We start from the raw sequence: 57,671 nt of genomic DNA, 5'->3' as shown, positions 1-57,671 counted from the left end.
ATTCCTTAATTTGCTCGCTAGTTTCTGCCATACTCTCTTGAATGTCCTGCAATTTTTGTTTTTGATTAGGAAGTTGGCTTTCGACAATCGACTTAGACTTAGCTTCTTTCTCCAATAGCTGAAACATTTCAATTAATCGATCTTCCATTTGTTCTAATGATTCCACAATAGATTTGATCTCACCATTTTCAAGTTCAATAATGGCATCTTTTAAATGACTTTCGTATTGCTTGAGTTCTTTCTCAAAACCAAATTGTTGTACGCGATAACCTTCCTCTTCCATTTCTTCCATTCCCTTTAACAATTCTTTCATTTGATCAGGGATCGTTTGTTTACACTGACGATAAATTTCAGGAAAGGCGCTAACTTTTTCTTCGACAATATCGATTTCTTGAATTAATAATTCAATCAGTTCTTGTGCTTCGATGTAGTTGCCATCTTCTGTTAACTGAGCATATTCTGTCAGTTTTCTTTCTGTTTTAGTCAGTTCCGCTTCAAAAATAATTTCTGCATTTCCAAATTGGGTGCGATTATGTAAAAGGTATTTTTTCAGATCTTTAATTCGTGGATCTAATTCTTCTATCTTTTGACGCGCATATTTTTCAGAATCAAGCAGATGATCGAGTTCTTCATACATATTCTCAATATTTTTTTCAATATTTTTTAATGATTCTTCAACAATACGTAAATTTTTCTTTGATACCTGGATCCGAAATTTATCTGCTGCTTCTTCTGCATCAAGTAAATATTCCTCCATGTCTGGTAGCTCTCTTGTAAGAATCATATCCCAATTTTCTTTCCAGCTCTCAAACTTTTCCTGTGTTTCTCCTGATAGGTTTAATTGTTTTACTTTTGCTAATTCAGAAGTTACATTTCGATTCATAATATCCATCTTCCATGCTTCCAATCGGTCTACATGATCATAAATTTTCTTTCTGAATATGAGTCCCACAATAATTAATGCAATAATAAGAAGAATTCCACCGATCACGAATTCTAACATAAATAATCCTCCTTCAAACCAACCGATAACTGATCTAATATTTTCATTTTTATTTTCATTTATTTTTAACACGATTTTATATTACTTGTAATGATACCATGTTTCTATGGCTTTTTGCTAAAAATATTATTATTTTTTGATTATTTTTATCGAATCTTGTAAACAGAATGAAAAGTTCGTTCAGTTGTCACACACAAAGATGTGTTATATGATAAATAAAATGCTTATATTTAAGGCAAAAAGGAGCGGAGATAAATGTTTGAAACAAAGGATTATAAAGGCACAAAAGAAAAAAATTATCCAATTGTTGTTAAGCAATTAGATGCATTACTTCAAGATGAGCCAGATGCGATTGCAAACCTATCGAATGCCTCTGCATTATTAAATCAATTCTTAGATAATATTAATTGGGTTGGATTTTATCTTTGGAAAGACGATGAATTAGTTTTAGGACCATTCCAGGGCTTACCAGCATGTGTGCGTATCAAAAGTGGCAAGGGTGTATGTGGAACTGCTGTGTCTGAACGTGAAACACAGCGAGTTGGTGATGTTCACCAGTTCACAGGTCATATCGCTTGTGACTCCGCAAGTCAATCTGAAATTGTCGTACCTATTATTAAAGATGGCGAAGTGTATGGTGTGCTGGATATTGATAGTCCAAGCAAAAACCGTTTTGATGAAATTGATCAAAAGTATTTAGAGGAATTTGTAAGAACACTTGAGAAATATATCTAAGAATAAAAGGTTCCTGTTGACTTTTCGTCAATAGCATCATATAATGGAGTTTGTGTAAAAAGGGTAGCCTATGTGAACCGCTTACTGACGATTTTGTTCCTTATAGATTTAAGGTGCATCGTGTAACTCTCTGCTACTAGGGCGAGGATGCATGAAAACAAAATCGCTGTCAAGATAGGAACACACTGTCTTATTTTATGCAAAATTCATATATAAAGGAGAAGATGCACTATGGCTCGCTATACAGGTTCTGTATGGAAAAAGTCTCGTCGTCTTGGTATCTCGTTAACAGGTACTGGTAAGGAGTTAGACAAACGTCCTTACGCACCAGGGAACATGGACCTAATCAACGTCGTAAACTATCTGAATATGGTTTACAATTACAAGAAAAACAAAAACTTCGTTTCATGTACGGAGTAACAGAACGTCAATTCCGCAATCTTTTTGACGCAGCTGGTTCAATGAAAGGGATTCACGGTGAAAACTTCATGATTCTTCTTGAAGCTCGTCTTGATAATCTTGTTTACCGTCTAGGTCTTGCCCGTACTCGTAATCAAGCTCGTCAATTAGTAAACCATGGTCACATTACTGTAGACGGAGGTCGCGTTGACATTCCTTCTTATAAAGTAAAACCTGGTCAAGTAATTGGTGTTCGTGAAAAATCTCAAAAACTAGACATCATTGTCGAAGCTATTGAGGCTAACACTTTCACACCTGAATACGTTACTTTCGACGCTGACAAATTAGAAGGTACTTTCACTCGCTTACCAGAGCGCTCTGAATTACCAGCAGAAATTAACGAATCACTTATTGTTGAGTATTACTCTCGTTAATCGGGATAGACTGAATAAAGAATGCAAAAAAAGCCTTAGAAATGTTGTTGTATCAATGTTTCTAGGCTTTTTCTTATATTTTGATATTTGCAAGATAATGTAGATAAATGTACGTATTTTCGGCCAGTTTTCAGCCAGTTTTTCGGCTAATAATTTATAGCATGGCAGGCTTAGGTAAAGGAATTGTATTCTGCGCTAATCTTTAAATGTTCATTTAAAATTGATTTCATTTAAGTTCTAGGAAAGGACGAACATACCTTGAATTCTGAGAGAATTGAAAGAATTGCAGTAAATAGGATACAGTTTGAGATTTTCAAAAGTGATCTTTTAAAAGATGAAATACCTGTTAATGATAAAACTCCATCATGGGACGGTGAGATTTGGGTATACAGGAATGAACAACTTAAAAAATCTCAACTTGCTGGGAAAGTTCCAGTTCAAATTAAGGGTAAAGAAGTTAAAAATTTTAGTATGGTTGCTAAATACCCTTTAAATAAAGATAATTTAGATAATTATTTTCGTAATGGTGGAATACTTTTCTTTTTAGTCGAAATAGTTTCAGCATCTAAAACTCAAATTTATTATTTAGATTTATTACCAATCGATCTAAAAAAAATAATAAAAGATATGGGTACTAAAAAAACAATTACTCAATCCTTAAAAAGACTAGACATTTCCAGTGACTCACTTGAAATGTTATGTAGGTACTTTATACTCCATAGTGAAAAACAACCCTTATCTCTACTAATTGATAAAGAGTTTGCATTTGATAGCTATAAAATCAAGTTTTTTACCCCTTCACAATATGATGTTCAAGATTTTTTACTGGAACATGGTACTTATGCTTATAGACATATTGATGATCTGGGTATTGACATTCCACTTTATAAAATTAAAATTAAAAACATTGAAGAGGAAACTGATTTATGGATCGGTATTGATAGTGTTAAGTGGTATACAGAAGTTAAACGGGAAATTTCCAAAGAGTATGTAAAGCTTAAATTTGGTAGTTCATTAGAAGTCATCATAAATAAAACAGCAAATGGATCGATGGATCGTCAACAACCTTTAAAAATTAACTTTAATGAAAAAGGCACTATATCCGACCGCATTAAAGATTCTAAGTTTATGTTACAGATGATAAAGGAAAATTCGTTAAATATAAACGGATCGATTATCGAATTAAATAAATTTGAAGACACTTCCAGACTAAAAAACCTTCCAAATTATATTAGTAATCTTGAGGACATTATTGAAACGTTCAGAAAGTTAAACATTCTATTTGATGATGACATTGATGACTTCTCAGGAGAAGAATTAAAAACATTAAATGCACTGGTAAACATTTTTTATAAAGGTAAACAAAGCAATATAGAGACAACCCCCCCTGATAACCCCCCCTTTCTTCAATTTAAATTTGGATCCTATAAACTTGTACTTTTTACAGCAAAAGTACAAGGTAAACAAAAGGTATTTGACCTTTTTAATTTGGCTGATCTTCAAAAACACTTGAAAATAAGAGCAATCTATAACGATCAATCTGACAGTGTAGACCATAGTCCATTTTTAACATTTGATGCTACACTTCTTTTAGAAATTTCAAACTTTGATCCTAAAGTGGTAGAATCTTCATTCAAGTCTTTGATTTGTGAAAATGAATTAAGTTTAACACTTACCAACGACTATTTTCTACAACTGCTACAATATTACGACCAACACGACCATAGAAAAGAAATTTTAGATCTAACTTTAAGTATATTTGATTATTTGATGGCTTTTTCTTCCGGTAATATTAATTATTATCTAAATAGAATGCAGATTATAAAAAGAATGAGGGAGTTCAATAAGCAAGAAAAAGAGAATATTTTAATAATGAAAGAACAACAATCTCATACACCTGATGTATTGTGTGCATTTTATATCCTATTAGAAAGTAAGTTTGAATTTGAAATTACCTTTAGGAAATTATCCAAAGAACAAAGAGAGCATTTTTCTAATTTCCCTTTTTATAATCTTACAAAACAGTGGTAAAAACAAAATGTAGTACTGCAATTTTATTGTAATACTACATAAGTGTGACAATCACTGTGACAAACCTCTAACAGTTGCTATTACTGTATTTGCAGTACTACACAACAAGAAAAGTACTACAATAAAAAAACTTAAAAATTTCATTTGAGGTGCGCGTTTGCATCCCCCCCAAACGGTCTGCAGAATATAGCCATTCATTTAAAAATGATAGGGGGGGCTTCCACTCCCACTCATGTGATGGTATATCACATTCAATTCGTTTTCCAACACATTATGGCATTGATTACAAACCGTTACAACATTATCCTTGTCTAACTTCAAGTTAGGTTGAACAGCTATTGGTATCTTGTGATGATGATGTACTTGTTTACCATAGACTAACTTCCCACATTCCACACAACAACCTTTGTCTCGTTGATAACAGTCAGACTTTAAATCCTTCCATGCTTGTGAGTTATAGAATGATTTATACCTATACCTAGATGGTTTATGGTTGGACCGTCTTCTATGTTCATCACAATACCTACCTGATGCTATTAGTTTTTTACATCCTTGTTCGCCACAGTATTTCATTCTGGATCAGCTGCAGTTAATTCTTCTTGAATATGTTTTCTAATGGTATCTTCCTTAGACATGTTACCTGGTATCTCAATATTGTTTTCTTCAGCAAACGCTAGCAGCTGCTCTTTGTTTAAATGTAAGTCCCCCCATTCAAACAACGCATATAAATGATCGGCACCCCCCCTTGGTACAATAATCGTATCAATTAAGGAGGTGCTTTTTCTATGTCACATCAAAAACTAACAATTGTCCCCCCCGTTTCAATACACCCTGAAGGTAAAAATACGATAACATCCACAACTTCGGAAGATCCTTCAAATAGCATTTGCACAATCAAAATAGCGGCTACTGAAATTTCCTTTTTCAACGGCATAGAGGAGCACATCATCCAATCGGTCATGAGGGAGTTGAAAAATCTATGAAACATGATTATACAAGTGTAAAAAACATATACATTATTTGCGGTAAAACAGATATGAGGAAGGGAATTGATGGATTAGCAACGTTAATTCAAGATTCTTTCGAACTTGATCCATATGGCGATTCTATTTTCCTATTCTCCGCTTGGAGTAAGGATCGTTATTAATGTTTGTATTTTGATGGCAATGGTTTCGCCATGCTTTATAAGCGACTAGATAATGGAAAACTTCAATGGCCAAAAGATGAAAAGGAAGTACGTAAACTTTCGCAACAGGAAGTTCGATGGCTGTTAGAAGGGTTGTCCATTCAGCAACCAAAGGCTATTCAAAAATCACCAAAAGGAGTGTTCTAAATCAATTAAAAAACGTTGATTTAAAGACGTTTCTAGCTTTCCTTAGCTCGTTCAAAATGGTATAATATAACGTAACTAATGTGAACGAAAAGTGGGTGAATGGTGTGGAGAACGCTTCTAAGAATAAAAGTCAAAACGAGAAATTAATTTGTCTACTCGAAGAGCAATTGGCTCATTCGAATCAACAAAACAAAGACTTATCGAAACAGATTGAAGCGTTAACCGATCAAGTGCGCCATTTAACTAAGCTTTTATATGGATCAAAAACCGAAAAATCGAAATATAACGTACCAGACGGGCAAGGTTCATTATTTGATGATGACCCAGCTTTTAGCGAACCAGAGCACACAGAAGAACAAAGCCAACAGACAATTACTTATACTGTTGATCGAAAAGTTAAATCAAAAAAACGAAATGATTCCTTACATGATGGTATTGAAGTAGAAGCTATTCACCATCATCCCGAAAATATAATCTGTGACTGTTGCGAAGGAGAAATGATTGAAATTGGCAGTAAAATTGTACGTGAAGAAGCAAAATTTATTCCTGCCAAAATGATGAAAGTACAACACATTGAACATGCGTATGAATGTAAGGGCTGCAAAGTTGATTCAGCACAGCCGGCACAAATCAAACGCGGGAAAGCACCACAACCAGCCATTCAACGTAGCATCGCAATTCCTAGCGTACTTGCCAAAGTCATCTATGATAAATTTGCACAGTACTTACCTCTTTACCGTCAGGTAAAGGAGTGGGATCGCTATGATTTGAATACCAATGATAAAAACCTTTCGAATTGGGTTATCCGTGCAGCACACGATTGGCTCTTACCTGTTTATGAACGAATGAAAGAGTTGATGATGACTAAATCGGTTTTGCATGTCGATGAAACATATGGACAAATTATCAACCGATCTGATGGAAAATCTGGCCAAGCTAATGCCTATAACTGGGTGTTTCGAAGCGTGCCAAGCCAAGGGCCAACAATGACTCTCTTTCAAAGCGCATTATCACGAGCACGATCTGTGCTTGAAGGTTTTATTGAAGGTTTTTCTGGAACGATTATGTGTGATGGTTATTCTGCATATGATAAGTTGGAAGGTGTTAATTTCGCAAATTGTTGGGCCCATGTTCGTCGATATTGGCTTAAAGCTGATAGCAAAAATGGAAGAATCGGTGTGAAATATTGTGATGATTTATATCGACTAGAAAGGCAATATAAACATTTGTCTCCGAGCAAGCGACGGAAAAAACGCGCTAGCAAAAGCCGCTGAATACACTTTAAACAGGGCAAGTGGACTCAAAGTATTCCTGAACGATGGACGAATTGAAATGGATAATAATCCAGCCGAGAACGCCATTCGTCCCAACGTTATAGGAAGAAAAAATTGGCTTTTCAGTGTAAGTGAAGCTGGTGCAAAAGCAAATGCCATCTGTTTGAGTATCGCTGAAACTACCAAAAGTAATGGGGGGGTTGATTTCTATGAATATATAAAGAAACTTTTTACGGATTTACCAAACCTCGGTATCCTACAAAACCCTGTAATTTTAGATCAATACATGCCCTGGTCGAAAATGATTCAAGCAGAATGTAGCAAAAGTAAATGAAATAGCCGTAATTCGATTAAAAAAATCAGAATTAACGGCTATTAGTGATGCGTACCCTAAAGGTACACTTTTATTTTTTAAATTCGGGCTTACGTTTAAATCATCTAAGTTATTATTTGTTTCATCATCTACTACTTTTCCATTAATAACAGTTTTATCTTTACCAGTCGCCAGATCTACACCACCGATCATGCTCTTAGGATCCTCAGTCACTTCAAAATTAGGTTTCTTACCTGCAGGTACAAAACGTACTCTCTTTTCTTTATTATCCCAATACTCCGTACCTTGTGCAGATATTCTTTTTTTTGATCATGATTATGCATCTCCTTTTTAGATAATAAAAAGATGACAACCATCAGGCATCATCTTCCTTCTTTATATGCTTTTCCATATGTCCAGGTAATTCGTAAACAAATCTTAATAACATTTCAGTAAATTTTAGTAATTCTTCAGCATCATCCTCTTGCATGTCTGGTAATTCATGATTAGCTTCGTTTCCTTTTTTTCTAATATGGTCCACCCATGCTTCACTACCTGGTGGAATATAATTGTTATCTTTTAAAAATTGAACATATGATGCAAAACTTCCCCCCTTCTTTAGAGCCCTTAGATACTGCTATATTCATTAGTAACTTCCTACAACATAATACTGTAGCGGTAAATGCATTAACAGACATGCAATTTCTTGCCTCATCATACAATGCATCGACTTCATCAGGTAAATGTTCAATTCCTAAACCAACTCTTACACCTGGAATTTGTTCATTTATATTTGGATATTTGAAAGTTGGTTTGTTACAAGATGGGCAAATTAAATGTATGCCTTTAATGTTCTCTTTGATGTATTAATTCCTGAATAGCACTTATACCCAATTGATGGTCCTGCATTATTACCACAATGCCCACAAGTATACGAATATCCTTTCATATCGTGTACACTCGATGCCCATTCTCCAAGTAATTGATCCATACAATTACCATCTCCCTTCTGTCTACACTAATTCGACAAAAAGTAAGAAATTCCTGCAAATTCAAGTAATCCATTTGATTAGTTTATTACTTCGTCATAAACATTTTATAAACACCAAAAAATGAACGCAATAATATTAATAAGTTGTTAGCATTAACTGATTAAAAAAATACAAGGAAAATTAAAGATATTGAAAATTGATATTTTTAAGAGAATTACGGAATATACGTATTATGCTAAAGCGTAAGAAGGTGCTGGTGATCCTGAAGAGTTATTTGAGAGTCGATAAAGAGAGAAAGTTGAATATAGTAATTAATTAGCCGATAATGTAAATAATTCAAAAGGATTTTGTAATGTAATATTAATTTTCCAACATTAATATTTGATAGGGCCATATAACGCTCACTTGTTTAAATATGAAATACTATACTAGCAGGATTTTTAAATCTGGATAAAAGTTTTTAATAGCCAGCTACACCATTATGAAAGGATAATTTAAAATGTTTAAATCTTACCCGCCTATGATAGATCCAGAAATATTTGAAGGATTAATGAAAAAACAGCAACTAGCAGTTAACTTTGGTGATTTGCTAAATGATGATATTTTTCACAATACCGAATTTCTAAAAAAGGCAACTAATATCTCTGATTTCATGGAAGGTTTTCAAAACAGTATAAACATACTTCCTTCAATTAAATATTTACAGAATACGAATTTGTTAAGTGACGCTTTCCGACAGTCTACTATTAATGCTATGAATATTGGTACTAATTTCAAAAAAGATTTTTTTCAAAATAATCAATTCAAAAATTTCAGTTATTAACAGAAGTATAGGAAATTTTGATTCCGTAGCATTAAACATTGCAGAATCAATAAGATCTTTCAATGATATGTTTGATATCAATGGCATACCTATCAATGAACTAAATAATGATGAAATCCAAGAAATATTGCGGGAAAAAGCTACAGATATACACGAAGAAACTGGGAAAGCTACTCCTTACAACGTGTTTAGTAATAATTTTATTTGGCAACTTTATCTTCCGGCTTTAGGAGCAATCGATACTTTTGAAGTGTTTGATTCTACTCCGCTCACCCCCCCTGAGTTGATTATTAAGTATTTTTTATTTACCGTAATTCCATTAATATATGCTTTTGCTACAATAAATAAAGAGGGTGAAAGTTAAGTTAATACCATAAAATAAGCCCAGGTCTTAGTTAATGTCTGGACTTATATGTTTAACAATGAAATACTCTTACTTAAACAATTCAGTAAATGTAAATGGTCCAGGTACTCCATCAACCGTAATGTCAACAGATCGTTGGAAAGTTTTCACTGCTTTTTCAGTCTCTGGACCGAACAACTCCATCCACTGCAATCTTATAACCCTTACAATACAAAATAGCATGTAGGATGCGTGTTAAATTACCTTTATCACCTTTTCTAATTGTGACAGAAGCACCTTATTATTTTATACCCATCTACTTTTAACCTTTAATCAAATTGCATATTTAGTTCAATTTTATAAGCCAACAATAAGTATTTTTTTTTTTCAAAATTCCTCATTCTATTTAATAGTCAAAAAAGCGAGGAACCGATATGGCTCTCCACTTTTATACTTATACATTTCTTATATGGTCTGAGAGTTTCTTATTAATATCATTTGCTACTGCGGTATAATGTTTAAGATCACGAGTATTAATCTCGTTACCGACTTAACTTAAAGCGTGCATTAGGATATCCGCGCTTTTGATTCGTTTTATCAATGCTTCTTGTAGCAAGTATCGAAACTCCTTTGCTCTGCCTTTCCTCTTCAGTAATGGATCCTTAATCATCACCTTGTTATATATGCTTTCATAGCATGACTTTATCTTCTTAACTTTTCTCAAGTTATTTTTTCTGCGTTTGAACATATCTTAAACAATATCTAGCATTGATAAAGTTCACTATTAGATCCGTATTTATTGAGTAAATCATGCTTGCGCTTTTCTATGAGTCTAATGACTACACTTCCAAACGATAGACAGTCGGTTCTACAGGTGAATAGATCAACTTGCCATCAATCAGATTGTATAATTTAAAAGCAAACTCATTTAGATGAGCATACATTCCGGTAATTGTTTCAATCTCTAACCCTGCTGAGTTTTCATGTATTTTGAAAGAAGAGAAGTCTCCAAAATAGAAAACTGCTGCCGAATCATTCGAGCCTTTCACCGCATCAGTGAAATCAAGTGGAAATCCTAATAGCATATAACTCACACCACCATCTTCACGGTCTATTGTTTTAAGTGCTGGCTCTCCATTTGGAAGAGTTAGATCTTCTGCATATTGAATAGCTGCTTTATTTACGATCCATCTAGCTTTGTTAATCACATTGGTAGATGGGGTGTTTTTTAATTCCTTAATAATCTTTACTGGTTCTGTTTGAGTAGGAGTAAACACTTTTGCTTTGTTTAAAAGTGATCCAGTATTAATTGCTTTATCGTTAGTACCATTAAACATGTAGTCAATTTCTTTTTTTAGGTACTCTTTTTTCATTAAATCAATAATTAAATCTGTTAAACTTACTTTTCCTAATTTCAAGAGTTTTCGTTTTACCCTGGCCCTCTATGTTAGGATGGTTGTCATATGATACTTTAATGTTATAGTTTAAGTAAATATCATGGAGGTAGATTCTATGACAAAAGATAATTTAAAAGGTTTGATTGTTTTATCTTCTTTAATGACTGTAATAGGTTTAGTATTACTATTTGTCAGTGTTAACTTTGGAATATTTCTTGCTGATAATTGGCTAGCAAATGAAGATTGGGTAGACACTTCAAAATATTTAATGGTAGTGGAAGGTTCTATAAATATTTTGTTAACTGTTGGAGGTATACTTTTTGGAGTTGGTCTTGCTGCCATTATTTTTACTTATTACAAGATACTAAATAACAAATAAACGTAAAAATGAAAACAGGTTAGGCATACTTGTTCGACCTGATTCTTTTATTGGGATAATTGTTAACATTTTTGGTAATACATTAAAAAGAGTGAAGCAGAATATTTTACGTGCTTAAAAAGCTCTAAACTTTTGATATCAAGGTTTAGAGCTTTTTTAATTATAGAAACTATTTTACGCTTACTCCACAACATTCCCTCTTTTTCCCTTGAAAGCTATATATGGTGATGATACATTTATTTTATCAAATAAAGCTAGTAAGTTGAGATAGGAGGAGGGAGAATATGAACGCTAAAAAGTTTGCTGGTGAAAAAGCGGTTGAATATGTGAAAGATGGTATGACTGTAGGTCTTGGAACTGGATCAACAGTTTATTGGTCGATTACTAAGTTAGGAAATCTCGTTAAAGAAGGATTAAATATCAAAGGAGTCCCGACTTCTAAAGAAACGGAAAAATTAGCAAAAGAGCTAGGCATTCCACTAGTATCTATGTCCTCAGTTGATCATTTAGATGTCACAATAGACGGTGCAGATGAAGCGAATCCGAATTTTGAACTTATAAAAGGTGGTGGTGGCGCTTTATTACGTGAGAAAATGGTAGCTTCTATTTCTAAACAATTTATTGTTGTAATAGATGAATCAAAATTTGTTAACCAATTAGGAGCGTTTCCATTACCTGTTGAGATAGTGCCATTCAGTTGGGAAACGACTCTTAAAACGATAAATAAACTAGGCTGCACTCCAAAACTAAGAATAAAAACTGATTCTTCCCCCCCTTTTGTATCTGATAATGAAAATTATATTGCCGACTGTTATTTTGAGAACATTGAAAATCCTGCTGAATTAAATCTTCAACTTAACATGATTCCCGGGGTAGTCGAGAATGGACTCTTTATCAATATGGCGGATACTATTGTTTTAGGTAAAACAAATGGCGATGTAACTGTTATGAGCTAACTTGCTTATAACAAACGAACGAATATGCAATGAAATCATTTAGTTTAAAAAAGCTAGTACAAAACAATTATCGTTTTGTACTAGCTTTTGACTTAATAGGTTATTTCTTATCATCCTGTGCGCCCCCCCACCAGGAGACGCCTTTTATTCCTTTTATATTTTTATAGTGAAATTCCGGATCAACACCTTGTTTCTTTTGCATCGTATAATCCTGTAATACTTGGATCGCAATTTTACTTAATAAGAGAATTGCGATTAAGTTGACGACAGCCATTAATGCCATAAACATATCAGCCATGTTCCATACTAACTGAATGGATGCAAGAGAACCAAACATTACCATTCCTAATACTAGAACACGATAAATCAATAACCATATACCGTTATGATTTAAAAAGCTTACATTTGTTTCACCGTAATAATAATTCCCCCACTACCGAACTAAAAGCAAAGAAGAAAATCGTGATTGCTAGGAAAATCGATGCCCATTCTCCAACATGAGAGCTTAATGCCACTTGTGTTAATTGAATGCCATCTTCAGAAGCCTGATAAAAATTATCATATAATATAATGATGAACGCAGTTAAACTACAAATCACAATCGTATCAAAGAATACGGCCAAAGATTGGACTAACCCTTGTTTAACAGGGTGATTGACACCTGCTGTTGCCGCAGCATTTGGGGGGGCACTCCCCCATACCTGCCTCATTGGAGAATAATCCACGTCGAATCCCGTACATCATCGCTGCACCAATTCCACCACCAAATGCTTCTTCCAGACCCAATGCATTGCGAATGATAAGCATAAATACATTAGGAACAGCTGTTATATTAGTAAACACAACATAAAATCCTACCGCCATATAAATAATGGCCATCACAGGGACAATGATTCCTGCAACAGTTGCTATCCGCTTAATGCCACCAAAAATGATAACTCCAGCTAATACCACTAATACTATACCAGTCCAGATCGGATCAATATTAAACGCTTGATCCACTGCTTGAGATATCGTATTTGCTTGTACTGCATTAAATATGAAACCGAATGTAATCGTTATTAAAATAGAGAATAAAATTCCCATCCACTTTTGACCTAAAGCCTTTTCCATATAATAGGCAGGTCCACCTCTAAACCCTTCCTTAGCAGGTACTTTATATACTTGTGCTAAAGTGCTTTCAATAAATGCAGTGGACATACCAATTAACGCTATTACCCACATCCAGAAAACTGCCCCAGGTCCTCCGATAGCGACAGCCAGAGCGACTCCAGCTAAGTTTCCTGTTCCTACACGCGATGCTATCGAAATACTAAATGCTTGAAATGCATTTGTTCCACGTTTACCACTTTGCTCGACAGCTTCCTCCGATATTACTTTAAACATTTCTCCGAATAAACGAAATTGTACAAATCTAGATCGAATAGTGAAAAATAACCCTGTAAAGATTAGTAAATAGATAAGTACATAATCCCATAGTACAAGATTCCCCCCAATCGACAATTTTTGTTACAATATTTTCTAGTGCTTCCAAGTTGTTCACTCCTTCCCGTATGCAAAACATATACCCGAAAATTCAATAATATATACATATTATAATAAAAACAAACAAAATCCCTTATCCAATTTTTGGATAAGGGTATGTAGACTAACTCTATTTGCTTTTAATAGTCTTTCATAGAAAAACTATTTTTATTCTCATATTTATTTTTTTATTCTTATATTTATTTTACTATTGCTTCTACCTTCACAATCCTATTCGCCACAGCTTCTGTTAAATTCTCTATGGTTTTAGGGACAATTGATTTTAAAACACTATTTACCATCGGACCCTTAATACCGCCAGCAGAAATATTTAAATCACCCCCCCTTATTTGTGTTTGATTTCTGGTGATTTCTTCTGCAATAAAAGAGCCATTTCCTTCAATCATATCGTTCATTCCAGTAAGATCAAAGATAACGGTATTTGGCTCTATCCATTTCTTAATATTTATTCTCAATGCCACCTTTTTTTGTAAAATTCCAATATCTCCTTTAAATTTCCAAGTTGATTGTCGCTGGTTAATCATTTGATGATCAATATAGCCGGGTACCAATGGGGCCCAATTATTCATATCACTAACAAATCCCCCCCATACTTTATCAATCGGTATCTCTAACATCATAATGTGTGTTCCACTCGGCATATGCATTCCTCCTTCCTTACTACCTATGTCATTTTTTATGGAAATATTCCGGTAACTTTTTTCTTTATCAAAGATTACATTTAAGATTTCATTCAACTAGAAAATTATGGATAATAAAACGATGTTTAACATAAACTATCATAGTGAATAATTAATAGGAAGAAGGTAAACAAGAATACGTTTGGAGGTGTTGATTATATATAAAAAACAGGAGAAATGGTTAATGGGATTGGCTTTTCTTGTTGCATTGATTATTGGTTTATCACTTATTGGCAGAATTTTTTCAGGTTAAGGAGAGTATATCATGGACAATGGACAAGCAGTATTTTTTAGTCGATTATTAACCGAACTTACACTATCTTTTCATATCATATATGCCACAATCGGGGTTGGCATCCCTTTATTAATCTTTATCGCCCAGTGGATGGGCATTAAGAAACAGGATGAACATTACATTCTGCTTGCCAGAAGATGGACAAGAGGTTTTGTCATCACCGTCGCAGTAGGTGTTGTAACCGGAACTGCAATTGGTTTGCAATTAAACTTATTATGGCCAACTTTTATGCAACTTGCCGGCAATGTAATCGCCTTACCTCTATTTATGGAGACGTTTGCTTTTTTCTTTGAAGCAATATTTTTAGGGATTTACTTATACACATGGGATCGCTTTGAAGACCAGCGCAAACATATGCTATTACTTATTCCAGTTGCCATCGGTGCTTCTTTTTCTGCTGTTTTTATCACCATGGTAAATGCCTTTATGAATGCCCCCCCACAAGGTTTTGAATTTGCTAATGGTGAATTAATTAATGTGCAGCCGATCATTGCCATGTTTAATCCCGCTATGCCAACCAAAGTGGCTCACGTGTTAGCAACTGCCTATATGACCTCTGCTTTTATATTAGCTGCAATAGGTGCATACCGCTTACTAAAAGGTTCCAATCATGAATATCATAAAAAGGCATTATTATTAACAATGAAAGTGGGATTAATATTTTCAGTTGCTGCTGCTATTATTGGTGACTTTTCCGGAAATATTTAGCAGAATATCAACCAGAGAAATTAGCTGCATTGGAATGGCACTTTGAAACAGAAGAATCAGCTTCTCTCACACTCTTTGGAATTCTTGAGAATGGAGAAGAAGTAAAATATGCCTTAAAAATACCATATGCCTTAAGCATTTTAGCACACGGCGATCCAAACGCTGAAGTGATTGGCTTAGATCAATTTCCTGAAGACGAGACTCCACCATTATATATTCATTATTTATTTATGACAATGGTATTGATAGGAATGTTTGCCACGTTACTCTCCGTCTTTTATGTTATGGGTAGTCGGCTGAGAAGTCGATTTATTTTCCGAAGGTTTTTCTTATGGCTGATTGTTGCTTTAGGTCCTCTCAGTATGATTGCAATTGAAGCTGGTTGGTGGCTTGCAGAAGTGGGACGACAACCTTGGGTATTAAGAGGACTATTAAAAACAAAAGAAGCTGCCACTACAAGTGGACAAGTAGATCTGATGCTTTATCTGTTTATATTGTTATATCTGGTTCTCGGTTTTGCAAGTGCCTTTGTGCTGATCAGAATGGTTAAACACAATCCTGTGGAACAAGAACTACTCGATCGTCAAAAGGAAAGAAGGTGATGTCGCCATGGCTTATCAATTAATTGGGATTTCTGTACTATGGATCTTTCTTTTTGGATATATCATTGTTGCATCGATTGATTTTGGTGCAGGCTTCTTTAATGCATACAGTGTTTTTCGAAATAAGCATCATATCATAAGTAATATTATTCAACGATACCTCTCCCTGTTTGGGAAGTAACGAATGTCTTTCTCGTTTTCTTTTTTGTTGGAATGGTTGGTTTTTTCCCTAGTACAGCTTTTTATTACGGCACTGTGCTGTTAGTACCAGCAAGTCTCTCACTCGTGCTATTAGCTATTCGCGGTTCTTATTATGCTTTTAGTACCTATGGTCAATTAAAAAGTAAGATGTGGATCTACTTGTATGGCTTTTCCGGATTATTAATTCCCGCTTCTCTTTCCATTGTATTAACCATTTCTGAAGGCGGCTTTATTAATGAAACAGCTAACAGCTTAGAGCTTGATTATCAAGCGTTATTTACCAGTCCTTTAACCTGGAGCATCGTTGTACTTAGTCTTACATCTGTATTATATATATCTGCTGTATTTCTAACATGGTATGCCGATAAAGCAAAAGATATGGAAGCGACAGCATTGCTGAGAAAATATGCCTTAATCTGGTCCATTCCGACGATGATAACTGCTTCTGGTATTATTGTTGAATTACGATCCCACAACTATGAACATTATCAAAACATGCTTGAACTGTGGTGGTTATTCTTAATCTCTGGCTTGTTATTTCTGGCAACTCTTCTATTGCTATGGCAAAAACGAAAGTATGGTTTAGCGTTTATTCTTTTAATTGGTCAATTTCTAGTTGCCTTTTTTGGCTATGGTATATCCCATTATCCCTATCTTCTTTATCCCTTCTTAACAATAGAAGAAGGCTTTACAAATGAAGGGATGGCTGTTGCTTTAATGGTAGCGTTTATTGCTGGTTTATGTTTATTAATTCCTTCTCTTCTATTATTGTTAAGGTTGTTTCTATTTAATAAAAGTTATGTGGAAGGAAAATTCAAGGGGGGGTGATAAAAGAATGAATGAATTTATTTATTTTTACGCACCATTTTTGGTTCTTATCATGGCCTTTATTGTTACCTTTTGGCTCGTTTCAAAAGAATAGACGCAAAAAGACACCCTCGATTTAATAAGCGAGGGTGTCTTTTAATCAAGATATTACTTCTATCTAAAAACGAATCAGGAAATGTTTTTTCTTGCCGTGGCGAATGATGGTGAACTTATCTTCTATGCGATCTGTTTCTGTTAATTGGTGGGTCACCTCTTGATTTCTCACCCCGTTGATATAAATCGCGCCATTTGTAATATCTTCACGCGCCTGTCGTTTCGATGAAGAAATCCCTGCTTCCACTAATAAATCAACCAATCCAATTTCTTTATTATCGATGGCAACAGATGGGACATCTTTAAAGCCCTGTTCGATTTCTGCCGCATTCAGAGAGGCTAGATCACCACTGAATAAAGCTTCCGTAATTTTTTTTGCTTGCTGTAGTGCCTCTTCCCCATGCACAAGTTTAGTCATTTCCTCTGCTAGCCGTTTGTGTGGAATACGCTTCTCAGGTGCTTCTTTCAACTCTGATTCCAATGCCTCAATCTCTTCAAAGCTGATAAAAGTAAAATATTTTATAAATTTAAGTACATCTCTATCATCGGTATTAATCCAAAATTGGTAAAATTCATATGGTGTGGTTTTCTCTGGATCCAACCATATTGCTCCGCCAGCCGTTTTACCAAATTTTGTTCCATCACTCTTTGTAATAAGGGGAACAGTTAAACCGAAGACTTCTGCTTCGTCTTCTTCCTTCTCAAATTGTTTACGACGAATAAGCTCCATCCCTGCTGTAATATTGCCCCCCCATTGATCACTACCACCTATTTGCAATGTGCAGTTTTCCTTTTCATAAAGATTGAGGAAATCAATTGATTGTAGCATCATGTAGCTAAATTCAGTGAAAGAAATACCATTTTCCAGGCGAGATTCCACTGAATCCTTAGCTAGCATATAATTTATACTGAAATGCTTTCCGATATCTCTTAAAAAATCAATAATAGTCATCGTCGATAACCATTCATGATTATTACGCGCAACTGCACTGTTTTCACCCTGATCAAAATTTAAGAGCCCTGCTAATTGTTCTTTAATACTCTCACTAAATCCTTTAACAATTTCAGCACTATTCAGTACTCTTTCGGTAGAACGACCACTTGGATCCCCGATCATTCCTGTTCCACCACCAATTAATGCGATTGGACGATGTCCAGCTTGTTGAAATCTTTTTAACATTAGAACGGGTAATAAGTGGCCAATATGCAAACTATCTGCTGTCGGATCGAATCCGCAGTATAGGGTTACCACGTTTTTATCTAAGTGTTTTCGTAATCCTTCATCATCTGTTGTCTGCTGAATTAAATCTCTTTTTGCTAGTTCATCTAAAATATGCATGACTACTTCACTCCTTTTTTATTTATATTTAGCTTACAAATATCTAAGTAAACAAAAAAACTCCTCCCATATAAAAAAGGGACGAGATAATCGCGGTACCACCCTTGTTGCAATAAGAAAAATTGCCACTTAAGGAAATAACGATGTAACCACACCGTCTTCATTATTCATGAAGAAGCTCCTGACCGTAATTCGTCATAAGACTTTTTGCCAGCTTACACCAACCGCTAGCTCTCTTTAAAAAGGGAATCTTATCACTACTCCAATCAATCATAGCTATATAAATGTTTAATTGTTATATCATTATTAGCATATTCGTAATGAAAATGCAATATTTTTTAAAAAATTTAACACAATTTCATTTAACGATTATGCTATAATATATATTGGAATAATGGGAGGTAGGAAAATGAATTTTAAAGATTTTTTTCATAAAACATGGCAATCTATGAAAGAAATTTGGCATAAGAAAATAATTCAACGCTCCACCAGAATAAGCTATCATATATTATGGAACATTATTTTGTTTTTCCTTACTGTTGGTATTGTTGGAGGATTTTTCGTTGCTGGACTTGGTGCCGGGTATTTCGCATCGCTGGTGAACGATGAAGAAATTCAAACAGAAGAGCAAATGGCAAGTGCTATCTACAATTACGAAGAAACGTCAGAACTGTATTTTGCCGATAATGTTTTTTTATCAGAAGTAAGCACAGATTTATTAAGAGAAGAAGTTTCGTTAGACAAAGTAAGCGAACATGTTCGAAATGCTGTAATTGCAACAGAAGATCAATACTTTAATACACACAAGGGTATTGTTCCTAAAGCGATTATGCGTGCTATTTTTCAAGAGGTAACTAACTCGGCAACGCAATCAGGTGGTAGTACCCTAACCCAGCAAGTTATCAAAAATCAAATATTAACAAACGAAGTATCATTTGAACGTAAAGCAAAAGAAATGCTGTTAGCAATGCGATTAGAACAATTTTTTAAAAAGGATGAAATTCTAGAAGTCTATCTAAATATTGTATCATTTGGAAGAAATTCATCTGGGCAAAACATTGCAGGTGTAGAGACGGCTGCAGAAGGTATATTTGGTGTAAGTGCGGAAGAATTAAATTTAGCTCAATCTGCATTTATTGCAGGATTACCACAAAGTCCCTCCTATTACACACCTTTTGTTAATGGCGGTGGTGTGAAGGATCAAGCAGGACTTGAACCAGGCTTAAACCGAATGAAAACCGTACTGAGCAGAATGTTAGAAGCTCAATATATAACGGAAGCTCAATATCAGGAAGCACTCAATTATGATATTGTCGCTGATTTTAAACCTGCAGAGGAATCTATTTTGGAACAATACCCTTACTTAATGGAAGAATTAAAGGACAGATCCATTGATATTTTAGTGGAAGTTTTGGCAGAACAAGATGGATATACGGCAGAAGATCTTGCATCAAGTGATATTTTAAAAGAAGAATACAGAATTCGCGCAAATCGCGAAATCGGAAGCAATGGGTATAAAATTCATTCTACAATAGATAAAGAAATCTATGACGTCTTTCAAAAAATCGCTAAAGAATATAATAACTATGGTCGTGATAAATTAGCTCGGAATGAAAATGATAAAAATAAAAAACCAATCATGATTGAAGATCCCGAAACGGGTGAAATGGTTCAATTAGGAGATCAGCCAGTTCAAGTGGGATCAGTATTAGTTGAAAATAAAACTGGTAAAATTTTGAGTTTTGTAGGTGGACGGGACTTTGAAATATCTCAAAAGAATCACGCAACAGAAGTAAGACGTCAAAATGGTAGTACAATGAAGCCACTTGCAGGATATGGACCAGCAATGGAAATGGGTGAAGTTCAGCCGGGCAGTGTTATTGCAGATGTGGAAAAAACATATGCTGAAGGGTATTCTCCTGGAAATTTCTCATTGAGATTTTATGGTTTGACACCCGTTCGAGAAGCACTATATAGATCGCACAATGCAACAGCTGTTTCTGTATTTACTAAAATAAATGGGCCACATATTGTAACAGATTATTTATCGAAAATGGGATTTAGTGCTATTACAGAACAAGAAGGCGCTTATGATTCTCTAGTATTAGGAAGTCCAACAAATGGTATAACAATAGAAGAAAATACAAATGCATATGTTACTTTCGGTAATATGGGTAATTTTGTAGACGGATATATGATTGAAAAAATCGAAACAAAAGATGGCGAAGTTATCTATCAGCATGAAAGTAAAGAAGTTGAGGTATTCAGTCCACAAACAAGTTATTTAATGATCGATATGTTACGTGATGTATTATCACGAGGTACTGGTACAGCAGCTAAATCTAACCTTTCAAATCAAAGTGTGGATTGGGCTGGCAAAACAGGTACAACCAACGATTTCCGCGACACGTGGTTTGTAGCAACGAATCCGAATGTCACGTTAGGCAGTTGGATGGGATATGATTACAATCAACAATTAGATAAAGGCTACAACAATCGTAATAATATATTTTGGGCAAAGTTAGTTAATGCAGCTACAGAGATACGTCCAGAATTAATGGCACCTACAAAACGATTTGAAAGCCCAGGTGGAATTGTTTCAAGATCTTTTTGCGCTACGTCTGGTCTATTACCATCAGATTTATGTAGTGAAGTTGGTTTAGTTCAATCCGATATCTACAATGCCAACTTTGTACCGACTAAGCAAGACTATAGTTTAATTAAAGAATCCTATGCAACTATAAGAGGTGAAGTAGTCTTAGCAGGAGAAAACACTCCAGAAGAATTCACTGACGGAAACGGTGTTAGTTTTAACCCAGAATGGTTAAGAGATATGGGATATACCAAGTTAGCTAATATAAAACAGCTAACAGCAGGTAAATCAGGCACATGGCAAAACATCAAATATCCTAGTGAAGAAGAAGTAAGCGATGATGGTAAAGCGCCAAGTGCTCCTACGTCATTACAAATTAATAACCAACGATTAAATTGGAATCATTCCAGCAGTAATGATGTTGTTGGCTATCGAATTTATCGTGCAAGTAATCCAGACGATAAAAATTTCCAACGAATCGGCTCAACATCAGATACCTCCTTTACAGTTCCAAGTAGTAAAGCAGTGTATCTAGTTAGAGCAGTTGATTATTTTGGACAAGAATCAGCCGAATCGAAATCAGTGATTAAAGGAGACTTCTCTGAACCAGTGCCTAAACCAGAACCTAAGCCAGAAAAACAAGAACAAAAAAAAGACAAACAAAAAACAGAAAAAGAGCAAAAACCAAAACCTAAACCAGAAGAAAGTGATAGTGATGAAAATACAGATAGTGAAGACGAAGAAAATGACAACACTACAAGTAATGAAGACAATGAATCCAGCACAAACAATAAAGAAAAAAATAAAAAAACAGAATGAAAGATTAATATGGTAAATGAAAACACTTTAATCTTTAAAGATTAGAGTGTTTATTTTTTTCTGTTGACTCCTCTACTTATAAGTTATACTGTAAGTATAACTAGGTTACAGGTGGTGATAGAACTTTTGAAACACATAAAGATTTATCAGTCCGAAACTATTAACACAGAGAATGTAAAAATAATCACAGAAGGACCTGTTTTTGCTAAGAAGCTCACATTTCTAACTATGAATAATCAACTTACTGCATTTCGCCCACCTGAAGAACAGTTGAACGCTTTAGTAGAGATCTCAGAATTGCCTGAAGGTAGAATTTATATTGCAACTGTAGATCAGGAAATTATCGGATATGTGACCTATCTTCGTCCTGATCCAATTGAACGCTGGTCACAGTATCCTGATGATAATATATTAGAATTAGGTGCGATTGAGATTGCTCCAGCTTATCGTGGAAATAAGTTAGCATCACTATTAATTGGGCTTTCCATGAGAGATGTAAATATGGAAGATTATATCATTATTTCAACGGAATATTATTGGCACTGGGACTTAAATTATACTAAACTAAGCGTCTGGGATTATCGCAAAATTATGGAAAAAATGATGAAAGCCGGAAACCTATATCCTGCCCCCCACCAACGAACCTGAAATAATAGCACACCCTGCCAATTGCTTAATGGTTCGTATCGGGAAAAATGTTGATCAAAAGCAACAAGAAATTTTTGATAAACTCCGCTTTTCATCTTAAAAGGAGGGCAAACTATGCTGGTAAAAGATATTATGAAAACTGATGTCATCACATTGACCGCTAATGCAACCGTAGAAGAGGCTCTACATTTATTACAAAAAAATCATATTCGTCATATCCCTATTATTAACGAGAGTAATCACGTCATTGGTATTATCTCAGATCGAGATGTACGAGATGCCAGTCCTTCTTTTTTAGAAGAGCACAACAACAGGGGGGGAATTTTAACAAGAACTATTAAAGAAATAATGTCAACTCCTGTAGTAACTACACATCCTTATGAGTTTTTTGAAGAAGTAGCATCTATCTTTTACCAAAAGGAATTTGCTTGTTTACCAGTTGTTAGAGATAAACAACTAGTCGGAATAGTGACAGAAAAAGATATGTTATATGCGTTTATTCAATTAACCGGTACGCATTCACCTAGTACACAGTTAGAGATTAAAGTACCAGATCAAATAGGGGGGGTCTTATCCGATGTATGTCAATATTTCACAAAGCGAAATATTAAAATTGTATCCGTTTACAGTTATCCTGACCCCCCCAAAGATGTAGTATATAAAATACTAGTCTTTCGTATTCAAACAATGAATCCTATGCCAGTCGTAAAGGATTTTCAGAACACTGACTATCAAATTCTTTATCCGTATTGGGAGGATAACCATGAATTCTAAGCAAACAGCTTTTATTTACACCGAAGAATTTTTGCACTATTCCTTTCATGAAGAGCATCCATTTAACCAAAATCGATTACTGCTAACAAAGGACTTGTTAGAAATGAGTGGTGCACTTTGTCAAGACCAGATAATAGAACCGCAATTAATTGATGAAAAGTGGCTTTATGCAGTTCATTCCAATGATTATGTGGAAGCAGTCAAGCAAGCTAGTAATGGTCAGGAAATTGATCAACACAAATATGGAATTGGCACCCATGATACCCCTGGCTTCAAGCATATGTATGAAGCATCTCTCATAACAGCTAGTGGCTCTTTGGAGGCCTGTTATCAAGTATTGTCGGGTAAAGTAAAGCATGCACTAAATATAGCTGGTGGTTTACATCATGGCTTTCCTACACGTGCGTCAGGATTCTGTATCTTCAATGATATTGCCATTGCCATTCAATATATTAGAAAAAACTATAATTTAAAAGTATTATATATTGACACAGATGCTCATCATGGGGGGGATGGTGTTCAGCAATGTTTTTATGATGATCCAAATGTCTGTACGGTATCATTTCATGAGACTGGCCGATACCTATATCCTGGAACAGGTAAAATAAGTGAACGTGGAATAAAAGGCGGATTTGGTTACTGTTTTAATTTTCCCTTAGATGCATTTACGGAAGATCAATCTTATTTAGAAGTATTTAAGGAGTCAATTGAATCTATCACAGAATACTTTAAACCAGATATCATTATAAGCCAACACGGTGTTGATACACATGCTTTAGATCCACTCACCCACTTACATTGTACCTTACATATTTTTGAGGAAATCCCTAAAATCATTAATAAACTCGCACATAAATACTGTGATGGAAAATGGGTTGCACTTGGTGGTGGCGGATATGATATCTGGAGAGTGGTTCCGAGAGCATGGGCGCAATTATGGAGAGTAATGAATGACGATCAGATATTTGAAGGGAAAATTAATTTAGATTGGTTAGATAAATGGAATAAATTAGCACCGTTTCCTCTCCCCCTCAGAATGGCAAGACTCTGATAATTTATATAAAAACATTCCGAGAAGAGAAGAAATCAGTCTAAATAATCAAAAAATGTATAAACAGGTATTGAAATTCATCGAAAACACAAAAAAATAAGAAACCATTTCGATTTTGTTAATTATTAAAGAGAGTTAGGGTGCAATTCGTGATAGTAAGAGCCTTTTCTCTAAACATCAATGTTGCGACCTCTCCATTTCACAGAATGCAAAATATTCACTCTAAATAAGGAGTACCCATATATTGCTGCGAAAAACAAAAATAAAATAGGATAAAAAATAAAAATCATCCACTGAAAGTTTCCACACCGGCGGGCAAACCATGCCGTTTGCACTGCATAAAGGAAGTATAAAAGACCACTCAAGATCATAGTGACAGGGTCTGCTGAAGTGAAAAAGGACAGCAACATTCCTGCACTGATAAAACTCCCGGAAATCCAAATAATGGTCAGCAACATGACGATCGGATGTGTAGACTTTGAAGCGATGGCAAAACTTTTACACCAACCTTCCACAAGGCTTTTAAATCCTTCCGAATACATACGAAAGGATATGATGCCCTTCCCTCCTAGACAATATACCGGAAGATCTTTGTTAAGGAATGCTTGTCCAAGGGCCAGGTCATCCATAATGGCTCCCTGGATTTTTTTATGTCCGCCTGAAAGAAAATAATCGTCTCTGTTACATAAAATACAGGGACCAAACGAACCTGCCGTTTGAAATCGACGTCCCCAAATTGTAAATATGTTCATTCCGACAATCACAATCGTGTTGAAAACAGCAGAAAGATTCTCATACATTTTATGAACCGTATGATAGGGTTGTAGCGAAAGGATCCCCTTTGCGCCTTTTTGTTGATAGGAAAGTAATAAATTTCTCAAGCTGTTAGCATCGGTGAAACAGGTATCTGCATCCAGAAATAATAACCATTTTCCTTTTGCATGCAAAGCGCCACTCCAACAGGCCATTGACTTTCCAGATTCCCGATCTTTCCCTTGTTTTTGTATAACCTTTGCACCATGAGCCTTAGCGACAGTTACAGTATTATCAAATGACTGATCGTCAATAACCAGGACTTCAAATGATTGAAAGTCTTGCTCTTGCAACGAATGCAATAACGGGGGGGTAATCCGGTTCTCTTCATTTCTGGCAGGAATAATGATGGACAGAAACGGCAGATTTGCATGCTTATCTGCCTTCGGAACTGGCAAGGACCAAAACATGAGGATTCCGACTATGATTGCTAAAAAACCGATCACAAGATTTATGATATCTGAAACATCCATTTAATATACCTCCTGTTTATTTCCTCGAATAATCATATAATATTCCTTGATCATCATGCATTAGTTCTTGTGCAGCTATTTTAGCTGATAAGAGTACAATGGGAACACCAGCACCTGGATGGGTACTGCTTCCGGTAAAGTATAAATTGCTACAATTTTTTGCTTTGCTTTGTGGTCGCAAATGGTTGCTTTGAGACAATATCGGCTGTAATCCAAAAGTTGCTCCATTATAAGCATTGAATTTTGACTCGAAGTCTAGTGGTGTAAAGCATGTTTCCGAAACAATTTCTTCTTTTATGTTTTCAAAGCCGCGGATTTTTTTTAGTGAATCTAATATGTAGCTGCGATAATAATCAATGGTTTCTTTGTTCCATTCATACTCTGCTGTAGCTATATTTGAGACCGGCATCAAAATATACAAGCCATCTTTTCCTTCAGGTGCAAGTGAAGGATCTAATTTTGAAGCAATATATACATAAAAGGAGGCATTCGTCAGTTTATTTCCGGCAAAAATATCATGTAAATTTTCATTGAGATTTTCACTGAAAACAAAATTATGTACATGTTCGATTTCTTCATATTTCTTATCCATCCCTAAATATAGTAAAAAGCAAGAACAAGAATATTTCATACTGTCTATTTTTTTATCTGTATATTTCCCTTTGGCAACAGGATGATGAATCAGATTCTTCATGGCATAAGGGAAGTCTGCATTACAAACCACAAAGTCCGAAGAAATTTTTTGATCGTCTACCACAATACCTGTTGCTCTATCATTTTCAATACATATTTCCTTCACATTCTTGCTATAGTGAATTTCCCCACCAAGTTCTCGGAAAAGTTTTTCCATAGACGTTGCCATCGTATACATTCCGCCTTTAATAAACCAGACACCATATAAAAATTGAATCATTGGAATCATGGTATAAAAAGATGGGCTATTCATAGGCGAAATACCTATATACAGAGTTTGAAAGCTGATGAGCTGCTTTAACCGTTCATCTTTAATATATTTCCCAACAAAATGGTCCGCCGTATCAAATGTTTTTAATTTCAAAGCCTTTCTTAACATTGGCAGATTATAAAAATCTCTTTGTTTTCGGAATGGTCGTTGGAGAATGTCATGCTTGGCAATTATAAAACGCTTATATATATCCTGCAAATAATGAAAAAATCCTTCTACGTCTGATTCATTGATTGACTCAATTGTCTTTGTCATTTCTGTAAGGTCAGAAGAAATATCAAAAGGATCATCAGGTCGATCATTATAGTAAGCTCGATACATTGGATCGACTTTTTGCATCGGTATATAATCATCCGGATTGCGTCCACATAGTTCAAATATTTCTCTATATATTTCAGGCATCATGACGATTGTAGGTCCTAAATCAAATTTGTAGCCATTCATTTCAATCCGGTTCATTTTCCCACCTGGTGTAGATTCCTTCTCATATAATGACACCTGATATCCAGCATGTTGAAGTCTAATCGCACTGGCAAGACCGGCAACACCCGCCCCCACCACAATAATCTTCTTTTTCATAGGCAGTTCCCCCCCATTTCGTTATATTGCTTTCATTAGTTGTTTTCGTATGTTCAAGAGATGATAGACTGAATACGTCCGCGATTGTAACGCTGAACAATGATGATCGGCAGGTTAAATAGAAGTGCATAAAGGATCATTACCCAACCGGCCCACAGCGGATTCCATAAGAAAAATAACGGAGCAGGAAGGATTGAGAGCCAATGTGTCAACTCTGCACGTTTTGTTTCTGTAGCGAATATTTTTAAATCATCTATTTTGCTTCCATGTAATGACTTTTTACCGTAACCTTTCTTTAAAAAAATCGTACCATCTATAATTGACGACTTCCATTTCTTTACTTTAAACCATTTTTGCCATAATTGTCCTGACCGTTCCCAACGAAATATCTTAAACCAGTACGTATCTTTAAGAAAAAATTCCAAAGGTAGCCGTAAACAAAGTACAGAAATAAATAGATGAAAAAAAGCCCATGCGAATATATCAATTATAATAATCCAAATGACTGGCAACGAAATGACTGGCACAATCATCCTCCTCAAAACATCATTAAATTTTTATATTTACTCTTTCCCAGGGAACTACCGTTTATATAAACCATTTTCGAACTTCTTAACAACGTTCATATCTTTATCCGAATAAGGTGGATATTTATCCGGAACATGCAAATAATGAAAGGCTCTGTAATTCGTCCTATTATAGCTACATGCTTTAAAACCTGCTTTGCCATGATAACTGCTATGACCACTTGCCCCCCCAATACCGCCAAAAGCGACATGAGGATTTGCGGCATGATGGATCACCTGATTAACACTTACACATGTCGATCGCATATGTTGCTTATAGATTTGGATATTGCTTTTGTTGGTACTAAACATATATGCTGTCAACGCATCACGTTGAATCTCATTCTCTGACAATAAGGATTGTAAATCTGTATAAGGAATAACAGGAAGTAACGGACCAAATATCTCTTCACGCATAATGGAACTCCCTTGTTCTATATCTGTAATCACTGTCGGAGCAATAAAAAGGGTGTCCTCATCATACTCACCACCATACCAAATATCACCCTGCTTCATAAAATCAATTAGTTTTTGAAAATGAGATCGATGGCAAATCCTTGCATAGTCATCACTATCTGCAGGATGGGCTCCGTAAAAAGCTAATAGAGACTTGGATATTTCGGACAGTACCTTTTCATAAATGGTGACGTGTACAAAGAGAGAGTCGGGCGCAATACAGGTTTGTCCTGCATTAAGAAATTTACCCCCCCAAACGATTTCCTGTATGGCAGCTGTTGAAAAACCTGTTTCATCCATGATACAAGGATTTTTTCCTCCAAGCTCCAAGATCACTGGGGGGGTAAGCTGCTGGGACACTTGCTGTAATACAGCCTTTCCTGTCTGCTGACTGCCTGTAAAGAAAATCAAATCAAATGGTAATATTGTCAGTCTTTTAGACATTTGTGCGTCTCCCGTCACGACAACAAGCTGATCGGACGAAAACGTTTGGTTGACGACTTTTTCCAGCAATTCACTTGTTGCCGGTGTATATTCTGATGGTTTGATAACACAACAATTTCCAGCGGCAATCGCACTAATCGCCGGCATAAGGGAAAGCTGGAGAGGATAATTCCATGGACTGATAATCAATACACTGCCATAAGGATTACTTGTTCTTTCTATGACCTCCACGTATCCGAACTTAACATAATAGGAGTGATTAGGCTTGCTCCATTTCTCCATATGTTTGCTTACATAATCGATTTCATTAAGTAGAAGCGCAATCTCAAATGAAAAGGTTTCAAATGGTGCTTTGCCATATCTGATTTCAAGGCCATGATAAAAGCTTCTTCATGATCCAAAAGCATTGATTTAAGTCGCAATAGTAAGCTTTTTCGGGTTGCTAATGAAAGACCAGTGCTGTTCGACATATTCTTTTGTTGCCTTTCCAATAACTCTTTCAGAACAAAAGTATCATTGTTGTTCATTGCCTGTGTCCCGCTTTACTATTTTATCTCTTACCTGCTGACCACTTAAGGTAACCATTGGCATCCCACCACCAGGGTTGACCGTTCCGCCAACAAAATAAAGATTGTCATAGCGCTCACTATGTTTTGGATGCTTAAATCCTTTGTTTTGCTTCCGATCGGATAAGGTACCGTAAATAGCACCACGATCAGAACCATAGACACGTTCAAGATCCTCAGGTGTCCAGACATTTCTTGTTACTATATTTTCCCGTAAATGATCGAGACCCATCTTCTCCAATTTAACAAGGACTTTCTCTGCAAAACGATCATAGTCTTTCTGCGTATAGTTGATCCTGAATATATGGAATGTGCGGAAGAACTTTTAAATTTTCGTATCCTTTAGGGGCTTGTGCCGGATCTGTTTTATTCACGTTAACCAGATAAATAACAGGATCATCTGGCAATTGATGATGATGAAAGATTTTATTCATCTGCTTTTTCAAATTTTTCGCAAAGAAAAATTATGATGAGCAAGTTGTGGATAACTGCCTTTCACACCCAAATGCATGACCAAACCAGAACTGGCTGGTTCAAATTTATCTTTTAATTTTTTGACATAATGTTGATCTTCATCAAGCAACTGCTCATATAAAGGAATGACCTCCATATTTGAAATGTAATAATCTGCTTTCAGTTCTCTTCCATCTTCCAGTAATGCACCAATAATTTTGCCATGCTTTTTGTGCAGTTGAACAATTTTCTTTCCTGTATAAAACTTTACACCCACTTCTTCTGCTAGCTTCACCAGACCTTCACCAAGCAAATGCATTCCACCAGGGACATACCACACACCCTGACTATGCTGCATGTAAATCATCATATTTAACACTGCAGGTGCATCATATGGAGAGGAGCCAACATATTTAATAAAATAAGAAAGCATGTCCTGAAATGACTTATTACTGATTCGTTTATCTATCGCCTGATGTACCGTTGAAAACAGATCAAAATTTTTAAGAGCTCCAATCATTCCAGTATATTTCATAATTTCTTTCGTGTTATCCACGCCATGCTGAAAGTAAATATTTTCTGTCATTTCATATAGGTTTTTAGAATATTTTAATAGTCTCTGATATTGTCGCATATCCCTTTTATTTAAACTTGAATTCTTTTCCAACATGTCATCTAAATTTTGATACAGATCAATCCGTTTGCCATCTGGAAAAAAGGACCGCCATTGATGTTCCAGCTTCACCATTGGAACATAGTCTTTCATCTTTTTTCCACTGGCTCTAAACAACCTTTCAAAAATTTCAGGCATTGTCAGAATCGATGGTCCCAGATCAAAACCAAAACCATCTTGCTCCAACCGATTCAGTTTGCCACCGATGTGATTGTTTTTTTCATATAAAGAAACTTCATAGCCACTCTGCGCCAGAGAAATAGCAGCAGACAGTCCTCCGAGACCTCCACCAATAATCAATACACTTTTTCTTTTCGACAATTTACATCATGTCCTTTCAATTTCCAAAATTCGTTCCACAGTCACATAGTTTCTTTTTGATAAGCAGTCATAATCATTACCTCTTACTGCATCTAGTATGGCTTTGTAAACCTGAACAGAAAGGTAGACAGATCGTTGACTGTCCTTATCAAACTGATCAATGTCAAGTAAAAATCTATGATATAAAGATTCAGCATATCCAGCAAGTTTTTCCCATATGTTGATAAAATTCTGATTAATGATTCCATTTCGTAAATCATCGTATGTATATTTATAACAAGATAAATAATCTGCAGGCAAATAAATTCGTCCCTTATCATAAAAATCCTCTCCAACATCGCGTAAAATATTGGTTATTTGCATTGCAGTTCCAAGTTCAACCGATGAAGACTGTAACACATTAGAATTTTTTGAGGCTATTACAGGCAGAAGCATTAAGCCTACAGAACCAGCCACATAATAACAGTATCTTTCTAATTCATGCATAGTTTTTAAAGTAACAAAATTCACATCCATGGATTGTCCCCCCCATAATTGATCATAAAACGGTTGAATATCCATATTATATGTATGAAACACATGTCTGAGGGCTCGCCATAATGGCTGATCCAACTCTTCATGATTTCTGAATAAATCAAGTTCACTCTTTAATTGATTCAATGCTTTAATTTTATTTTGCACGGAATAATTTCCATCAGTGATATCATCTGATTTCCTGCAAAAAGCATAGATCGCATAAACAGCATTCGCTTTTTCAGTAGGCAGTTTTGAAAAAGCATAATAAAAACTTTTGGAATGCTTTTTTATGATCATCTCACAATAATAAAAGTCCTCTTCTCTTTGCATTGCGTTCATAACGACCTCTCCCAAATAATTGATATTCATCTAAAGTTCCTTTTTCAATATTCTTCGTAATCATTAGGTGAAATATGCTTCTGTAGAATAAGAAACATTTTATTAATTATACTATACAGTAAAAATAATATTTGTACAACTCAATTTAATTCCTATCTATGGAACTCCGCATATCAACAAATATTAAAGATAAAGAAAATATATGGTATACTTAAGTGGAATTTAGAAATAGGAGCGTATAACTATGAACAAGCAACATCGGCGCCCACCAGGACGACCACGAGCCAACGAACAATCACAATCAACTCGTTATCTTATTTTAAAAACAGCTGCGCGACTTTTCTTAGACCACGGCTATCCAATGGTTTCAATAGATGATATCGCAAATGCTTGTCAAGTAACAAAAGCAACGGTTTATTATTATTTTTCCAGTAAAGCTGAATTGTTTACGGAGACAATGATTCAGTTAATGAACCGAATCAATGACCGCATTCAATTGATTTTATCCGAGGACTTGCCCTTGTATGATCGTTTAATAAAGGTCACAGAGGCACATTTAAAAGCAACCTATCATATAGATCTAGACAAAAGCTTTATGCAGGGGGGGACAAAAGACACTCTTTCGGATGAACAAATAAAAAAAATGCAAGAAGCTGAAGAATGTATGCGCAAAGGGATTGAGAAAGTCTTTACAGACTCCATGAAGCAAAAGGAAATTGCAGAGGTCAATCCGCTTTTTTCCACTCATGTTTACCTATCTCTTTTACAAGTCGGAAATGTTAGAGATAAGAATAATACACCGATTTTCCCGTCTGTTAAAGAAACTGCCGAACACATCGTTCAATTACTTTGGAAGGGATTGTTTCAAATTAGTAAGAAATAAAACGTCTATATCAAAAAATAACCCGCTTCTGGTCAATGGATAACTACCAGAAGGGGTTTTTATAATGTCTACTTTTCCATTTGTCACAAAAACTGCGGAAAATGTATAACTTTTTCATGAAATGCTAAAAACGGATTCAGTTTTTTTACAATAACTTCCTAGCTTTTTTGTACATCCTACTCTGAATCTAAAATGACAATTTCTACTCGTCGGTTTGCACTCCAGCCTTCAGATGTATTATTAGATTCTACCGGTCTTGTATCACCATAACCCGCTGAAATGAAACGAGATTCATTGAAACTGTTAGTAGTTAATATATAGCGAATGACACTACTCGCTCTAGCCCCAGACAACTCCCAGTTTGATGGGAAACGAATACTAGCTATCGGCCGATTATCTGTATGCCCCTCCACTCTTACTTCATTGGGTATATTAGATAATAAAGTGCTTACTTTGTCGAGAAAAGCTTTAGCAGGATCTAATACAGTGGCTTCACCTGTTTCGAATAAAACACTTTCCTGTAAGATTAATACAACGCCTTGGTCTGTTCTCATAGCTGAGATTACTTGATTTAAATCATTCTCATTTAAAAATTTTTCTATCTCTGCAAGCAATTCATCTAATTCATCCCGTTCTGGAGTTTTAGTTACGGTTTCAAGACTTTCTTCAGACTGAATATTATCTTCCTTTTCATCATTTGCTTGTGATGTATCTCCTTGTTTATCATCATTCTCTTCTTCCTTTAACACTTCTGTATTCTCTGTTGGATTTTCTTCCTCTATGATAGACGGCATTGCTTCAAAAATTGTCTCACTTCGAAACGCTTCTGCAAGGGCACGGAACTTCTCTGCATCAATTTGTGACATTGAAAATAGTAATATAAAGAATACAAGTATTAACGTGATCATATCCGAATAAGTAACCATCCATTTTGGGGGGGCACCTTTATCTGCTGGACGTGTATTCCTACGCTTCATTAAAGGATTCCTCCGTATAGTTTTCCTCTGCTGCTTCTGTTTTTTTACTTTTCATCTTTTCTGATAAGAAGGCGCTCAATTTCTCTTTTAGAATTCGTGGATTTTGGCCTGACTGCACCCCTATTACACCTTCGATTATAACCTGCTTCATAAATACTTCTTCACTTGTTTTCGTTTCTAATTTACCTGCCATTGGTATAAAAACTAAGTTTGCCAACACTGAACCATAAAATGTCGTTAATAATGCAACTGCCATACTAGGACCTAAAGTAGTTGGATCTTCTAAATTCTGCAACATTAAGATTAAGCCAATTAATGTACCAATCATTCCCCATGCAGGAGCATATTCACCCGCCTTTTCTATAATAAGACGTCCACGATAATGGCGATCTTCCATAGCATCGATCTCTGCGTTCATAATATCATTTATCACTTCTGGCTCGATTCCATCGATAGCAAGTAACACACCTTTTTTTATGTATGGATCATCGACGTCATCTAACTCATTTTCAAGCGCTAACAAGCCTTCACGTCTGGCACGTTCTGATAATCTTTCAAATAAATCTATTAGTTCTGATAAATCATGATCATTTTGCTTGAAGGTCTCTTGAATCACATATCTTGTAGTCTTTATTTGTTTTATATTAAAATTAACTAGCAGCGCTGCGATTAATCCTCCTAAAACAATTAAGACAGATGCTCCTTGAATGAATCCAACAAATCCTCCCATACCACCACTACTCACAATTCCAAACATAATCATTAAAAATCCAATTGTTATACCGATTGGAGTAAATAAATCTCTTTTTTTCATTTAATTTTCTCTCCCTAGTAAAAAACATGACTAAATTAATAAAACTAGAGTGAAGAAATCACTCTAGTTTTATTATCGGCATTTATTTTATTTTGTTGAGTTTCTTTCAACGATTTGATGAGGTAATATTACATTTTGTTCTTCGACTGTTTCTTTATTCATATATTTCGTTAACAAGCGCATCGCAACTGCCCCCCCAATATCATACATAGGTTGTACAACGGTAGTAAGAGTTGGTCGCACCATTGTTGCCAATCTTGTATTATCAAATCCAAAAACTTCTACTTCATCGGGCACTTTGATACCATTGTCTTGAAATCCATGGATGACACCTAAGGCCATTTCATCTGTAGCAACAAAGATAGCTTTTGGGTAATTTTTCATAGCTAAAATTTCTGTTACAGCATCTATTCCAGATTGATAAGAAGTTCCAGCTGTTATAATATATTCTTCCTGTACCTCTTTGTTATGTTCCTTAATAGCTTTTAGATAACCATCGTATTTCTTAGTATTAACGACTGATTCTTCCTGAGCGGTTATATAGATTGGATGTTTTGTTCCATTTCCAATTAACAATGAAGTTGCTTCATATGCTGCTTGTTCATAATCAATGTTAACAGATGGTATTGTTTCACTAGAGTCAATTGTTGCGGCTAAAGCTACGGGAACAGGTGAAGTTTTAAGTTGGTGAATATGATCTTCAGTAATTTCGGCCCCCATATAGATCAGACCATCGACTTGTTTTTCAAACATTGTATTGATTAATCGTAGCTCTTTTTCTTTGTTTTGGTCAGAATTACTCAAGATAATATTATATTTGTACATAGTAGCGATATCATCGATACCTCGAGCTAATTCCGAGAAAAAGATACTTGAAATATCTGGAATGATTACTCCTACTGTGGTAGTTTTTTTGCTTGCCAGACCTCGAGCGACTGCATTAGGACGATATCCTAATCTTTCAATTGTGTTTAGTACTTTTTTTCTAGTTGCCGGTTTTACATTTGGATTAGCATTTACTACACGGGATACCGTAGCCATGGAGACATTAGCTTCTCTTGCTACGTCATAAATTGTTACATTCATTATTTAAACCTCCAATATTCAATTACGGTGTATTTCTCTCATAATACGCTACAAAGAGCATTTCTGCAAAGATTCAACCATATCTACATTATTTATGTATATCATTCACATTATAACAAATTTTTCAATAAAATTAACAATAAAAACAATGATTTATGAAACATTTTGATAAATCAGAGATACAAATAGTCATATTATATTAAAAGTAATTCAAAAAGCCGTTCGATATGGTAAAGAACTTTTAGCATGCCTTGTGGAAAATATGTGATCATCGGATATTCTGCATTCAGTTCCAATTTTGTTAATGGTATGCATAATAAATAGTTATTTATATGCATTCAAGGTCAATCTTGCTGAACTTTTGCATAGTTTGCATCCTATTCTGTGCATTACCACTCGTTCTTAGGAGATTTTTGCATAAAATTACTTTCTGATTAGACGAGTGGATGCGCTTCACTGTATCTTCCTATTTTTCGTCGTATCATAAAGTTCTGCTTAATATCCATATTTGCCAAGGATTATATACTTTTCGTAATCAAAAAAACTCCTGCTGAACAGGAGTTTTTTTTTTTGAATTATTTATTTAATAATTCTTTCATAAAGTTATGGAAGGTTGGAATATCCATTTGCTGTGCTGCATCAGATAATGCTACCGCAGGATCTGGATGAACTTCAGCCATAACTCCATCTGCACCAATTGCTAGCGCCGCTCTTGCCGCAGGAAGTAATAAATCTCTTCTTCCTGTAGAGTGTGTCACATCAACCATTACTGGTAAATGTGTTTCCTGTTTTAGAATAGGAACCGCCGTAATATCCAGTGTGTTTCGAGTAGCTGTTTCATAGGTTCGGATACCACGTTCACATAAAATAATTTGTCCGTTACCTTTTGAATTAATATATTCAGCTGCATTGATAAAATCAGATATTGTAGCAGACATACCACGTTTTAATAAGACAGGCTTATTGGTTTCACCAGCTGCTTTCAATAATTCAAAGTTTTGCATGTTACGAGCACCAATTTGAATCACATCAATATAATTTATAGCTTCTTCAATATGAGCTGGATTAACGATTTCACTTACAATTGCTAAACCATATTCTTCGGAAACCTTTTTCAATATTTCAAGACCTTCAAATCCTAAACCTTGGAAATCATATGGTGAAGTTCTTGGTTTAAATGCCCCCACCTCTGATCACTTTAAATCCTTCTTTTTTGATAGCAGCTGCGACTTCGGCTACTTGTTCATAGCTTTCTACCGAACAAGGACCAAAGATAAAGTGTTGATTACCATCACCAAATTTAACACCATTTATATCAATCACTGTATCTTCAGGTTTTTTCTTGCGAGATACTAGTAATGCTTTACTATGGTCATCTTCTTGCAATTCCAAACCTGCTTTGAATATTTCTTTAAACAAATGAATGATTGTCGAATCTTCGAAAGGTCCGTTGTTATGTTGCTTAATAAGATTCAACATATCACGTTCACGAACTGGATCATAACTACGGTTCGCACCTTGCTTTTCTTTTACTTGACCTGTTTCTTTTACCAATTCCGCTCGCTTGTTAATTAACTCTAAAATTTCCAAGTTAACTTGGTCAAGCTTTTCACGAAGCTGATCCAATTGTTCATTACTCATTATTAATCCCCCCCTACTCCTATTTTAAATTCCATAAAAAATGTTATACTTTCTATATAATTAGGTAAATTATAGCTAAAATTTGTCGACTTGTCACCCATTACTCATATTATTTTATAGAATTTTTTAAATTTTTTCAACATAGAGAGGAAAAAACTTATGACTGAGCAAATGTTCGCCCTTGATATTGGTACAAGATCTGTAGTTGGATTATTAATGGAAAAGAAAAATAATCAATATCATTTAATTGACTATCATATGATCGAGCATCATGAACGTTCGATGCTGGATGGTCAAATTCATGATATTGTTTCTGTATCAAAGGTTATTAAAAAAGTGAAATTACATCTTGAAGAAAAACACGATATTATTTTAGAGAAAGTATGTGTCGCCGCAGCAGGTCGCGCTTTGAAGACAAATCGAGTTCATACGACAAAAGAAATTACTAAACAACCATTGATGAATGAGGAGGATATTCTTTTTCTTGAGCTGGAAGCAGTCCAAAAGGCGCAATATCAATTAGCTACAAATGTAGAAGAAGATCCCAGCCATAATTATTATTGTGTAGGGTACTCTGTCATAAAATATCTATTAGATGGGGAAGAGATCGGTTCTTTGATTGATCAACAAGGAGAAGTAGCAGAAGCAGAAATAATCGCAACCTTTTTACCGAAAGTTGTTGTGGAATCTTTATTATCTGCTTTAAACCGTGCAGAACTGCAATTAGAAGCGTTAACTCTGGAACCGATAGCTGCGATACATGTATTAATTCCGCCTTCTATGAGACGGCTCAATGTGGCTCTCGTCGATATTGGTGCTGGAACAAGTGATATTGCATTGACCTCAGAAGGAACAGTCACTGCGTATGGAATGGTTCCAAGAGCTGGTGAGAGATAACAGAGGCTATTAGTGATCATTATTTGTTGGATTTCAACCAAGCTGAATATTTCAAAAAAGATATTACCCTAAACAAAAAAGCAACTGTAGTGGATATCCTTGGATTCGAACAAGAAATATTATACGAAGATTTAGTCGAACAGGTGTTACCTGCTGTAGATTCACTTGCAAGTTCTATAGCTGAAGAAATAATTGCTTTAAATGGCACCGCTCCAAAAGCAGTTATGTTAGTTGGTGGCGGGAGTCAAACACCGGAATTTGCTAAAAGATTGGCAATTAAGTTAAAACTTCCTGTCAATAGAGTAGCAATCCGTGGAGTTGATGCAATTCAACTATTATCTAAAAATGAAAATCTTCCAATTGGACCTGAATTTATTACACCAATCGGGATTGCTATTGCGGCTAAGCAAAATCCTGTTCACTACATAAGCGTTACAATTAACGATCGAATGATTCGATTATTTGAAATGAAAGAATTAACCATTGCTGATTGTCTGCTTGCTGCAGGAATTAATATTAAAAAGTTATATGGAAGACCAGGAATGGCATCTATTGTTTCCTACAATGGCAAACAAGTTACATTGCCAGGAAGCTTTGGAACAGCACCAAAAATCGTGTTAAATGATCATGACGCAAGTTTGGAAGATACAGTAGAAAATGGGGGTTAGTCTTTACATTGAGAAGGGACAGGACGGCGCACATGCTAGTATGACCTTAAAAGAATTCATCGGCGAGACTAAATCTATAAAGATTTATTATAATGATTCAGCTATTCGATCGCACCTCATATCTTGGTCAATAGTACGAATGTTTCTTCTAATTATATTTTAAAAGACGGGGGGGATAAAATTATTTATCAGCAACACATCACAGTTCAGCAATTTTTGAAAGAACATAATATTGACATGCAACTGCATCAACCTTTTACCATATGGATAGATGATCAAAGAAAAGAATTAGATGAGTACAGTAGCACTTTATTGCATAATGGGCAGATTGCTAGTATGGATGCACTCCTAAAAAATGGGGGGGATAAATTGATGAATTTCTCAGGTAATCAACCGACGCTGCAAGACTTATTAGAAACAATAGGGATAACTTATCAAAAGGAAATGTCGATTACTTATAATGGAAAACCTATTAAACTGACAAAGGAACTTGTAAAGGTCTATCGAAGAGGAGAGATTCTTAATTTAGAAGATAAGATAGAAGATCACGATATGCTCCAGTTTATTGAACAAAAAACAATATCATTTATCTTTCAAGATATCTTTCGGTTTATTTCTCTTGATCTCACTCGAGCAAAAGGTAAAATCGACCTAAAACGGAATGGCCAACCGGTCACATTCTTTGAGGAATTGAAACCTAACGACAAAATTGAAATAAATATAGAAAACCGCCAATCATAATGGCGGTTTTCCAAAGAAATTATATATGACGTATCAAATTATCTACTGTAATATCAAAATGACTGGTATGCCAGCTTGGTTTATCGTTCTCAAATTTAATCACTTGAGGGGATTCATGCTGCACTTTATATTTTTTCGCAATATAATTGGATAGCTCTCTTGAATCCTGCACATACAAACGGTATAAAGGCATTTCTGATTGCTCACTAAAGCTTTCATATGCTTGATTTGCTGAACCACTAATAGGGCATGTCAAGCTATGTTTCAACAGCATCCACTTCTTATTTCCTTGTGTCACTTCTTCAAAATCTTCCATATTTTTAATATCCTTAATTTTCAAACATTTCACTCCTCGTATGTTTAACAAAATAAATCAGATCATTTTAATTGTTGTTCATAAAAGACAGGTGTTAAGCCATCTAATTCAATACATAAAAGAGAAATCATATGATATTACTTTGATTTATCCTCAAGATATCAGGAATATTTTGGTTTAATTATAAAAAGCGGACTACTTTTTATAGCAGCCCACTTTCAAATGATTTTAGACAGTTTTATTTTTTTCTTCTGCTTCCACAGCATTTGCAGCTTCTTCAATAGCCTGTGCCACTTCTTCTGCTGCCTTTTCAGGATCTTCACCTTTATTCATTTTTTCCTGAATTGTAGCTTTAGTTTCTTTTAATTTGTTAGTTAAACCTTGTGACTTTTCTGTTACGGTTTGACCAATCGTCTGTGATTGTTCTTTCGCATAATCTCTCCATTCTCCACTTTTATCATATGCGACACCTTTCCATTCATTAGCACGATCTTTCACAAGAACTGCGCCATGATTTAAATCGTCTCTTAATTCCTTACCTGATTTGGGAGCAAATATTAATGCTAAAGAAGCCCCAACGATTCCACCAATTAATGATCCTATTAAAAAGTCCTTACTATTAATGTTTTGTGTTTCTTCATTACTTTGTTGATTTGTCATTTCTCATTCCTCCTATAAATTTTTATTATTTCTATTTTTATTAAACATTTCCATTACAACTCTACTCCATTTAATAGCTTGTGCTGTCGATTCTTTATTTTCCTCCGCTACACGATGAACAGACTGAGATACTGTGCGAATGGATTGTGTAAAGTCTTTTACACTATCTCCGATGTTTTTTACTCCATCTACTAAAGAATTAAGTTTTGTAGTCTTATCACTGATATCATTTGCAAGATGATTGGTTTTATTTAACAAAGCAGTGGTTTCTAATGTTATACCCTCCATTTGTTTTTCTAAACCTTCTAGGGTATCAGCAACATTTGACATTGTACGCTTTGTTTCTTTTAAAACCTTCACTAAATAAATAACTAAGACTGCGAAAGCAACTGCCGCAATAATTGCTGCAAGATATAATAGTATTTCCATTTCTACATTCACTCCTTCAATATGTAATCAAAAATTATTTTGATAATATGTTATACCCTTTAATATTTATTCTAAACAAGTTTTTACTTAATTACACGTAAAATGAATTATTAATTTCTAAAGAAAAAAGAAGGAAACAAGTCCTTCTTTTTTCTTTGTTAATATTATATTCCACACTAACCTGGTTAATCCTGCTTTTTTAAATAAGTTTTTCATAAGCCTTTTGATATTTTTGAATATCTCCTGCACCCATAAAGACAAGCACACTATCGTTATGAGAAGCCAACATTTCAATATTTTCAAAATTAAGTAATTTACTGTCGCTAATTAAAGCTTGCAAATCTGAAATCGTTAGATCAGTTTGTGATTCTCTGGCAGAGCCAAATATGTCACATAAATAGATGGCATCTGCTTGAGCTAAAGCTTTACTAAATTCATTCATAAAGGTTTTAGTCCGCGAATACGTATGTGGCTGAAAAATTACAACTATTTCTTTATCAGGGTATTTTTTTCTTGCTGCTTCTATCGTGACTTCTACTTCTTTAGGATGATGCGCATAGTCATCAATTAGTATTTGATCACGGATCTTCTTTTCAGTAAATCTTCTTTTCACACCTTGAAAAGAAACAATTTCTTTTATTTGGGATGCTGAAAAACCTTCATAATGACAAATAGTAATTACTGCTAGCGCATTTAAAATATTATGATCTCCAAAGGAATTAATATGAAACGTATCATAGAAATTGTTGCGTACAAAGACGTTAAAGTGAGTTCCGTACTCATCAATACGGACATTTTTAGCATGAAAATCATTACTGTCATTTAAACCATAATAAAGAACAGGAACTTTTGCCTGAATTGCCTGTAGATATTCGTCATCACCACATGCAATAATACCTTTTTTCACATTATTCGCCATTTGCTGAAACGACTCAAATACGTCATCAATATCCTTAAAGTAATCGGGATGATCAAAATCAATATTTGTCATAATTGCATAATCTGGCTTATACGCTAAAAAATGACGGCGATATTCACAAGCTTCAAACACAAAATATTCACTATTTTCCTGACCTTTTCCAGTGCCATCTCCGATTAAATAAGAAATAGCAGAACTTTTATCAAGTACATGAGCAAGTAAGCCTGTAGTAGATGTTTTACCATGTGCCCCCCCTGTTACAGCTATGCTTGTATAGTGACCGATCCATTCTCCCAGAAATTCATGATAACGATAAAACGGGAGTCCAAGTTCTTTAGCTTTCTTAATTTCTTCATGATCATCTTGAAATGCATTTCCAGCAATGATAATAAGTCCTTCTTTAATATTATCCTCTGTGAAAGGTAAGATCTTAATATCTTTATTTTCTAATGCCTCTTGTGTAAAAATTTGTTTTTCAATATCAGAACCTTGAACTGGCATCCCACTGTCAGATAAAATCTGTGCCAATGCGCTCATTCCTGTTCCTTTAATACCAATAAAATGGTAAGTTTCCATAGAAAGAACCTCCAAAACAATGATAAGCTTTCGTACAACAAATCAATATTGTTTACATTATATTTCATTCATAGCAAAAACCTATGCACAAGAAATAATCATCCATTAAATTTTGTTTTATGTCAAGTGTTAATTTATATTTTGCCTATACCCACATTATTTATCCTATTATATACAAAATACGGATGAATGTTCTTGGTACTATACAGTTACATTACTAAAATAGTTTAAAATACCTACAATTAATTTTTTTCATTTATTAAATCATTTCTACTTAGTAGAATATCCCTTGGTTTACTACCATTTTGACCTGATATAATACCATTATGTTCCATCATGTCGATTAATCTTGCTGCTCGATTGTATCCCACTTTAAATCTTCTTTGTAATAATGAGGCACTGGCTCCATTGTACTCTAATACAAAATCAACTACTTCCTGATATAGTTCGTCAATATCTTCATCTTGTGAGATTTGCTGTATTAATTGATCTTGCTCAAATAAATATTTAGGTGCTGCGATCTGTTTTGCGTAATTAGTAATGCGTTCAATCTCATCATCAGATACAAATGCACCTTGAATTCTTTTGGTTTCACTTGAACCATTTTCCACAAATAGCATGTCACCTTTTCCAAGTAACTTCTCAGCTCCACTTGCATCTAGAATAGTTCTGGAATCCACTTGTGATGAGACACTAAAGGCAATTCTAGTTGGAATATTAGCTTTAATTAATCCTGTAATGACATCTACTGAAGGCCTTTGAGTTGCAATAAGCAAATGGATGCCACACGCTCTTGCCTTTTGCGCAATACGACAAATCGCATCTTCCACATCATGTGGGGGGGATGTCATCATTAGATCCGCCAATTCATCTATGACAATTACGATATAGGGCATATGTTCATTATCACGTTTTTGTCGTTTTATTTTTTCATTATAACGGCCAATATCCCGTGCACCTTCTTTTACGAATTTAGCATATCTATCTTCCATTTCCTGCACGGCCCACTTTAACGAAAAAGTAGCTGCTTTTACGTCTGTAATAACAGGTGCAACAAGATGGGGGGGAATATCATTATAAGGAGTCAATTCTACCATTTTAGGATCAATTAATAAGAATTTCACTTCATGATGATTAGCCTTGTACAGAAGGCTAATCAAAATTGTATTGATACAGACACTCTTTCCGGAACCTGTTGCACCTGCGATTAAACCATGTGGCATCTTTTGTAAATCCGTTACAACAGATTCTCCCTCTATATCGGCACCAAGCGCTACTGTCAAAGGGGGATGTATTCTCGTTAAACGCCTTACTTTCTACTAGTCTTTGTAAGAATACTGCTTCTGGATGTAAATTTGGAACTTCAATACCGATCGTACTTTTACCTGGAATTGGTGCTTCCATCCTAATATCCTTAGCAGCCATATTTAATTTAATATCATCACTTAAATTTTTGATCTTACTCACTTTAACCCCCCCAGGCTCTGGTTGAATTTCAAATCGAGTAACGGACGGGCCTTGTGTTGCATCTACTACTTTAGCCTTAATATTAAAATAACGTAAAGTAGTTTGTAACTTTTCTGCTTGTTGTTGCACCCATTCATCATGATTGTTTTCGGTTTTCGTTTCATCATTTAACAAATGAATCGGGATAGTTTTTTTTACTTCTACATGTTGGATATTATTAAATTGTTCTTGTTGATGCTCTATCTTTTCATCGGCTTGCGGATATCTTTCAGCATCTTGTTTTGATATTATATTCTGTGTTCTTCTTTGTTGCCTCCATTTATCACGAGGGGGTCATTATTACGTTTAACGGCTTTTGAGTTCTCGGCTGCTTTTGGTTTTCCCTTAAATCATTACGTCCAATACTATTAGTAACTTCTATACGATTATTTGTCGGTTTTTCTGCTATATTCTTTTGTTCTTTTTTCTGGTCCTCTTTGGAAAAATCAATTATTTTATTGTCGCTATCTATTTTATCGTTGGTATTTTTATCAGTAGCATTTTCAATTATTATGTTATTTTGCTGCAATGGGATCAAATTTTCGCTATTATCGCTCTTTGCTTCTTCTTTTGTCTCATTACGTGTGCGAAATCCATAGATAGGTGAGGGTATTTCTTGTGCTTTAAATGGTTGTTTATGATAAACATTATTTCGTTGATCGATTATCGATGATTCAATTTCCTCTTCTTCTACTTTATCAATCGCTCTATCCATATATTTGTTAGTGACATTATGTCTTATAGGATATTGATAAGCCATCTTGGTTTCTATTGATTTATACACTGTATCTTTTACGTTATTCTTATTGTTATCAATTTCCTGATGATCGTCATCAAAGAAATGTTCCCATCTTTTTTTATATTCTTCCACATCGTACGTCACGCTCACTTCCTTATTTATGTACGATTTTTCAATCGAGAACTTATTCCCTATTTTAGCATGAAAAGACGCATTGTAATAGCAATTATCTCTGAAGACACACGAAAAACATTATAGATTTCATGCCTTATAACTAATTGAAGAACAAAAGCTCAGAGCGCCGGTTAAAAACGTAGCGACTGGAGCGAATCAACTGAGATAAAGGAATCACGGAGAGCTTGCGAACCGATGATGACTTATCGTAGGATGATTCGTGAAGTCGCCTAGTTTTTGGCGCTCGGAGCTGGACGTGGCTACTCGCGTCTACTTTATCCACAGGGCTTAATTCTATAATTTCCTAGACAAATAAAAAACCCTCGTCAAGGACAAAGGGCTTAGAATTGAAATTCACTTCCAACTATTTTATCAGCAGGTAATACATAGATTCCTTTTTCCTTAGGGGGGGCATTCGGCAATCCTAATTCTTTTTGAGAACAGATCATACCATTTGAATCCACACCTCTAAGTTTGGTTGGTTTAATTTCAAATCCACCTGGCATAACAGCACCAACCTTTGCAACTACCACTTTTTGACCTTTATCGATATTTGGTGCACCACAAACAATTTGCAGCCTATCATCTTCAACGTCGACTTGACACACTCGAAGTTTATCAGCATTTTCATGGGCTTGAATTTTTCTACGAATCCAACCACAAATTTAGCAGTTACATCTAGATCAATTTTTTTTGTGTTGTTTTTCTCGAAAGCCTCGTTTAATTCTGCTAATAGTTTTTCTGTTAATTTCATCTTTCCTGTAGATAAATCCTTAAAATACGTGGAGGCATTAAATATATTAAATCCAACCGTTTCTTTTGTTACTTCATCAAACAATGTAACAATATCCTGCTTTCTTTCAAAAGAAATCTTATTACTGTTTTTCATTGGAAACAGTAATACATCTCCAATACCTTTTTCATTATAATATACAAACATATCTCCGATACCCCCCCTCTTATTTTTGTGGTTTATTCTTGGCTAATATAAAAACTGGTTCTAAATGCTTATCCTCATAAATAAATGGTAAGGAAGTAATTGGCACACGACCTTCTGCAAAGAACTTCATGGTCATTTGAGCGAGAATATCATATCCCATCTCATTCTTAACATCTGTTATAATTAAGACATCCTGATGTGGTACAGCAACAACTAATTCTCCGACAGCATTGGCTTTCATTTCCTCAAGAAAAGCTTCATTTAAAATCCTGCTTGCATCATAGCCATCCTGTGTAGCAATAAAATAGAAATCATTCTCTGCCACGGTATCTTTTTTTGGATTTACATCTAATGATCTTATATTAAATAAAGCTATTTCCTTTAATCTTTCCAAATTCCAGCCTTGTTCGTTTAACATTTTCTTATCAATTAGCTGATAAGTTGTTCCCAAATCTAATGCATAATAAATATTTGTTTCGGCAGTATGTTGAACATAAACTAATTCTTTACCAGCTTTTGTTTTTTTAGGAAAAGATGTAGCACGGATAACCGGAAAAATATGTTTTTCTTCACCTTCTAATTGATGTTCCTCGTGCATCATTGTTAATGATTCACTAACATGAAAGTGTAATTCCTCTATGGCGAGGTCTCCTCTTCTTTCATATTTTGCTATGACATTAGGTATATTTATCGAAACACCTTGCTTTGTATCTTTCCATTCCACACGATATATATCTTTATCACGATTAAAAGATACTCGCCATTCGTCATGTGTAAATAATTCGTCTAATTTTTTTTCATTTTGATTGATGTCATTGTCATCTTCTTCGTCCTCCTTTTCGGAAGAAAACACTTATGGAATTATAACATTATTGATAGAAAATGAAAAATATACAGCATGGCCTCACTCTTCATAACAGTTCATCGTCAAATTTATAAAACGAACAGTATCTTTGCTGTTTAGTTTTAAGTAGGAAGCAAAAAAGGAATCTAACTTTTTGCCAGATTCCTTTTTGAATTATGCTAAGTCCTTTATAAAGTTTTCAATTTCTGATTGAGTTTTTCTATCTTTACTAACAAATCTTCCTAGTTCAGTTCCATGATCATATGCTAAAAAACTCGGAATACCAAAAATATCATGTTGTACACAAATATCTATGAATTGATCTCTGTCCACAGAAACAAACGTGTAATCCTGAAATTTATTCTCTATTTCGGGCAGTACAGGTTCGATAATCCGACAGTCTGGACACCAATTTGCTGAGAACAAAAAGATGACTTTATTTCCTGCTTTCAATTGATTAAATTCTTGTTCTGTTTGTAATGACTTCATAATTGATTATGCTCCCGTCTCTTCATATGCTATAGAATTTGTTATGTCCATCATATCTTTTACATCGTTAATTAATTTATCCTTTGTGCTGAACGTCGTGACTTTTACACCACCAACACCTAGCTGCACTTCAAAATTTTCGTCATGCTTGGTTATGTTTATAAAACCAAAGCGGTCATTATCTTCGAATGATTTTAACCACTGATGATCATTTATTTCTTTTGCTGCTTCATAGTTTAAACGACTTGTGTGTGATTCTAATGCATTATAGAAAAGTATATAAGATTTATCTTCCTTCTTAAGTAGTAAATTACTCACAGTCTGCTCTTCTACTATAAAACCTTCTGGTAAAAACAATGAAAAATTATCAACTTGTTTATTCTGTACTAATGGTTCTGCCTTAAAATGTCGTTCAGCAACATCAACCGCTTCTGATAAGACTTCCTCGACTGGTTTAATGGTCCAAATGCTTATTCCTATTAAAAACAGCAATAAAAAGAAAATAACTACTAAACCAGATTTTTCAAATTTCATAATAATCCTCCTGATATTTTAGTCCTATTTTCCCCCTTTTACTATCATACTATTTTTAAAAAATTCCACAAGCGAAAATTTATTTTAATTTTAAAAATACGTTTCATACTGCTTATATCTTTGCTCTGTTAAAGGAACCAAGTATAATTTTCATTTTTACATTCACCCGTTAAAATGAATCTGATCTACTGTATTTTGATCTGTTGTTTTAACTAAATTAATTAGTAATTCTTTCGCTGCCTGATAATCGTCAACGTGAATGATTGATGAAGGAGTATGAATGTATCGAGAACAAATACCGATGACTGCTGATGGCACACCCTGATTGGATAAATGAACACTTCCAGCATCTGTTCCACCTTGAGAAACAAAATATTGATAAGGTATATCATGAGTTTCGGCCGTATCTAATACAAAGTCACGTATGCCATGATGTGTCACCATCGTAGGATCAAATATACGCAAAAGTGCACCTTTACCAAGTTGACCAAACTCTTTCTTATCTCCGGACATATCATTTGCAGGAGAAGCATCCAGCGCGTAAAAAATATCAGGCTGAATCATATTAGCTGCTACTTTAGATCCTCTAAGCCCTACTTCTTCCTGTACTGTAGCACCAGAATAAAGCTGATTCGGCAATGTTTCATTTCGTAACTCTTTCATTAATTCAATTGCTAAGCCACATCCATAACGATTATCCCATGCTTTTGCAAGTATTTTCTTTTCATTTGCCATTGGTGTAAAAGAAGAAACTGGTAAGATTGACTGACCTGGTTTCACACCGATTCTTTCCACATCTTCTTTATCGTCAGCACCTATATCAATTAGCATATTTTTTTGTTCCATTGGTTTCGCTCTTTCTTCTTTGGTCAGGATATGTGGTGGAATGGAAGCAATTACTCCTGTAATTTTTCTGTCTTCAGTATGTATTTCAACTCGTTGGGATAATAACACTTGTGACCACCATCCACCTAATGGTTGGAATCGAATCATTCCATTATCAGTAATTTGCGTAACCATAAATGCTACTTCATCCATATGACCTGCTACCATAACCTTGGGACCTTCACCATGTTTAATACCAAAAACCCCCCCACCAAGACGATCCTGAATGATTTCATCTGCATATTTAGTTAGTTCTTGTTTCATAAAAGCTCTAACTGCGTGTTCGTTACCAGATGCTCCTGGTAATTCTGTTAACGTGCGAAACAAATCCAATGTTTCTTGATTCATATATATAACATCCTTTCTATTAGCTATAAGCATTACAATTACATTTTAACATATCTTTTCGCTTGCTTTTTTTCTATTATTATCTTTAAGATAAAAGTATATGTTTCTTCAGTCAACTTTTTTAAAGGATGGAGTGATTAAATGAATAAGAAAAACACTATCATTATTGCCTGTATCGCTTTCTCAATAGGTTATTTATTTAGACAACAACAGGATAATAAACAGTACATAAAGCCGGAGAAAGCTTTAATATCTGTAAAGGAAAGTTTTCAAAAGAAATATGAGGTCAGTGGATCATGGATATATATGAAACCTGAGACTTTTCTAAAAAATGATTTGCAATATGAAGTTTATCATGGTGGCATCACAAAATTTATCGATAATCAGCATGTGCCATACGAATTCTATATCGATGCACATACAGGTACCCTGATCGATATGTTGCCACAACACGGATAATATTCTATTTTCAAAAAAGATTGGATAAAAATAAAATCTGGACGATAACAAATTCTGCGCTAATTTGTTATCGTCCAGATTTTTTATATGTTCATTATTTCCTTTTGGGGGGGTTAAATATCGCCAACTCTTTCTATTTATTCCCTTGGGAATCGAATGCGGCTACGATAAATCGGTTGTCCTTTTGCCGAGAATTTTTCCTCATATTCTGTCATGACATTGAAGGGATCATCCAATAAATGCAGATCTAAAGACACATCCTCTAATATACCTCCAAACTGAGAAAAACTTACCAACGAATATTCAAAAAGACCTTTATTATCCGTTTTTAAAATCAATTCACCATTCGGCTTTAAAATTCGTTGATATTGCTCTAAAAATGTATGATACGTTAATCTTCTCTTTGCATGTTTATTTTTTGGCCAAGGATCAGAAAAGTTTAAATATATTTTTTCCACTTCATTATTTTCAAATAAATCTGAAAGATCCTGAGCATCTTCATTTATTAACGTTATATTCTTTCGTTGCGTTTCTTTCACTTTTTCAACGGCTGATACAATAATGCTTTTCGCAACTTCAATGCCAATAAAATGAATATCAGGATGTTGCTGTGCCATTCCATCAATAAACTGTCCCTTACCTGTTCCGATCTCAAGATGGATCGACTTATTAGCTGTTTTGAGTTGCTTCCATTTCCCTTTATATTCTGATGGATGCAATTCAACGACATTTTGATTTTCTTTTAAATAGTCATCTGCATGGTTTATGTCTTGCTCTCATTATTAGTACCCCTTTATGTTATTGTTCTCATTATCCCACGCTTTTCATTCTACTATTACAAAAAATTGGCTTTTGCCAAAAATTCAGCAAAAGCCTCATCCATTTTTTATTCAAGTATAAGATTTAAATAATCGCTCATGCTAAATGTAAAGGTGGGATTTTATCATGGTATTAAACGTAAATAACCAATTAGATTTACTTTATGATCTTCTAAGCTTACATGCGGAAGAATGTTGTGGTAGCAGTTCAGAATGTGAACAAATCTCAAGATTAATAAAATCTATTCAACAACATCCTAATATGGATAATAACCTTTATGATGTAATTAATGGAATTGATCAATATGGAAATAAAGGTGCTATTTCTAACAATTTAGACGACCATATTCATCAGCATCAAACGGATATTCAACAATGGTTACAGGTTATTAAAGATGCCAATCATTGATTTGCTTTAGAAGCTGATTTAACTCATGTAAATGAGTATTAGCTTCTTTGCTTTTTTCACGATTTTCACTCCAAATATAACCGATAATTTCATCCACAATTAAATACCAGTGCATCCGTCTCATTAAATATTTACTATTTTCCAATCCATAATGTTCTAACCATTGATTCCAATCTTGCTTAGGTATATAAGATTGAAGGATTCGGCCGATATCCATTGCAGGATCACCAACACGAGCATTATCCCAATCAATTAAATATAATTCCCCATTAGCCGATAACATCCAGTTATGATGATTTAAATCACAATGACAGACGACCTGCTCACCATAATAAATAGCCGTTAAACGACTTTCCAAAAACTTAATTGCTTTATAGATAGAAATAGAATTACGTGCATTAGTACTACCTTGCACAAATTGTTTTACACGTTCTAAAGTATGATCTGGAACGATAGTTGTTTTTTCGATACGCAACAACATATCTAATAATTCAGAGGAATGATGAATCTTACTTAACAAATTTGCTACTTTAGGGTGCTGAATTTCTTCTATATTTAATGCTTTTCCATCTAACCATTGTTGTGCTGTTACAACATCACCATTTTCAAGACGTTTCGTCCAAACAAGTTTTGGCACGATACCTTGAGCAGATAATACAGCTAAAAAAGGAGATGAATTACGTTTTAAGAATAGTTTCTTATTATTTGATTGGGCAAAATAAGCCGCGCCTGTTGCACCACCGGCAGGAAAAATCGTCCATTCTTCTCCTAAAATAATTTCCACAGCTGTCACCCTCATTTTCTCAAAAAAATCTGTTAACCTCTTTTTCTATAAAAAGGAATAATAATAGATTAACGCAAAATCAGGTATAATTTCAAGAGAAAATTTATAAATCGACAAATTTTATATTTTTTTTATCAAAACCAGAAAGAATCTGACGGATTTTTCTCTTGCTTCCATTCAGGTCTTGAAACTGCGATTGATTCGCAATGTTTAAGTAAGGTACCCGCGATTTTTAATTGATGGTGCTTTAAAGGTACATTTAAGTTTTGTTTCTTTTGTAACCATTGATCATGTTGTTCGCGATCAATATAGACTGTCTGATATGGTTCTATATGAAAATCTATTTTATTTGTACGAGATAAAATTATTTTTTTAACTGGAAATTGCAGATCATATTTTTGTAATATACTTTGTATCACCTTTACTGTTCTTTTCGTACTAATAAGGGGACTTAGAAAGTTACTTTGAATATTATTCTCTTCTATATACCAACTCCGAGAATCATTCGGAATGATCGTTTGATTGCTAGGTCTTTCAATTAATGTAATAACTTCAATTTCCAAAGGGCTTATTAATACAATATCACCTTCCAAAGGACCATTCTTCAATTGAAAGACAGGAAAGTACATTAATAAATGGGTATCAGGTATTCGTTGCAAAAAATACTTCAACAAAAGATCCCGATAATAACGTTTATCAATAAAGGACATTTCATTAATAGTACTAGATGCCCATTTTAATTGAAATGGCATTAATGTATCCAGAAAGTAATACTTCAGTTCTTCCTCAGTCTCAGGAAGGTACTCCAATTCCTTTTTATCATCACTGTCTTTATCAATTTCTTCTGATCGACTCTTAAAGAAAGAACGCCATTTAGAAAAATTGGTATCTTCTATTTTATCTTGATCGTTAACTTCCAGTTTTAACTGCATTTGATCGTGCCATAAATATTTTAACCTTTGCCAATTTTCAGTTTTTAATCGTGAAAATTGACTAGGGTAATGAAAGATATCACGTTGATATCGTGATATATAGTTATCAAGTTTAATTAATTGAGCCAAACTGCCACCTCTTTTCAATATTCCTTTAATATGTTTTGATATGTTTCATGATCACAAATAACATATAGTTCAGCATGATCAGATATAGTTTGATCTAACATTCGGTTGATATTTAATTGATCACGATCAGATACCAGTGTCGCTCCTTTTTCTAATAGTTCATTAAAAGCATCGCGATATGTTTTCCAGGAAGATTTTGTTGGAACAAGATATAAATCGTCTCCATGCGAACGGTTTAATAATTGTCTGAAAATACTAGAAATTCCTTTACGAAATGCAGATCTTACAAATAAGGAAGATATTGTTTCATCTGAAATGATAAATTCATCTATCTTCATATATTTGAAATTTTTAATATGACTTTCTTCCATCACTTCGACAATTGTATGTACTTCAGGTGCCATCGATTCAATTGTGGAAGCTATTAATAGTGTTTTTCCATCCGCTAATTGATTATCCTTGATCATATCATCTGCAAAAATTAACACGGACTTCGCTTCATGAATATTTGCTTTTTCAAGTGGAGCCTTATCACATGCATTACCTCTTATGTAAGATATATTACTATCTAATATTGGCGCCTTCTCTAATTGATCAATGATAACTATTTCAATAGCAGATTCCGTTGCAAGCATTTCTTTAATAGCAAATTTTGCCTTTTGTGACCAGCCGATAATTATATAATGTCCTTTTTCTTTATACACAATATCACCTTCTTCTCGTTTTTTCCGATACATCGTTAATCCGTCAATAATTTTTCCTATTACTAATCCAATTAAACCAATTCCGAATATATACAAAAATAATCCTAACCATCTACCTGGAACTGTTTCTGGATAAAAATCCCCCCCGTATCCAACTGTAGTTACTGTCGTCATAACCCACCAAAAGCCATCAAATAAGGATGGGAAATTCTCTCTTTCAAGTAATACTATAAGATATGAAGAAAAAAGTACCATAATAAAACTCATAACAAAAACAATAACGTTTGAAATGTGAATAGCCTTTCTCATCAGATGTCTGAGTAAATTCATTTCAGCATAACCCCCCATTTTTTTAAATTTTCTGTAAATTAATCGTTTCAGCTAGAAAATATCTCTAATAAAGTGTAAAATAGTACTTACATCATGAATATACTTTAACAAGGTTTTAAGTGAAAACTTTGAAGGAGTGATTTTTTGAGTCAATCAACCACCCGCATGTTAACTCGAGCGAAAGCGGTCTATTTATTCATAAAAGAAAATGGGCCAGTGACTACGAGTCAAATAGCTGAAGAATTTGGTATAACGGATCGTACCGTGCAACGAGATTTATCTTTGCTAGCATATAATGGACTCGTCAATAGTCCAAATCGGGGGGGAAGTTGGAAAATCACAAATAAAAAAGTAAAAATCTCCTAAAACATACGATTGAATATATTCTTAGCCAGTATTTTTATAAGTACTGGCATTTTATCTGTCTTGTAAACTTCTCAATTCATTCTCTGTTAATTCACGATATTTTCCTAACTTCAATTCAGAGTCTAAGATTAAATCACCCATTGCTACTCTTTTCAAATATGTCACTTTATTTCCGACAGCTTCAAACATTCTTTTAATTTGATGGTATTTTCCTTCAGTAATTATGATTTCGACTGTATTATCTTTAATCAAACGTAATTGTGAAGGCATTGTAACATAACCATCCTCTAACATAATACCTGCCGCAAAATTCTCTACATCGTGATCCGAAATGTTGTGAGCTAACATGGCTATGTACTTTTTATCGACATGCTTTTTGGGAGATAATAAATCATGGGCTAATTGACCATCATTAGTTAATAATAACAGACCTTCTGTGTCTTTATCTAAACGGCCTACAGGAAAAGGGTGTAAGATCTTATCCTGCTTTTTAATTAAATCAAGTACTGTCTTTTGATGATGATCCTCTGTAGCTGACAAGTAGCCAGCAGGTTTATTTAGCATAATATAAATAAACTTTTTATAAGAAATGATACTATCATCACATTTAATTTGAACCTGATCTGGATCAATTTGAATATCAGATTTCGTTATAATTTTATCATTTACAGTTATTCTTTTTTTCTTGATTAATGCTTTTACTTCTTTTCTACTTCCATATCCCATATTCGCTAAAAATTTGTCTATTCGAATGGATTATACCCCCATTTATCTGCGAAGCAATTTGTCAATAATAGCAATTCTTCTGCCCGTAATTCTTTCAAATAACGTGGAACTGTAACCTAAATATAAATAGATAGTTCCGCCCACGCCAATTCCAATAAGCATCATAATTATTGCATGCACACGGTTATGATAAACATCAAGAAACATACCTAACGTCACCTTTACAATTAAGATGCCAAACACCATAATTGCAGTAAAAATTATCATTAAGAATGTCAGTTTGAAAAATTTCCTGAATTGAAAATCTATTGCCTTTTTAATTTGCCACAAATTGAGCAAAACCGCAATACTTGTCGCAATCAATGTTACCAGGACTGCCCCCCCAATTTCCTCAAAGGTTTGAATAAACAAGGAATTCAATAAAATTTTAGTTAATATTCCAGCTGATAAGCTAATTAGCGTAAAGCTTTGTCTGTCTATTCCTTGTAAAATCGAAGACGTAACCGTAAAGAATGCAAATGTCAATGCCACAGGTGCATACCAGGCAAACACCTTCCCAGTAAGAGCAAGGTTATCTAAATTAAATAAACTACCATATATGGAATCTGCAAGAATAATTAAACCAAAAATAGCAGGTAATACAAAAAACATGATAATTTGTAATGCTTGATTAATTTGTTTTTTTAATTTTTGCATATCTTTTGCATTATAGGCAGCTGTTATTTCAGGAATCAATGCCAGAGACAGACCGGTTGCAATTGTTACAGGAATAATTACTAATTTATGTCCCTGGACAGTAAAAACAGAGTATACGATATCTGCAACATCTCTTTTCCCAATTTCAGACATCGCATGAATAAATGTAAATTGATCGATCATTTGATATAATGGTATAGCAATTCCAATCAAAACAAAAGGACCAGCGTACCTTAATAATTCTTTTACTAATATAGATATTGGAATTTTCTTTTTGTATTTTTGTGATGCAATTGCTGCATCTATATATTTTTTTCGTTTTTTCCAATAAAAAGCTAATACAACCCATGATGCAATTCCACCTACGAATGCTGAAAAAGCAGCAAAACCGATTGCAGTAGATATTTTACCCTGTAAAACAACCACCACAACAGAAACTGTTACAAGTAAAAAAATTATTCTAATAATTTGTTCAATCACTTGTGATACAGCCGTTGGACCCATTGATTTATTCCCTTGAAAAAAACCTCTCATAATTGCCATACCAGGGATAATAAGTAATGCGAAACTAACCATTTGGATCACATGTTTTACTTCATTCAGTGTGATGTTTTTATTATCTTTGTCAACTGTCCAACCAGCAATTAACTCGGCACCAAAGTACATGATTAGAAAAGCAATAATGCCATTTATAAGCATTATAAAAGTTCCGACTTTAAACATTCTCATACTGGTATAATAATCATTTATTGCATTGTACTTTGCAACAAACTTTGACACAGCTAAAGGGACACCTATTGTAGAAATACTCAACATTATAGAATAGGGAACATACGCAAAACCATAAAGTGTCATCCCTGTTTCATCTACCATATTAGTAAAGGGAATGACATAGATCATCCCCAAAAATTTTGATAAAAAACTCGCTCCAGTAAGCAAGAGCGTTCCACGTAAAAAATTTGAACTCGACATACATTCACCTTTATTCATTAAAATAATATAACAAAACTATTTTAACACAGCATTCTAAATAATGTTATTAATTTTGACAGATAAATTACACTTATATATTTGTGATTCTCTGCATATTAAGATAAAATTTAATACAACTAATGAGTATTTTGGAAGGAAGTATATTTACAATGGAAGACGTAATAGTTATAGGCGGTGGACCTTCAGGACTAATGGCTGCAATTGCAGCAGCTGAGCATGGGGGGGGCAAAACTTTATTAATTGATAAAGGGAATAAGTTAGGAAAAAAACTCGCTATCTCCGGTGGTGGACGATGCAATGTTACCAACGTTTACCTGCTGATGAGGTTATTAAACATATACCTGGTAACGGACGGTTTTTATATAGTGCCTTTTCTACTTTCGATAACTATGACATTATTGATTATTTCGAAGGACTTGGTGTTCCATTAAAAGAAGAAGACCATGGAAGAATGTTTCCTTTAAGTAATAAATCTAGTGATGTTGTGAATGCATTATTAAATCAACTTGATGAATGGAACGTTAGCGTAAGAAAAAACACTAGTGTTAATACTATTAATTTTGGAGATACGTATCATGAAATTATATTAGATGATGGCACTAAGTTAGTTACAAAAGCTATTGTAATAGCAGCTGGTGGAAAGGCAGTACCACATACAGGTTCAACAGGTGATGCTTATCCATGGGCACAAAAGGCTGGTCACACAATTACTGAATTATACCCTACAGAAGTTCCGATTGTGTCAGAAGAAGTGTTTATCAAAAAGAAACTGTTACAGGGAACAGCACTGCGTAATATTAGTCTTTCTGTATATGATAATAAAGGTAAAAAGGTAATTTCCCACCAAATGGACATGTTATTTACTCATTTTGGTATTTCAGGACCAGTTGTCTTACGATGCTCTCAATATATTGTGAAATTATTAATAAAAGGACAAAAAAATGTCCGTGTTAGTATTGATTCAATTCCTGCGATCACTGTGGAAAAAATCACAAATAAAATAGAAAAATTAATGAATGAAAATCCTAAAAAGACATTTAAAAATATAACTAAAGGAATAGTACCAGAAAGATATTTAGAATTTTTATTAAACAAAGTTGATATACCTCACAACTTAAAAAATGCAAATATATCCAAAGAAAAACTTGAGCAATTTATAGAAAATCTAAAGGATTTTTCTTTTAATGTACACGGTAGTCTACCCTTGGAAAAAGCCTTTGTGACTGGTGGTGGTATTTCAATAAAAGAAGTGGTCCCGAGCACTATGAAGTCAAAGTTAATGCATGGATTATACTTTTGCGGAGAGGTTTTAGATATTCATGGTTATACTGGAGGATATAATATCACAGCGGCAATGGTAACTGGCAGAGTTGCTGGTATGCATGCAGCATGGGAAAGCATTAGTTCATAAAATATAAATACATCACTGACTATATTTAATATAAAATTAATAATACTATTATAAAAATAGAAAAAATCCTTAGTCTAATTAGACTAAGGATTTTTAA

Annotated in this window: 49 protein-coding genes, 15 pseudogenes and 1 other annotated feature (1 of these 65 running past the window's edge); of the genes and pseudogenes, 25 read left to right on the top strand and 39 right to left on the bottom strand. The window is 34.4% G+C overall.

Annotation, left to right across the window (positions count from 1 at the left end):
* Positions 1-1,003, bottom strand: partial view of a septation ring formation regulator EzrA gene (locus JCM21714_RS07325; protein WP_035722992.1) — the 5' portion only. It extends 704 nt beyond the left edge of the window; the window shows 1,003 of its 1,707 coding nt (coding positions 1-1,003); its start codon is at positions 1,001-1,003; its stop codon lies beyond the left edge, outside the window.
* 255 nt (positions 1,004-1,258) lie between these two features.
* Here JCM21714_RS07325 and JCM21714_RS07320 point away from each other — a divergent pair, with 255 nt between their 5' ends.
* The 3 genes and pseudogenes from JCM21714_RS07320 (at position 1,259) to JCM21714_RS07310 (ending at position 4,602) form a co-directional block, all read left to right on the top strand.
* Positions 1,259-1,738, top strand: a complete 480-nt coding sequence (locus JCM21714_RS07320; RefSeq protein WP_035722990.1) for a free L-methionine (R)-S-oxide reductase MsrC — start codon at positions 1,259-1,261, stop codon at positions 1,736-1,738.
* A gap of 231 nt (positions 1,739-1,969) precedes the next feature.
* Positions 1,970-2,571: pseudogene (gene rpsD, locus JCM21714_RS07315) on the top strand (30S ribosomal protein S4).
* Between the two features lie 258 nt (positions 2,572-2,829).
* Positions 2,830-4,602 carry a hypothetical protein gene (locus tag JCM21714_RS07310; RefSeq protein ID WP_035722987.1) on the top strand — a complete coding sequence of 591 codons (1,773 nt, stop codon included), beginning with the start codon at positions 2,830-2,832 and terminating at the stop codon, positions 4,600-4,602.
* Between the two features lie 198 nt (positions 4,603-4,800).
* Here JCM21714_RS07310 and JCM21714_RS19160 read toward each other — a convergent pair whose 3' ends face one another.
* Together JCM21714_RS19160 and JCM21714_RS20095 are read right to left on the bottom strand one after the other, a co-directional pair.
* Positions 4,801-5,175 carry an HNH endonuclease gene (locus JCM21714_RS19160; protein ID WP_084040620.1) on the bottom strand — a complete coding sequence of 125 codons (375 nt, stop codon included), beginning with the start codon at positions 5,173-5,175 and terminating at the stop codon, positions 4,801-4,803.
* Positions 5,172-5,321: a hypothetical protein gene (locus tag JCM21714_RS20095; protein ID WP_158413483.1), complete on the bottom strand. Its 150-nt coding sequence runs from the start codon at positions 5,319-5,321 to the stop codon at positions 5,172-5,174. The genes JCM21714_RS19160 and JCM21714_RS20095 overlap by 4 nt, the downstream gene beginning before the upstream one ends.
* A gap of 66 nt (positions 5,322-5,387) precedes the next feature.
* Between JCM21714_RS20095 and JCM21714_RS07305 the strand changes: the two genes are divergently transcribed.
* The 3 genes and pseudogenes from JCM21714_RS07305 (at position 5,388) to tnpC (ending at position 7,543) form a co-directional block, all read left to right on the top strand.
* Positions 5,388-5,585, top strand: coding sequence for a hypothetical protein (locus JCM21714_RS07305; protein ID WP_035722985.1), 198 nt, complete (start codon positions 5,388-5,390; stop codon positions 5,583-5,585).
* Positions 5,582-5,935, top strand: a pseudogene (gene tnpB / locus JCM21714_RS21105) (IS66 family insertion sequence element accessory protein TnpB). The gene JCM21714_RS07305 and the pseudogene tnpB overlap by 4 nt, the downstream one beginning before the upstream one ends.
* Before the next feature lie 104 nt (positions 5,936-6,039).
* A pseudogene (tnpC, locus tag JCM21714_RS07295) lies at positions 6,040-7,543 on the top strand (IS66 family transposase).
* On the opposite strand, the gene JCM21714_RS07290 reads toward tnpC, so the two are convergent.
* The 3 genes and pseudogenes from JCM21714_RS07290 to JCM21714_RS20090 all read right to left on the bottom strand — a co-directional run bounded on the left by JCM21714_RS07290 (position 7,484) and on the right by JCM21714_RS20090 (position 8,513).
* The gene (locus JCM21714_RS07290; RefSeq protein WP_035722984.1) at positions 7,484-7,735 is read right to left on the bottom strand and encodes a hypothetical protein; all 252 of its coding nucleotides are present in this window, start codon (positions 7,733-7,735) and stop codon (positions 7,484-7,486) included. The pseudogene tnpC and the gene JCM21714_RS07290 overlap by 60 nt on opposite strands.
* Before the next feature lie 163 nt (positions 7,736-7,898).
* Positions 7,899-8,126, bottom strand: a pseudogene (locus JCM21714_RS19145) (DUF4145 domain-containing protein); the annotation flags it as partial.
* Between the two features lie 228 nt (positions 8,127-8,354).
* A complete protein-coding gene (locus JCM21714_RS20090; protein WP_158413482.1) occupies positions 8,355-8,513 on the bottom strand; it encodes a hypothetical protein in 159 nt (52 codons plus the stop codon).
* Positions 8,514-9,034: 521 nt separating this feature from the next.
* On the opposite strand from JCM21714_RS20090, the gene JCM21714_RS07280 reads away from it, so the two are divergent.
* Entirely contained in the window at positions 9,035-9,337 is a 303-nt protein-coding gene (locus JCM21714_RS07280; RefSeq protein ID WP_235182676.1) for a hypothetical protein, read from the top strand.
* Between the two features lie 67 nt (positions 9,338-9,404).
* Positions 9,405-9,701 (top strand): hypothetical protein, encoded by a 297-nt coding sequence (locus JCM21714_RS07275; protein ID WP_035722982.1) that lies wholly within the window; start codon positions 9,405-9,407, stop codon positions 9,699-9,701.
* Positions 9,702-9,770: 69 nt separating this feature from the next.
* On the opposite strand, the gene JCM21714_RS20495 is transcribed toward JCM21714_RS07275, so the two are convergent.
* Both JCM21714_RS20495 and JCM21714_RS07270 read right to left on the bottom strand, forming a co-directional pair.
* A complete protein-coding gene (locus tag JCM21714_RS20495; RefSeq protein WP_235182680.1) occupies positions 9,771-9,884 on the bottom strand; it encodes a peptidoglycan-binding domain-containing protein in 114 nt (37 codons plus the stop codon).
* A 635-nt stretch (positions 9,885-10,519) separates the two neighbouring features.
* A pseudogene (locus JCM21714_RS07270) lies at positions 10,520-11,104 on the bottom strand (phage major capsid protein); the annotation flags it as partial.
* 88 nt (positions 11,105-11,192) lie between these two features.
* On the opposite strand from JCM21714_RS07270, the gene JCM21714_RS07265 reads away from it, so the two are divergent.
* Both JCM21714_RS07265 and rpiA read left to right on the top strand, forming a co-directional pair.
* Positions 11,193-11,456, top strand: coding sequence for a hypothetical protein (locus tag JCM21714_RS07265; protein ID WP_035722981.1), 264 nt, complete (start codon positions 11,193-11,195; stop codon positions 11,454-11,456).
* A gap of 284 nt (positions 11,457-11,740) precedes the next feature.
* The gene (gene rpiA / locus JCM21714_RS07260; RefSeq protein WP_035722980.1) at positions 11,741-12,412 is read left to right on the top strand and encodes a ribose-5-phosphate isomerase RpiA; all 672 of its coding nucleotides are present in this window, start codon (positions 11,741-11,743) and stop codon (positions 12,410-12,412) included.
* Positions 12,413-12,512: 100 nt separating this feature from the next.
* Here rpiA and JCM21714_RS07255 read toward each other — a convergent pair.
* Together JCM21714_RS07255 and JCM21714_RS07250 are read right to left on the bottom strand one after the other, a co-directional pair.
* Positions 12,513-13,915, bottom strand: a pseudogene (locus JCM21714_RS07255) (alanine/glycine:cation symporter family protein).
* A gap of 221 nt (positions 13,916-14,136) precedes the next feature.
* Entirely contained in the window at positions 14,137-14,598 is a 462-nt protein-coding gene (locus JCM21714_RS07250; RefSeq protein ID WP_035722979.1) for an SRPBCC family protein, read from the bottom strand.
* 304 nt (positions 14,599-14,902) lie between these two features.
* Here JCM21714_RS07250 and JCM21714_RS07245 point away from each other — a divergent pair.
* From JCM21714_RS07245 to cydS, 3 genes and pseudogenes are all read left to right on the top strand, one after another.
* Positions 14,903-16,242, top strand: a pseudogene (locus JCM21714_RS07245) (cytochrome ubiquinol oxidase subunit I).
* Between the two features lie 7 nt (positions 16,243-16,249).
* Positions 16,250-17,271, top strand: a pseudogene (locus tag JCM21714_RS07240) (cytochrome d ubiquinol oxidase subunit II).
* A gap of 7 nt (positions 17,272-17,278) precedes the next feature.
* A complete protein-coding gene (gene cydS / locus JCM21714_RS24685) occupies positions 17,279-17,365 on the top strand; it encodes a cytochrome bd oxidase small subunit CydS family protein (protein ID WP_439644449.1) in 87 nt (28 codons plus the stop codon).
* 63 nt (positions 17,366-17,428) lie between these two features.
* Here the strand turns inward: cydS and tyrS are convergent, their stop codons facing one another.
* Positions 17,429-18,703, bottom strand: a complete 1,275-nt coding sequence (tyrS, locus tag JCM21714_RS07235; protein ID WP_035722977.1) for a tyrosine--tRNA ligase — start codon at positions 18,701-18,703, stop codon at positions 17,429-17,431.
* Positions 18,704-18,777: 74 nt separating this feature from the next.
* Positions 18,778-18,986, bottom strand: a binding site (T-box leader).
* A gap of 126 nt (positions 18,987-19,112) precedes the next feature.
* Between tyrS and JCM21714_RS07230 the strand changes: the two genes are divergently transcribed.
* From JCM21714_RS07230 to JCM21714_RS07215, 4 genes and pseudogenes are all read left to right on the top strand, one after another.
* Positions 19,113-22,115 carry a transglycosylase domain-containing protein gene (locus tag JCM21714_RS07230; RefSeq protein ID WP_035722976.1) on the top strand — a complete coding sequence of 1,001 codons (3,003 nt, stop codon included), beginning with the start codon at positions 19,113-19,115 and terminating at the stop codon, positions 22,113-22,115.
* A 126-nt stretch (positions 22,116-22,241) separates the two neighbouring features.
* Positions 22,242-22,863: pseudogene (locus JCM21714_RS07225) on the top strand (GNAT family N-acetyltransferase).
* A 14-nt stretch (positions 22,864-22,877) separates the two neighbouring features.
* On the top strand, positions 22,878-23,537 hold the full coding sequence (locus tag JCM21714_RS07220) for a CBS and ACT domain-containing protein (protein ID WP_035722974.1): 660 nt from the start codon (positions 22,878-22,880) through the stop codon (positions 23,535-23,537).
* Entirely contained in the window at positions 23,527-24,588 is a 1,062-nt protein-coding gene (locus JCM21714_RS07215) for an acetoin utilization protein AcuC (protein WP_369403499.1), read from the top strand. Before JCM21714_RS07220 ends, JCM21714_RS07215 begins: the two co-directional genes overlap by 11 nt.
* A 170-nt stretch (positions 24,589-24,758) precedes the next feature.
* Here JCM21714_RS07215 and JCM21714_RS07210 read toward each other — a convergent pair whose 3' ends face one another.
* The 7 genes and pseudogenes from JCM21714_RS07210 to JCM21714_RS07185 all read right to left on the bottom strand — a co-directional run bounded on the left by JCM21714_RS07210 (position 24,759) and on the right by JCM21714_RS07185 (position 31,751).
* Positions 24,759-25,874: a glycosyltransferase family 2 protein gene (locus JCM21714_RS07210; protein ID WP_035722972.1), complete on the bottom strand. Its 1,116-nt coding sequence runs from the start codon at positions 25,872-25,874 to the stop codon at positions 24,759-24,761.
* 16 nt (positions 25,875-25,890) lie between these two features.
* Positions 25,891-27,417, bottom strand: coding sequence for a phytoene desaturase family protein (locus JCM21714_RS07205; protein WP_035722970.1), 1,527 nt, complete (start codon positions 27,415-27,417; stop codon positions 25,891-25,893).
* A gap of 53 nt (positions 27,418-27,470) precedes the next feature.
* Positions 27,471-27,944, bottom strand: a complete 474-nt coding sequence (locus JCM21714_RS07200; protein ID WP_235182675.1) for a glycosyl-4,4'-diaponeurosporenoate acyltransferase CrtO family protein — start codon at positions 27,942-27,944, stop codon at positions 27,471-27,473.
* Positions 27,945-27,998: 54 nt separating this feature from the next.
* On the bottom strand, positions 27,999-29,186 hold the full coding sequence (locus JCM21714_RS07195) for an aldehyde dehydrogenase family protein (protein WP_235182679.1): 1,188 nt from the start codon (positions 29,184-29,186) through the stop codon (positions 27,999-28,001).
* A complete protein-coding gene (locus JCM21714_RS21100; protein WP_235182674.1) occupies positions 29,174-29,410 on the bottom strand; it encodes a hypothetical protein in 237 nt (78 codons plus the stop codon). The genes JCM21714_RS07195 and JCM21714_RS21100 overlap by 13 nt, the downstream gene beginning before the upstream one ends.
* A pseudogene (locus JCM21714_RS07190) lies at positions 29,397-30,896 on the bottom strand (phytoene desaturase family protein). Before JCM21714_RS07190 ends, JCM21714_RS21100 begins: the two are co-directional and overlap by 14 nt.
* Before the next feature lie 6 nt (positions 30,897-30,902).
* On the bottom strand, positions 30,903-31,751 hold the full coding sequence (locus JCM21714_RS07185) for a phytoene/squalene synthase family protein (RefSeq protein ID WP_235182673.1): 849 nt from the start codon (positions 31,749-31,751) through the stop codon (positions 30,903-30,905).
* 244 nt (positions 31,752-31,995) lie between these two features.
* Between JCM21714_RS07185 and JCM21714_RS07180 the strand changes: the two genes are divergently transcribed.
* The gene (locus tag JCM21714_RS07180; protein WP_035722963.1) at positions 31,996-32,634 is read left to right on the top strand and encodes a TetR/AcrR family transcriptional regulator; all 639 of its coding nucleotides are present in this window, start codon (positions 31,996-31,998) and stop codon (positions 32,632-32,634) included.
* A 176-nt stretch (positions 32,635-32,810) separates the two neighbouring features.
* On the opposite strand, the gene motS is transcribed toward JCM21714_RS07180, so the two are convergent.
* The 4 genes and pseudogenes from motS to JCM21714_RS07160 form a co-directional block, all read right to left on the bottom strand.
* Entirely contained in the window at positions 32,811-33,611 is an 801-nt protein-coding gene (motS, locus tag JCM21714_RS07175; RefSeq protein ID WP_035722961.1) for a flagellar motor protein MotS, read from the bottom strand.
* Positions 33,601-34,425 (bottom strand): flagellar motor protein MotP, encoded by an 825-nt coding sequence (gene motP, locus JCM21714_RS07170; RefSeq protein WP_035722959.1) that lies wholly within the window; start codon positions 34,423-34,425, stop codon positions 33,601-33,603. Before motP ends, motS begins: the two co-directional genes overlap by 11 nt.
* Positions 34,426-34,512: 87 nt before the next feature.
* Complete coding sequence (gene ccpA, locus JCM21714_RS07165) at positions 34,513-35,511, bottom strand: catabolite control protein A (RefSeq protein ID WP_035722957.1); 999 nt, start codon at positions 35,509-35,511, stop codon at positions 34,513-34,515.
* Between the two features lie 575 nt (positions 35,512-36,086).
* Positions 36,087-37,152 (bottom strand): annotated as a pseudogene (locus tag JCM21714_RS07160) (bifunctional 3-deoxy-7-phosphoheptulonate synthase/chorismate mutase).
* 159 nt (positions 37,153-37,311) lie between these two features.
* Here JCM21714_RS07160 and JCM21714_RS23885 point away from each other — a divergent pair.
* From JCM21714_RS23885 to JCM21714_RS23875, 3 genes are all read left to right on the top strand, one after another.
* Positions 37,312-38,049 (top strand): cell division protein FtsA, encoded by a 738-nt coding sequence (locus JCM21714_RS23885; protein ID WP_369403498.1) that lies wholly within the window; start codon positions 37,312-37,314, stop codon positions 38,047-38,049.
* A 26-nt stretch (positions 38,050-38,075) separates the two neighbouring features.
* Positions 38,076-38,717: a hypothetical protein gene (locus JCM21714_RS23880; RefSeq protein WP_369403497.1), complete on the top strand. Its 642-nt coding sequence runs from the start codon at positions 38,076-38,078 to the stop codon at positions 38,715-38,717.
* Positions 38,718-38,840: 123 nt separating this feature from the next.
* Positions 38,841-39,458: a hypothetical protein gene (locus tag JCM21714_RS23875; RefSeq protein ID WP_369403496.1), complete on the top strand. Its 618-nt coding sequence runs from the start codon at positions 38,841-38,843 to the stop codon at positions 39,456-39,458.
* A 19-nt stretch (positions 39,459-39,477) separates the two neighbouring features.
* Here the strand turns inward: JCM21714_RS23875 and ytxJ are convergent, their stop codons facing one another.
* The 11 genes and pseudogenes from ytxJ to JCM21714_RS07105 form a co-directional block, all read right to left on the bottom strand.
* Positions 39,478-39,798: a bacillithiol system redox-active protein YtxJ gene (gene ytxJ / locus JCM21714_RS07150; protein ID WP_052000450.1), complete on the bottom strand. Its 321-nt coding sequence runs from the start codon at positions 39,796-39,798 to the stop codon at positions 39,478-39,480.
* Between the two features lie 204 nt (positions 39,799-40,002).
* Positions 40,003-40,434 (bottom strand): YtxH domain-containing protein, encoded by a 432-nt coding sequence (locus JCM21714_RS07145; RefSeq protein WP_035722955.1) that lies wholly within the window; start codon positions 40,432-40,434, stop codon positions 40,003-40,005.
* 12 nt (positions 40,435-40,446) lie between these two features.
* Positions 40,447-40,863: a DUF948 domain-containing protein gene (locus JCM21714_RS07140; RefSeq protein ID WP_035722953.1), complete on the bottom strand. Its 417-nt coding sequence runs from the start codon at positions 40,861-40,863 to the stop codon at positions 40,447-40,449.
* A 199-nt stretch (positions 40,864-41,062) separates the two neighbouring features.
* Positions 41,063-42,358 carry a UDP-N-acetylmuramate--L-alanine ligase gene (gene murC / locus JCM21714_RS07135; RefSeq protein ID WP_035722951.1) on the bottom strand — a complete coding sequence of 432 codons (1,296 nt, stop codon included), beginning with the start codon at positions 42,356-42,358 and terminating at the stop codon, positions 41,063-41,065.
* 242 nt (positions 42,359-42,600) lie between these two features.
* Positions 42,601-44,017 (bottom strand): annotated as a pseudogene (locus JCM21714_RS21095) (DNA translocase FtsK); the annotation flags it as partial.
* A gap of 130 nt (positions 44,018-44,147) precedes the next feature.
* Positions 44,148-44,747, bottom strand: a complete 600-nt coding sequence (locus JCM21714_RS21090) for a hypothetical protein (protein ID WP_235182672.1) — start codon at positions 44,745-44,747, stop codon at positions 44,148-44,150.
* 371 nt (positions 44,748-45,118) lie between these two features.
* A pseudogene (gene ytpR / locus JCM21714_RS07125) lies at positions 45,119-45,717 on the bottom strand (YtpR family tRNA-binding protein).
* A gap of 19 nt (positions 45,718-45,736) precedes the next feature.
* Positions 45,737-46,539 (bottom strand): annotated as a pseudogene (locus JCM21714_RS07120) (DUF1444 domain-containing protein).
* Positions 46,540-46,735: 196 nt separating this feature from the next.
* Positions 46,736-47,050: a thioredoxin family protein gene (locus JCM21714_RS07115; RefSeq protein WP_035722950.1), complete on the bottom strand. Its 315-nt coding sequence runs from the start codon at positions 47,048-47,050 to the stop codon at positions 46,736-46,738.
* Between the two features lie 6 nt (positions 47,051-47,056).
* Positions 47,057-47,584, bottom strand: coding sequence for a hypothetical protein (locus JCM21714_RS07110; protein ID WP_035722949.1), 528 nt, complete (start codon positions 47,582-47,584; stop codon positions 47,057-47,059).
* Between the two features lie 162 nt (positions 47,585-47,746).
* Complete coding sequence (locus JCM21714_RS07105; protein WP_035722948.1) at positions 47,747-48,817, bottom strand: M42 family metallopeptidase; 1,071 nt, start codon at positions 48,815-48,817, stop codon at positions 47,747-47,749.
* A gap of 141 nt (positions 48,818-48,958) precedes the next feature.
* On the opposite strand from JCM21714_RS07105, the gene JCM21714_RS07100 reads away from it, so the two are divergent.
* Positions 48,959-49,276 carry a PepSY domain-containing protein gene (locus JCM21714_RS07100; RefSeq protein ID WP_035722946.1) on the top strand — a complete coding sequence of 106 codons (318 nt, stop codon included), beginning with the start codon at positions 48,959-48,961 and terminating at the stop codon, positions 49,274-49,276.
* Positions 49,277-49,413: 137 nt separating this feature from the next.
* Here JCM21714_RS07100 and trmB read toward each other — a convergent pair whose 3' ends face one another.
* The gene (gene trmB / locus JCM21714_RS07095) at positions 49,414-49,995 is read right to left on the bottom strand and encodes a tRNA (guanosine(46)-N7)-methyltransferase TrmB (RefSeq protein WP_369403495.1); all 582 of its coding nucleotides are present in this window, start codon (positions 49,993-49,995) and stop codon (positions 49,414-49,416) included.
* A gap of 226 nt (positions 49,996-50,221) precedes the next feature.
* On the opposite strand from trmB, the gene JCM21714_RS07090 reads away from it, so the two are divergent.
* The gene (locus JCM21714_RS07090) at positions 50,222-50,503 is read left to right on the top strand and encodes a YtzH-like family protein (RefSeq protein WP_035722944.1); all 282 of its coding nucleotides are present in this window, start codon (positions 50,222-50,224) and stop codon (positions 50,501-50,503) included.
* Here JCM21714_RS07090 and JCM21714_RS07085 read toward each other — a convergent pair.
* From JCM21714_RS07085 to JCM21714_RS07075, 3 genes are all read right to left on the bottom strand, one after another.
* Positions 50,484-51,302: a phosphotransferase family protein gene (locus tag JCM21714_RS07085; RefSeq protein ID WP_235182671.1), complete on the bottom strand. Its 819-nt coding sequence runs from the start codon at positions 51,300-51,302 to the stop codon at positions 50,484-50,486. The genes JCM21714_RS07090 and JCM21714_RS07085 overlap by 20 nt on opposite strands.
* 119 nt (positions 51,303-51,421) lie before the next feature.
* Positions 51,422-52,348: a hypothetical protein gene (locus JCM21714_RS07080; RefSeq protein ID WP_035722940.1), complete on the bottom strand. Its 927-nt coding sequence runs from the start codon at positions 52,346-52,348 to the stop codon at positions 51,422-51,424.
* A gap of 14 nt (positions 52,349-52,362) precedes the next feature.
* Positions 52,363-53,382, bottom strand: a complete 1,020-nt coding sequence (locus JCM21714_RS07075; protein WP_035722938.1) for a potassium channel family protein — start codon at positions 53,380-53,382, stop codon at positions 52,363-52,365.
* Between the two features lie 144 nt (positions 53,383-53,526).
* Here JCM21714_RS07075 and JCM21714_RS07070 point away from each other — a divergent pair, with 144 nt between their 5' ends.
* A complete protein-coding gene (locus JCM21714_RS07070) occupies positions 53,527-53,748 on the top strand; it encodes an HTH domain-containing protein (protein ID WP_035722937.1) in 222 nt (73 codons plus the stop codon).
* Between the two features lie 51 nt (positions 53,749-53,799).
* Here JCM21714_RS07070 and JCM21714_RS07065 read toward each other — a convergent pair whose 3' ends face one another.
* Together JCM21714_RS07065 and JCM21714_RS07060 are read right to left on the bottom strand one after the other, a co-directional pair.
* The gene (locus JCM21714_RS07065) at positions 53,800-54,495 is read right to left on the bottom strand and encodes a pseudouridine synthase (RefSeq protein ID WP_369403502.1); all 696 of its coding nucleotides are present in this window, start codon (positions 54,493-54,495) and stop codon (positions 53,800-53,802) included.
* Between the two features lie 21 nt (positions 54,496-54,516).
* Positions 54,517-56,142, bottom strand: coding sequence for a putative polysaccharide biosynthesis protein (locus JCM21714_RS07060; RefSeq protein WP_035722933.1), 1,626 nt, complete (start codon positions 56,140-56,142; stop codon positions 54,517-54,519).
* Between the two features lie 140 nt (positions 56,143-56,282).
* On the opposite strand from JCM21714_RS07060, the pseudogene JCM21714_RS07055 reads away from it, so the two are divergent.
* Positions 56,283-57,574: pseudogene (locus JCM21714_RS07055) on the top strand (BaiN/RdsA family NAD(P)/FAD-dependent oxidoreductase).
* Positions 57,575-57,671: the final 97 nt, after the last annotated feature.

This window comes from Gracilibacillus boraciitolerans JCM 21714 (genome assembly GCF_000521485.1).
Lineage (GTDB): Bacteria > Bacillota > Bacilli > Bacillales > Amphibacillaceae > Gracilibacillus > Gracilibacillus boraciitolerans.
This window is presented reverse-complemented; position numbering and strand designations above follow the sequence as displayed.

Bases quoted from the DNA above. Each gene is read 5' to 3' on its own strand.
- JCM21714_RS07145 (WP_035722955.1), bottom strand. From the start codon at position 40,434: ATGACAAATCAACAAAGTAATGAAGAAACACAAAACATTAATAGTAAG.
- JCM21714_RS07185 (WP_235182673.1), bottom strand. From the start codon at position 31,751: ATGAACGCAATGCAAAGAGAAGAGGACTTTTATTATTGTGAGATGATC.
- JCM21714_RS07110 (WP_035722949.1), bottom strand. From the start codon at position 47,584: ATGAAATTTGAAAAATCTGGTTTAGTAGTTATTTTCTTTTTATTGCTG.
- JCM21714_RS07215 (WP_369403499.1), top strand. From the start codon at position 23,527: ATGAATTCTAAGCAAACAGCTTTTATTTACACCGAAGAATTTTTGCAC.
- JCM21714_RS07280 (WP_235182676.1), top strand. From the start codon at position 9,035: ATGATAGATCCAGAAATATTTGAAGGATTAATGAAAAAACAGCAACTA.
- JCM21714_RS07265 (WP_035722981.1), top strand. From the start codon at position 11,193: ATGACAAAAGATAATTTAAAAGGTTTGATTGTTTTATCTTCTTTAATG.
- JCM21714_RS19160 (WP_084040620.1), bottom strand. From the start codon at position 5,175: ATGAAATACTGTGGCGAACAAGGATGTAAAAAACTAATAGCATCAGGT.
- JCM21714_RS07060 (WP_035722933.1), bottom strand. From the start codon at position 56,142: ATGTCGAGTTCAAATTTTTTACGTGGAACGCTCTTGCTTACTGGAGCG.
- JCM21714_RS07140 (WP_035722953.1), bottom strand. From the start codon at position 40,863: ATGGAAATACTATTATATCTTGCAGCAATTATTGCGGCAGTTGCTTTC.
- JCM21714_RS07205 (WP_035722970.1), bottom strand. From the start codon at position 27,417: ATGAAAAAGAAGATTATTGTGGTGGGGGCGGGTGTTGCCGGTCTTGCC.
- JCM21714_RS07305 (WP_035722985.1), top strand. From the start codon at position 5,388: ATGTCACATCAAAAACTAACAATTGTCCCCCCCGTTTCAATACACCCT.
- JCM21714_RS20495 (WP_235182680.1), bottom strand. From the start codon at position 9,884: ATGGAGTTGTTCGGTCCAGAGACTGAAAAAGCAGTGAAAACTTTCCAA.
- JCM21714_RS23885 (WP_369403498.1), top strand. From the start codon at position 37,312: ATGACTGAGCAAATGTTCGCCCTTGATATTGGTACAAGATCTGTAGTT.
- JCM21714_RS07090 (WP_035722944.1), top strand. From the start codon at position 50,222: ATGGTATTAAACGTAAATAACCAATTAGATTTACTTTATGATCTTCTA.
- JCM21714_RS07250 (WP_035722979.1), bottom strand. From the start codon at position 14,598: ATGCCGAGTGGAACACACATTATGATGTTAGAGATACCGATTGATAAA.
- motP (WP_035722959.1), bottom strand. From the start codon at position 34,425: ATGAAAAAAAGAGATTTATTTACTCCAATCGGTATAACAATTGGATTT.
- JCM21714_RS07320 (WP_035722990.1), top strand. From the start codon at position 1,259: ATGTTTGAAACAAAGGATTATAAAGGCACAAAAGAAAAAAATTATCCA.
- JCM21714_RS07100 (WP_035722946.1), top strand. From the start codon at position 48,959: ATGAATAAGAAAAACACTATCATTATTGCCTGTATCGCTTTCTCAATA.
- JCM21714_RS07210 (WP_035722972.1), bottom strand. From the start codon at position 25,874: ATGGATGTTTCAGATATCATAAATCTTGTGATCGGTTTTTTAGCAATC.
- JCM21714_RS07220 (WP_035722974.1), top strand. From the start codon at position 22,878: ATGCTGGTAAAAGATATTATGAAAACTGATGTCATCACATTGACCGCT.
- JCM21714_RS07085 (WP_235182671.1), bottom strand. From the start codon at position 51,302: ATGAGGGTGACAGCTGTGGAAATTATTTTAGGAGAAGAATGGACGATT.
- JCM21714_RS07075 (WP_035722938.1), bottom strand. From the start codon at position 53,382: ATGAATTTACTCAGACATCTGATGAGAAAGGCTATTCACATTTCAAAC.
- JCM21714_RS07180 (WP_035722963.1), top strand. From the start codon at position 31,996: ATGAACAAGCAACATCGGCGCCCACCAGGACGACCACGAGCCAACGAA.
- murC (WP_035722951.1), bottom strand. From the start codon at position 42,358: ATGGAAACTTACCATTTTATTGGTATTAAAGGAACAGGAATGAGCGCA.
- JCM21714_RS07105 (WP_035722948.1), bottom strand. From the start codon at position 48,817: ATGAATCAAGAAACATTGGATTTGTTTCGCACGTTAACAGAATTACCA.
- motS (WP_035722961.1), bottom strand. From the start codon at position 33,611: ATGAAGCGTAGGAATACACGTCCAGCAGATAAAGGTGCCCCCCCAAAA.
- JCM21714_RS07115 (WP_035722950.1), bottom strand. From the start codon at position 47,050: ATGAAGTCATTACAAACAGAACAAGAATTTAATCAATTGAAAGCAGGA.
- rpiA (WP_035722980.1), top strand. From the start codon at position 11,741: ATGAACGCTAAAAAGTTTGCTGGTGAAAAAGCGGTTGAATATGTGAAA.
- JCM21714_RS07290 (WP_035722984.1), bottom strand. From the start codon at position 7,735: ATGATCGGTGGTGTAGATCTGGCGACTGGTAAAGATAAAACTGTTATT.
- cydS (WP_439644449.1), top strand. From the start codon at position 17,279: ATGAATGAATTTATTTATTTTTACGCACCATTTTTGGTTCTTATCATG.
- ccpA (WP_035722957.1), bottom strand. From the start codon at position 35,511: ATGAATGTAACAATTTATGACGTAGCAAGAGAAGCTAATGTCTCCATG.
- JCM21714_RS21100 (WP_235182674.1), bottom strand. From the start codon at position 29,410: ATGAACAACAATGATACTTTTGTTCTGAAAGAGTTATTGGAAAGGCAA.
- tyrS (WP_035722977.1), bottom strand. From the start codon at position 18,703: ATGCATATTTTAGATGAACTAGCAAAAAGAGATTTAATTCAGCAGACA.
- JCM21714_RS07275 (WP_035722982.1), top strand. From the start codon at position 9,405: ATGTTTGATATCAATGGCATACCTATCAATGAACTAAATAATGATGAA.
- JCM21714_RS20090 (WP_158413482.1), bottom strand. From the start codon at position 8,513: ATGGATCAATTACTTGGAGAATGGGCATCGAGTGTACACGATATGAAA.
- JCM21714_RS07230 (WP_035722976.1), top strand. From the start codon at position 19,113: ATGAATTTTAAAGATTTTTTTCATAAAACATGGCAATCTATGAAAGAA.